Consider the following 55815-nt stretch of genomic DNA (forward strand, 5'->3'; position numbering starts at 1 on the left):
TGGTCGATGCCACCATCATTGAGGCACCCAGCTCGACCAAGAACAAAGAGCAGCAACGCGATCCGCAGATGCATCAGACCAAGAAAGGCAATCAGAGGAAATCTGGGACACCCACCTTTTTGTGTGGGGCGTAACGCCACCAAATCCCACGCTACCGCCCATGGATTACAGCTTCCAATATGTTCCATTGACCAGCGAGGGCAGTGATCCATCGCAGTTCAACAGGTTCCAGATAGCCACTGTAATGAGGGAGTTCTGGGACACCCACCTTTCTGTATGGGGCGTAACGCAACCAACTCCCACGCTACCGCCCGTGGATTACAGCTTCCAATATGCTCCACAGAAATCTGGGACACCCACCTTTTTGACACCCACCTTTTTGACAGCGACGTAGCCCTGTACTTGGCTTGAGGTGTCACTGCCCAGGGGGTGAGCCATGACCATTGCCCGTTCACGTCAAATCAGTTTGCAGGATACGCCTTACTATCATGTGGTCAGTCGCTGTGTGCGGCGGGCGTTTCTGTGCGGGGAAGATACCCACTCCGGCCAGAGTTACGAGCATCGGCGCCAGTGGGTAGTGGACAAGTTGGGCCAATTGTCGCGACTGTTTGCCATCGGTGTTTGTGCCTATGCGGTGATGAGCAATCACTATCATCTGGTGCTCAAGGTCGAGCCGGATACCGCTGCCAATTGGAGCGAGCGAGAGGTGGCCGAGCGTTGGGCTGCGCTGTTCCAGTGGCCGCTGCTGGTACGACGCTGGTATCACGGGGAATCCCTGATTGAGCCCGAACTGGCCGTGGTGCAACAACTGATAGGGCAGTGGCGGGAGCGGTTACATTCCATCAGCTGGTTTGTGCGGCTGCTCAATGAAACCCTGGCTCGGCAGGCCAATCGGGAAGACGGTTGCAAGGGCCATTTCTGGGAAGGGCGCTTCAAGAGCCAGGCCTTGCTCACCGAGCCAGCCGTGCTGGCCTGCATGACTTACGTTGACCTCAACCCGATACGAGCGGGATTGTCCGATCGGCCTGAACAGAGCGATTACACCAGCCTCAAGCAGCGTCTCGATGGCGAGCAGTCCGCCGCCCCATTGCCGCCGTTGTTGTTGCCATTCGCGCACGAAGCACGACCCGATAGCCTGCCATATGCCTTTGCGGATTACCTGATGCTGGTGGACTGGACAGGTCGCGCCATCCGAGTGGACAAACGGGGCCATATCCCGGCTTCTCTTGCCCCCATCCTGGCGCGGCTGGGGGTGGACGAGGTGCGCTGGCTCAAGCAAGTTACGCTGTTTCGGCGCCAGGGCATCAGAGTGGTGGGTGACAAAGAGCATTGTCAGCAGTTTGCCTGGCACTGTGGCCAGCGACGGTGTCATCAACCATCCCTTTGAGTGATGAATACTTGTGTCATAGCAACGTCCGGTATCGCGCCAGCACCCCGCCTGTGTGATCGCATCTGAATTGGCGTCATCGATGCCAAGACATTCTCTTTAATCCCCCGAGTTTCACAAATGCCATCGCAAATGCTGGATGACGAGTTGTGCTGGGCGCTGGGTGAGGGCTTTCTCCAAAAGATGGCTGTCCTGATAAGGCGCCATGAATTGGCGTCATCGATGCCAAGACATTCTTTTTAATCCCCCGAGTTTCACAAATGCCATCGCACATGCTGGATGACGAGTTGTGCTGGGCGCTGGATGAGGGCTTTCTCCAAAAGATGGCTGTCCTGATAAGGCGGGTTGGGGAAGAGGGGCTATCGGTCCTTTGTCAACAGGCCCTTTCTCACAATGCGGCGACACCGTGGGTGTTGCTTGAGCAGGTGATTTTTGCATCAGTGAAACAGAGTGGGTGATATGGTTCCTCTAATGGAACAATCCGTACACAAAGATGGCTGTCCCAAATAAAAAAGAGACCTTATCGGCTGTCCCAAATAAAACCAAATAAAAAGGGAGCTTATCTTGCTCGGTCCATGGAGAAGGGGGGAGATGACGACGTCCCTTGGGGATCTTTTACAAGAGTCGGCAAATATGGGGACCCACCTTTGGCTCGCATGACCAAACCTGATGCCAAGGGGCGGGTTGGCCGATATCTCGAAGGGGGGCAGTGTTGGCAATAAATAACAAGGGCGACCAGTTGGTCGCCCTTGTGTGATGGGCAGAAGCGCGTGCTCTGCCTGTGACGTGACGGTTATTGCAAGTCCGTGCTCAGGCTGGGGGCGCCGAAGTTCACCAGGGTGGCATGGGAGTGCTCGAAGTACTGTGACCAGAAGTCACCGAGTGCATCCATGGTCTTGCCGGAACGATAGGCGTATTTCACCGCGTCGGTCACCAGCCCGGCGCCCGTGACGTAGACGCGAGCGCCTTGCAGATCGGCAAACAGCCCCTTGCTCTTGGCCTGCTTGAGCTCGTCACCGACATTGAGCTGCTTGATCTTGTTGGTGGCATAGAAGCTGGTGTAATCGGAGTGCTCCAGCATGTCCGAAATGAGGAACACGACGCGGTCATTGACGCCTTGCTCGGCCTTCATATCGTCACCCACCTTGCGCAGCGAGTTCATGATCTCGCTCTTGGGGATGTCCTGGCGGGCATCACGCAGTGCTTTCACGAACTGTTTGCCAAAGCCGTTACGAAAGACCTTGGTCTGCGTCGTCAGGCAGGTGTCCAGGCCGCGCAATTTGCGCATGCTGACATCGTCCCGGATCTCCCCTTCCAGCGGCATATCCAGTTGCCCCGCGTAGGCCAGGCGAAGGTATTCGCCAGGCAAGAAGGCGGAGTACACAAAGATGGCTGTCCCAAATGAAGAAAGGCTTTGTTATCTTGCTGGATACGTTGGCAAGGGCGAGTCACGTGGAACGTTCAAGTCAGGAGCAATCAGATGGCGATAACAACGCGATCCCGAAGAGAGAAGGTAGGCAGTGGGCTCGGGCTGGTGATGGGGCTCATCGCCTTTAACCTGATCGTGCCCCTGCTTCCGGTTGCAACAGAGATGTCGGATATGACCCGGATGATAGGTGCCATGGTCAGCGCCATGCTTTGCGCCGAGCTGGGCGCCAGGATTGGCAAGTGGCGGGATGCCAAAGAGCAGGCCAGGTCGGCAGAGTAACTAGACGTGAGAAGAGCGCCAATCGCCCGAGTGCGGCGGTGTGTGCGGGTGTAACAGGCAGGGCGACAGTTGTCGCCCTGCCTGTTTTGCTATCGCGGTTTGCCGCTCAAGCGCCGCGCCGCCGGGGGTCGCTTCGATGGGAGGAAGGTGGCCAGGGTGTCGCGGGGCGATGCCGCATTGCATCAGAAGGCGCCTGGAGCGAGATGGCGCCAAGGCTGGATCTGCGAGGGAAATCCTGAGATCGTGCAGGCAGTTATCTGGTTATCCCCTTGAGAGGAGTACCCATGCGCATTGCCTTGATTGGCCTTGGCGATATCGCCCGGAAGGCCTATCTGCCGCTGCTTGCAAACGACGAGCGAGTCACCCCGCTGCTCTGTACCCGGAGTCCCTCGGTGCTCGGCAAACTGGCGCGCCAGTACCGGATTGGCGAGTGTTTTACCGAGGTCGATGCGCTGCTGGCGAGCCGACCTGATGCGGTGATGATCCACGCTGCCACCGCCGTGCACGGCAAACTGGCGGAGCTGTGCCTGCGTGCCGGCATTCCCACCTTTGTGGACAAGCCGCTGTGTGACAACGCAGGAGAAGTGGAGGCGCTCGCCAATCTCGCCATCGCCAGAGACTGCCCGCTGTTTGTGGGCTTCAACCGTCGCTATCTGCCCGCCATGGCCGCCGCACGCGGCCAGCCGCTGACCGAGCTCCATTGGCAAAAGCACAGGCACGCCCTGCCGGGGGCGCCTCGCCAGTTCCTGTTTGACGACTGTATCCATGTGCTCGACAGCCTCTGCTGTTATGGCGGCGAGCCGGACGGGGAGCTGCATGCGGTGCTGCGACGCAGCAGTGAGCAGCCCGAGCTGCTGGCCGGGGTGAGCGTCGCCTGGCAGAGCGGGCAGATGGCGGTGAGCGGCAGCATGAATCGCAGCGCCGGCATGACCGAGGAGCGCATCGATGCCTATGGCGACAACCTCTCATTGCATATCGAGAACTGCACCCGTGGCCTGCTTGCGCGAGACAACACAGTGCAGACTCTGGCTCCGGGCGACTGGCAGCCCGTGCTGGCGAGCCGAGGCTTTGTCGCCATGCTCGAGCACTGGTATGGGCAGATTGACGCCGGGCGGACAGACGGGGCGCTGGTCGAGAGCTACCTGCAAAGCCATCGACTGGCAGAGCGCCTCGTCGCCCTGGCAAAGGGATGACCCGAATGCAAGGGGCTGGGTGACACCGGCAGGCATCACTGGCCAGAGAATCGGCAGAGCACTGTATGAGATGGTGGCTCCTTGCGCAGTCAGCCGGGAAAGGTGCCAGCGAGCGAGCCAAGCGAAGGCGGGTTTGTTATCTTGGCGGCCATCAAGAGCTGCAGGGCAAGAGATCGCAATGAAGAAGGTGTCGAAGATGAGATGGCTGACCGCAGTGGGCGGGGTATTCCGTTCATGAGCATCATTCTGGGGATCGATCCCGGTTCGCGCATCACCGGTTACGGGGTCATTCGCATCGTCGCGGGCAAGGCGGAATACCTGGGATCGGGCTGCATCCGCACCGATCTGGGGGAGCTGCCGTCTCGCCTGAAGCAGGTCTATGACGGGGTGAGCGAGATCATCACCCAGTTCAAGCCGGACGAGTTCGCCATCGAGCGGGTCTTCATGGCGCGCAACGCGGACTCGGCCCTGAAGCTCGGCCAGGCCAGGGGAAGTGCCATCGTCGCGGCGGTCAATGCCCTGCTGCCGGTGAGCGAGTATTCGGCCACCCAGATCAAGCAGGCGGTGGTGGGCACCGGTGGCGCCGCCAAGGAGCAGGTGCAGCACATGGTGACCCATCTGCTCAAGCTCTCTGCCACCCCCCAGGCGGATGCGGCGGATGCCCTCGGGGTGGCGCTCTGCCACTTCCACACCCGTCAGAGCCTCATTCGCATGGCCGGGCGGGCCAGCGGATCGGTGCGCGGCCGTTATCGCTGATCCCTGGAGGAGGGCTACCCGGTGTTGGCAGGGGAGCGCCGGGTGCCGGAGCTGCTGGCAAAATCGCTGGTAGGGTCACAATCTGTCGCGTCCCTCCATAGGACTCCCGTGGAGAAGCGCACCGGGCGGGGGGATATCTTTCTACTTTATCAATAACTTGTGACCTTCATCACATATCCGCGATGAGCCGGGTCGGTTTCGTCTTGCTCCGCCACACTCCCATAATATGGCGCCTGTTCAATAACAGTGTCCGTATGAGCCTTTCTGGCTCTCGTGTTAATCATCATGGGAGAGACAAGAGTGAAACCTTTTGCTGCTGAATTTATGGGAACCTTCTAGCTGGTACTGGGAGGCTGCGGGAGCGCCGTGCTGGCTGCCGCCTTCCCCAATGTGGGGATCGGCTTGCTGGGCGTCGCCCTGGCGTTCGGTCTGACCGTGCTGACCATGGCCTATGCCATCGGTCATATCTCGGGTTGCCACCTTAACCCGGCCGTGACCGTCGGGCTCTGGGCCGGTGGCCGCTTCCCGGCCTCCAACGTGCTGCCCTACATCGTGGCCCAGGTGCTTGGCGGGATCGTGGCAGGTGGCGTGCTCTATGTCATTGCCAGCGGACAGGCGGGTTTTGATGTGAGCGCAGGCTTTGCTTCCAACGGCTATGGCGAGCATTCCCCCGGTGGTTACAGCCTGCTGGCCGCACTGGTGTGTGAAGTGGTGATGACCGGTTTCTTCCTGTTTGTCATCATGGGGGCCACCGACAGCCGTGCGCCGGCCGGGTTTGCTCCCATCGCCATCGGTCTGTGCCTGACCCTCATCCACCTCATCAGCATTCCGGTGACCAACACCTCGGTCAACCCGGCGCGCAGCACTGGCGTGGCGCTTTTTGTCGGTGACTGGGCCGTGGGCCAGCTCTGGCTGTTCTGGGTTGCCCCCATTGTCGGTGCCATTCTGGGTGCATTGGCCTATCGTGTGATCGCCACGAAAGAGTGATGTGTTGCTAGTTAACGTGTGGTATCGACACGCCCCCGGGCGTGTTTTTTTATGCCTGAAGGAATACCGGGCAGGGCGCCATGCTGACGATAGGGTGCGGCATGATCACAGTCCCTTGGCGCTCAGCATCTCTTTGTAGCGCTGATGCAGCAGCTTGACCCGTTCCACATAGGCCCGGGTTTCGGCCAATGAGGGATGCCGCCGTGCTTGTACCGTACCGGTCCTACAACCCCTTGGCGCTCAGCATCTCCTTGTAGCGCTGATACAGCAGCTTGACCCGTTCCACATAAGCCCGGGTTTCGGCCAATGAGGGATGCCGCCGTGCTTGTACCGTACCGGTCCTACAACCCCTTGGCGCTCAGCATCTCTTTGTAGCGCTGATGCAGCAGCTTGACTCGTTCCACATAAGCCCGGGTTTCGGCATAGGGCGGTATGCCGCCGTGTTTTTGCACCGCACCGGCGCCTGCATTGTAGGCGGCGGTGGCCAGGGCCACATTGCCGTCATACTGCTTGAGCAGACCCGCCAGGTATTTCACCCCGCCAAAGATGTTCTGCTCCGCCAGCAGGGCGTTGCCGACCCCGAGCTCGCGCGCCGTGGCGGGCATCAGCTGGGTCAGTCCCATGGCGCCCTTGCGGGAGACGGCCAGAGGATTGAAAGCGGACTCGGCATGGATAAGTGCCCGGATGAGGGCAGGCTCGACCTGATAAGCCTTGGCTGCCGCCTGTATGGTGCTGGCGTAGTCATAGAGGAAGAGGCCTGTCGTGCGCCAGTTGACCTTGGACGCCGGATCGCAGGCATAGCAGTCGTTGAACAACAGCAGTTCGTAGTGACCCTGCTCCGGCATCATGTCGGAATAGCGTATGACCCCGTTCTTTTGTACCGACTTGTAGACCTGGATCTGACGGCTTGCAGGCTTAGCGGGTTCAGGGGAGGGGAGCGGCGCCGTGGTGAGTGCCACGGTACGCGGCGTGGGAACCGGGGAGGAGACAGCCGTCTCCGGGGTCAGGATCACCACCTCTGCCGGTGGCGGTATCTGAGCCGGGGCTGCGTGGGAAAACAGCGGCATCATGCCCAGCAACATCCATGCTTTCAACGGCTTGCTCCTTAAGCCTCGTTAGCCACGTTGAGTAAAGCATTCGGGATGGCGCAGAACAAGTTCCCGTGAACAGGGGAGGCTGGAAATGTGATGGCAGAGGGACGTCCCGCCTGTGTGCTCACTCAGGACAAGGGGCGCGGCTCATGGCGTCAAGGGACGCATGATCGCAACCTCGTCTTTTCCATCGAGTTATTGGCTTTTTTGTAAGTTAAAGGCGTGTTATCTTGCTGTTGCTCCACTCTGGTCAGATCTCTTCGTGGAGCCAGAGAGCGAGCAGGAGAGGGCCGGTATGGCCAGAGCGAAATGGGCATGACAAGCAGGCGAGCGATGGAGCTCAGATTCGAAGAGTACTGTGATGCGGATCTTTCCCTCATCAGAGACTATTACGAGACGACGTTTTCCCACTATGTCCCGGATTTGGCAGAACGGATTTTTGTGGTTCGTGATGCGCACTGGCTGGTGGGGGCGGTGCGCCTGCGCGATGAACAGGATTACTACCACTTGTGCGGCTTTCGTCTGCTCCCTCACTACCAGTCCCTGGGGCTGGGGTCCCGCTTGCTACAGCATGCCTGCCGCGATCTTTCCGACAAGCCCGTGATCTGTCACGCCCTGCCGTTCGAGAAACCCTTCTACCTCAAGGCGGGATTTGACCACCTTCCCCTGCATGAACTCGACGGGCCCCTTCACTCCCTCTATCACCAGCAGCACGAACAGGGTTACCAGATCGAGCTGCTGGTGCGTCAGGCGAAGGCGCCTGTTTTCAACTGAGATCTTATTGGGGTTTGGTCAGCAGGTGGATCTTGCCTGGTGACAGCTCCAGCCCCAGCAGATTTTCCTTGAGCCAGGCCTGATTGGGATCCTTGTCATCCAGCTTGTAGACAGGCTGGGTTTCCAGCCGTTTCTCCATGCTCTGCAGCAGCATCTTCAGCATGAAACCAAACTTCTGTTCCGCCGCAGCAGGCTCCAGCTTGTAATCGATGAGCTTCATGTTGTCGAGGAAGAGCGCACTCTTGGCCTTGTCGTAGCGGGGCCTCGCCTCATAGGTCATGTTGAGGCGCGCGTCGTACTCGGTCTGATCCGGGAGCGCGATTTTCAACTTGCCTTTGCCAAACACCCTGGCGGTATCCGGGCTCTGGCGACCAATCTGCACATCGCTCTGCTCGAGTTGCACATGGGCCTTGATGATGCCGGGCAATTCCAGCTGTTTGTCCACTTGCACCTGGGATTGCAGGTACTGATTTATCTGCTGCTCATTGATGTCATATGAGCCTTGACCTAGCATGGCCAGACTCAGCAGCATAGATTGCAGGATCATGCTAACGACCTGATAGAATGGGTGTGCCCCATAGCATACCATCCCGACCCTGTGGGGTCTGCCCGTGCCATCTGTCCAATACACCAAGGAGTCGCCTTGCTCGACGGTCTGGAATACGACATTCAGTTGCTGTTTTCCCGCTTTCTCGGCTGGTTGTTGCTGTTGTTTCACACCGTGATCGTGGCAGGGATCTCCCTGCGGGTGGTGATGAAGCGACGTCCCATCGGGGTATCCCTCGCCTGGTTGGCCCTCATCTATGCCATCCCCTTCGCCGGGGTCGGTTTCTACGTGCTGTTTGGCGAGATACGCCTCGGTCGCACGCGGGCGGAGCGGGCCCAGGCCATGTACCGTCCTTACGCCATCTGGATCCGCCAGCTCGCGCGCCTCTTCCCCCAGCACTGCTGCGAGGTGGGCAGCAAGGCACGCCCGCTCCACGATCTGATCCAGGGACGCTTGGCCATGCCCATGCTCTCGGGCAACCGGATGACCCTGCTGCACAAGCCCAAGAGTATCGTAGAGGAGATAGTGCGCGACATCCGGGGCTCCTCCCAATCCTGTTATCTGGAGTTCTACATCTGGCACCCCGGCGGGGATGTGGACGAGGTGTGCGAGGCGTTGATGGAGGTGGCGGCACGCGGCGTGGATTGTCGTGTCTTGCTCGACTCCATCGGCAGCAAGACCTTCTTCCGCTCCTCCTGGCCCAAAACTTTGCGCGCCGCCGGTGTCAAAGTCGTGGAAGTGTTGCCGGTCGGCGCCTGGCGAATCCCCTTCCAGCGCCAGGACTTGCGCATGCACCGCAAGCTGGTGGTGATCGATGACAAGGTTGGTTATACCGGCTCCATGAACATGGTGGATCCCCGTTTCTTCAAGCAGGATGCCGGGGTCGGCCAGTGGGTCGACATCATGATCCGGGTGCAGGGCCCCGTGGTGCCGTTGATGTGGTCCACCTTCGTCTGGGACTGGGAGATGGAGACCGGCGAGCGGCTGCTCGACAGTCTGCAACATGAGCCGGAAGCCTGGCCACAGACCAACTATCGAGCCCAGCTCATTCCCTCAGGCCCCTTCGTCGGCGGTGACTGCATCCAGCAGAGCCTGCTGCTCGCCATCTACCAGGCTCGTCACCATCTGGTGCTGACCACCCCCTATTTCGTGCCGGACGATCCGCTGGCTGCGGCCCTCTCTTCGGCGGCGGCCCGCGGCGTGCTGGTGCAGTTAGTTCTGCCTGCGCGCAACGACTCCCTGATGGCCAACCACGCCAGCAACTCCTTCATGGAGGATCTGCTGGCGGCAGGAGTGGAGATATACCGCTATGATGCCGGATTGCTGCACACCAAGAGCGTGCTGGTGGACGATGATTTAGCCCTGGTGGGCACGGTCAACCTCGACCGGCGCAGTCTCTGGCTCAATTTCGAGATCACCCTGCTCATCGACAACCCGGTGTTTGTCGCCGAGATGAACCAGCTGGTGCAGGGCTACATGCTGGAGGCGACCCCCATGTCACTGACCAGGTGGCGTGCCCGCCCCTGGTACAAAAAATTGCTTGAGAACATCTTCTACCTGTTCAGCCCCCTGCTGTGACAGCCAGAGCGTGGACCCCAAGCCGTTGTCTGGCTTGTGTTGATGCCCATCCTCCCCGTAGAGTGCGCCCATGCACCCGCCATTGAACCATTGTGGAGAAACAGAACTGATGAAGAAAAAAGTGGCCTTGGCCGTCGGAGCCGTGTTGGTGGTGGGAGGGCTTGGCGCCTGCTGGTACACGGGCAATACGTTCGACCGGATCCTGGCCGAGCAGATCGCCAGGGCGCAGCAGGAGAGCGGAATCGAAGTCACCTGGAGCCCGGAGACGGAGAATCTGTTCACCCGCGACGGCGTGCTCAAGGTGGTGGTGCCGCCCCAGACGCTGGCGAGTTTTGATCCCCAGCTGGCGGGAAGCGAACCCATCGAGATGCAGTTCGCGTTCAACAGCCGCCTGTTGCCGCTCTATATCAAGAGCCACCTCCAGCTTGATACCGCACAGGGCACGCTGGCGCCCATCCTGACCTCTCTGGGGATGCAGCAGTGGCAACTGGGGGCAGAATCGGCGAGCAGCCTCTGGACCATGAGCAACAGTTCCCGCTTCTGGGTGAGTGACTTCAAGGTCAAGGAGGGGCTCAACGAGTTCACCTTCCTGCCCTTGAACGGCGACTATCGCGGGGATCTCGACGGCAATGGCCATCTCACCGCCCACTGGTTGGGGATGACGGTCCACGATGCCCAGAGCAAGACAGATCTGGCCTTGGCGGATCTCAAGGGCAGTGCCGACATGGCCGAGATCAGCGGGCTCTGGCTCTCTCCCCGCAGCGATGCGACCCTCACGGCCTTCACCCTGACCCAGCCGGGGAACGTCAAGATCACGCTGGAGGGGCTGATCACGGCCACCGAGCTGGCGGGGGACGATCTTCAGACGCTCTCCACTCGCTATCAGATGAAGTTGGCGACCCTCAACATGGAAAGCGAGGAAGACCGGCTCGCGCTGACCCAGGGAAATCTGGATCTCTCCCTCAAGGGGCTGGATCTCGAGGGGTATCAGACGCTGCAAGAGGCCAGCAGCAAGCGGGTGGACGAAGCGGCCATCCAGGAAGCGCTGGACAAGATGCTCCAGAGAGGGGCCACACTGGAACTGGCGGATCTGAGTGCGCGATTGAACGGTGAGCCTGTCAGCCTGCAAGGGGAGGCCAAGCTGGCGCCCACCACCCTGGCACAGTTGATGGGCAGCGAGGAGGGGATGCAGGCACTCTCCGCTCTGCTTCATGCCCACCTTGGGGAGAAGCTGGGCCAGGCCGTTCCCCAGTTGGCCCCCATGCTGGAGCAATTCACCGCCATGGGATATCTGAAGGCGCAGGAGTCACAGCTTCAGGCCGAGCTCAAGCTCGACAAAGGGGCCGTGACCGTCAATGGTCTGCCGCTGCACCCGTGAGTGCCGCGCAATGAAAAGGCTCCCTCGGGAGCCTTTTTGCTGGGGTGCGCGCAGCCGCTTACTTGAACACGACGGTCTTGTTGCCGTAGACGAAGACCCGCTCGTTCAGCACCAGTTCCAGCGCCCGGCTCAGCACGGATTTCTCCACGTCGCGTCCGGCCTTGGCCATGTCATCGGCACTGAAGGTGTGATCGACGTGGATCACGTCCTGCTCGACGATGGGGCCTTCATCCAGATCGTCGGTGACGAAGTGGGCGGTGGCACCAATCAGCTTGACCCCGCGGTCGAAGGCTTGACGATAGGGGCGGGCGCCGATGAAGGCAGGCAGGAAGGAGTGGTGGATATTGATGATCTTGCGCGGATAGGCTTCCACGAAGCTTGGGGTCAGCACACGCATGTATTTGGCCAGGATGACGTAATCCGGCTGGTAGCCATCGATGAGCGTGCGCACTTGCTCCTCATGCTCGGTGCGGCTGAGATCCTCGTGGCTCACGCAGTGGAAGGGGATGTCGAACTTGCCGGTCAGCTCGGCGAGGGTGTCGTAGTTGCCGATGACCGCGACGATGTCCATGTCCAGGGCGCCGGCATAGTTTTTCATCAGGATGTCGCCGAGGCAGTGAGTCTCCTTGGTCACCAGGATGACGATGCGCTTCTTGCCCGCCTTGACGAGACGACGCTGGGCGCCGGCAGGCAGGGCATCATCGAGGTCGGCCAGCAGGGTCTCGTCGTTGAAGCGCCCTTCCAGCTCGGTGCGCATGAAGAAGCGGCCGTTTTCGTGATCCACGAACTCGTCGTTCTTGTTGATGTTGAGCTGGTGCTTGTAGCAGATGTTGGTGATCTTGGCGATGAGACCCTTGGCGTCGGGGCAATCGGTCAGCAGTATTTTCTTTTCCATCTCTGTCATGATTCCGTTTGTGATGTTGGCACCCGGTCTGCGCGGGCGCGCGCGTTTTTGCTGGCACTATGCCACAAACGAAATCAGAAAGGACAGCGCGCCGTGTATCGGGTGGTGCTCGCGCGAAAATTGCCGTGCAGCCAGCACCCGGTTTGTCTTTGATGGGTTTTTGGCTGGCATCCTGCGTCTTTTTTCTTTAGGCTGTCTGCGCTTATTCTCAGGGCGGGGCGAAATTCCCCACCGGCGGTATCCCGATGTGACTCGGGGAGCCCGCGAGCGCCCGACCCGGCATTCATCCGGGACGGGGTCAGCAGATCCGGTGAGATGCCGGAGCCGACGGTCATAGTCCGGATGAAAGAGGATAAGACAGATATTGCTGGCCAGACCCTGCCGGGTTGGCTGCCGCATGGCTACTTCTGTCTGCCTTTCCATGCCCTGATTCTGGTCCTTGTCTTTTTTAGGAGTCTTACCATGAATCAGTCTCTACTCAGTGAATTCGGTGATCCCATTGCTCGCGTCGAAGCCGCGCTGGCCGCCCTGCGTGCCGGTCAGGGTGTGCTGGTGGCCGATGATGAAGATCGCGAGAACGAAGGCGATCTCATCTTTGCCGCAGAAACCATGACCAACGAGCAGATGGCCATGATGATCCGCGAGTGCTCCGGCATCGTCTGCCTCTGTCTGACCGACGAGCGGGTTCGCCAGCTCGAGCTGCCGATGATGGTGGAGGCCAACTCCAGCCACTATCAGACTGCCTTCACTGTGACCATCGAAGCGGCGCAGGGGGTGACCACCGGGGTGTCCGCCGCCGATCGCATCACCACCATCCGTGCGGCCATCGCCGACGGTGCCCGGCCCTCCGATCTGCATCGACCCGGCCATGTCTTCCCGCTGCGCGCCCGCACGGGTGGGGTGCTGACCCGCCGTGGTCACACCGAAGCGACCGTCGATCTGATGCAGCTCGCCGGGCTCAAACCTTACGGAGTATTGTGCGAGTTGACCAAGGAAGATGGCTCCATGGCCAGGTTGCCGGACCTGGTGGCCTTCGGTCGCCAGCACCGGATGCCGGTCCTGACCATCGAAGATCTGGTGCAATATCGTCAATTGCTGTCAGAACGTTCAGCCTGAGCCTCATACGAAATTGTAATAAGCCCAAATTTTGGTTACGCTTTGTGCGAACCTCATCCAGGGACACTCATTTTTGCTTAAAGTTTGTACGGAAAGTGTGCAGCTAAAAAAAAATGAGGGTTTTAACGCATTTATCTGTGATGGGGCCTATCCAAAGTATGATTTTTTTGTGCCATAATCACGCCGCTTGCTAAACGTCTGGCGAGTTAAAGGGAGCTTTTAAAAATGAAAAAAATGTTGTTGGTAGGTGTTGTTGGTCTGTCCGCTCTGCTGGGCGGTTGTGCAAACACCAGCGAACTGGAAACTTCCGTTCAGAATCTGTCTAACAAAGTTGACCAACTGGCTCAAGATGTTAGCGCTGTTCGTGCTGATCAGTCCAAGATCGCTGCTGATGTTGCAGAAGCCAAGCAAGAAGCTATGCGTGCTAACCAGCGCATCGACAACATGGCTACTTCCTACAAGAAGTAATCCATGCGAAAAAATGGCGCATTTCAATGCGCCATTTTTTTTGCCTGAAATTCATCAAATTACTGCGTTTCCCCGCTGAAACCCGCCTGACAAGGCAATGCCGACGAATCGGCATCCCCTCATCTGATTTTCCTGTCGCTCAATAGAGCAGGCTGTAGAGCTTGCGACGATAACTCTGCGCTGCAGGGTGCGCACCCATGGTTGCCAGCACATCGAGATAGATCTTCTTGGCATCGCCAAAGGCGAGATCACGTTTGAGGATGGTGAACAACAGGGCCAACGCCTCCTCTTGTCTACCAACCTGGCTGTAGAGCACCGCCAGCTCCTGGGCGAGGGCATGGTCATCAGGCTGTTCAGCGTGGCGCAGCTCCAGGGCGCGCAGCTCAGGACTGTCGCTGGCCTGCAGCGCCAGCGAGAGGCGGGAGCTCAGGGTCTGGTAATGATCATCCTGTGCCACCATGGGGATGGTCGAAAGCAGGTTCTGCGCCTCATCAAGGAGATTGAGATCCAGCGCGGCCTGTATCAGCCAGAGCGTGATGTCGTGACGCTCGGGGGCGAGGCGATGGGCCTGGCCAAGATGGGTGTGCGCCACATCGGCTTGCCCGTTCTCCAGCGCCTGCTTTGCCTGATCGAGCAGCAACTCCTCCTCTTTGGGGGCAAAGGCGGCGAAATACTGGCGCAATGTGGCTTCATCCTGCGGCCCTTCCAGAATGGCCTGTTCATCCGGGCGCCCCTGATGGAACAGCACCAGCGCGGGCAGTGCGCGCAGGGCAAGCTGGCTGGCCAGAGGCTGCAACTGGGGGTCGTTCATGTCGACTTTGGCAAGGGTCACCGCTGCATTGGCCGGGCCGACCAGCGCTTCCACTTGCGGGGTCATGGCCTGGCACTCCGGCATCTGGGGGGCGTGGAAATAGATGACGACCGGCTTTTTCATGGACGCATCGAGCAATTCTGCGTGGAAGTTCTGGGGAGTGATGTCGACGATCATGAGGCTGACTCTCGAAAAATGGTGTGGATCAACATGGGGTCCAGCGGGATGGAATTCAAGCGCGCATCCAGCAGATGGGCATCGACCCGGCGAGTCGGGGCAGCCAGGCTGAGCCATCCGCTGCCCGCGGGCCAGTCGCGGATTTCATAGTGGCGATTGTCGAGATGATTTTTGAGCTGCCATGCCTGCTCCGGAAGGAAGCAGATTTTGTCGAGTCCGGCGGAAATACCATCGCCATGCGCCTTGAGCACAGCTTCCTTGCGAGACCATAGCCGATAGAAGGCCGAATGTTGCTCCTCTCGGGGCAGGGCGTTCAACCATTGGTATTCGCTTGGCGCATAGAAGCGTTTGGCCAGCGGCAGTATGGGGCGGTGACGCAATCCCATCTCGATGTCCACCCCAAGGGGACCCTCCTCACAGAGGGCGATCACCAGCCACTCTCCGCTGTGGCTGAGGTTGAACTGCCAGCGATGACTGAGCAGTGTCGGTTTGCCATGCGTACCGATGCCAAAAGTCAGGGCATCGGCCCGGCAATGGAGTCGCTCGGCCAGCAGGCGGCGCAGCAGCACCCGGCCGAGCAGGTACTCATGCTGGCGACCCGCCTGGTGGATCTCGTGCCAGTGACGGCGTTCATCCGGGGCGAGTTCGGATGCCAGCCTGATCACCAGGTCTGCATCAACGCTTGCCGTATTTAACAAATAGAGATCCGCAGATAGCATAATATTTCACTTAAAAATGGGGGTGAAATAGCGATAACAGTCCGTTTGATGCGCTCAAAACCGATGCTTTCAAGATTGTATATTGTTTGTGCATGATCACATAAATTGCGCTAAACAGAGTATTTCCTTGCAAAAATGTGAGGTCGATTGGGATTTTCGCTTGCCTCGATAGAATTCTTGGATATAGTCGGGTGCTGTTGCCTTATAAATTGCCCTTTCGGGCTGCATTTTAACAAGTTTCACTCTTTTTGCGGGGATAAAGGATTGCGCCACCTGATGCTACTGCTGGTCGCGCTCGGAATGGTGGGTTGTGCATCGGCACCCCAACCCGAGGTCGCGAGCAAGATCGAGGTTTCCATGATGGAACCCGTGATTGAACCCGAAGTTTCACCAACCCCTGACGTCAACGAAATCCTGACCGTATACAAAGAGTGGCGCGGCGTTCCTTACCGGATGGGAGGCAGCAGCCAGCGAGGCATCGATTGCTCCGCCTTCGCCCGTGAAGTGTTCCGCAATGCTGTCGGCATTGAATTACCCCGCGATACCCGCTCCCAGGTCCATGAAGGCACCCGGGTTTCCAAACAGGATCTGGTCGAAGGAGACCTGGTCTTCTTCAAGATCAACCGCCGCCTCAATCACGTGGGCATCTATGTCGGCAATGGCGAATTCATCCATGCCTCCACCCGCGCCGGGGTGACACGCTCCAAGCTCGACAGCACTTACTGGCGCAGCAAATTCTGGCAGGCACGCCGGATAGACATCTGAGTCAGGCTGGACAAACGGCTCGCAGTACGGACTGTTTTTCCAACCTCACTTGAACCGGGCCCTCAGGGCCCGGTTTTTTTATGACCCTCGTTTAGACTTTCCCTGGTCGACTCTCTATAGTGTGGCCCCCTTGATCCTCGGCAGGTCCAGCATGACACCCCAGCAGAAAACCGGATTGCACCCGCGCAATCGCCATCAGGCACCCTACGACTTCGACGCGCTCTGCCAGCGTACCCCGGCGTTGACGCCTTTCGTGTTCACCAACGAGCACGGCACCCGAACCCTGGACTTTGCCGATCCGGCCGCCGTCAAGACGCTCAACCGGGCATTGCTGGCACTGCACTATGGCATTGCGCATTGGGATCTGCCCCCCGGCTATCTCTGCCCGCCCATTCCGGGCCGGGTAGACTACCTGCATCGAGCCGCGGATCTGCTGGCCGAGAGCGCGGGATGCGTACCGACGGGCAAGCAGGTTCGAGTGCTGGATGTCGGTGTCGGGGCCAACTGCATCTATCCCTTGCTGGGCGCCCGGGAGTATGGCTGGCGCTTCGTGGGCTCAGACATCGATCCTGTGTCGGTGAAGGCGGCAACCCTGCTGGCCACCAGCAATGGATTGGGCAACCAGATCACATGCCGTCATCAGGGTAACTCCAAGCATGTCTTTCGCGGGATCCTGGGGCCGAAGGAGCACTTTGCCCTGACTCTGTGCAACCCGCCGTTTCATGCTTCTCTGGCGGAAGCGAGCAAGGGGACGGAACGCAAGCTGCGCAACCTGGGCAAGGGCCAGGCAGTGGCCGGTGCGCCCGTGCTCAATTTCGGCGGTCAGAAGGCCGAGCTCTGGTGCGAGGGGGGCGAGGCGGCGTTTCTGGCGGCCATGATAGAGCAGAGCAAGGAGTTTGCCAGCCAATGCCTCTGGTTCAGCTCGCTGGTGTCGAAAAAGGAAAATCTGCCTGCCGCACGAAAGGCGCTGGCTCGGGTGGGGGCGCGGGAGGTTCGCGTGCTCGACATGGCGCAAGGCAACAAGGTGAGCCGGATCCTCGCCTGGAGTTTCCTGGACGATGGGCAGCGCAAGAGCTGGTGGACCGCCCAGGGGAAATGATCGAGGACGGGGCTCAGTGGCGACACGGGCCCCGTCTCTTTTTCAGATCAGATGTTGATTCGTTTGCAGCCTTCCATTCAATCGTTTTCCTGCCCGTGTTTGCTCGCATGTTAGTGACCACTCTCGCGCCTGGTACAGGTGTACGCCGAGATTTTTTTGTACTTGCTGATGAAACTTTCATAAAATAGGACTGGTTAGACCTCTTTACAGGCTTTGAATCGAATAGGGATCGGTAAATGAAAGTTGTCGATTTTCTGAAGCACAAGCGCGAAATTCTGGCGCAACACCCCTTTGAGCTCAAGGATTGGCTCTCTCCGGCGATCCGCGACTACTGGCGTGAGTTTCAGCAAAAGGCACACCTTCACCCCTTGCTGGGAAGAGTGCTGGATCTGCAGGGGGAGTCCCAGGATGCCCGCCAGCAAGAGGCTGCCAGAGTCACCCAGGTCGCGAATGGCCAGCCTGCCCTGGCGCAGGATCCCGTGGTGGAGCTCGAAGGTGAAGCGGCGGCACTCTATGCCGAGTTGCAGACCCGCATCGGTGAAGAGACCCATGTAGGTGAGTGGTTGCAGGTCACCCAGGCGTTGATCAACCAGTTCGCGACCGTGACCGGCGATCATCAGTGGATCCACACCGATCCCGAGCGTGCGGCGGCCGAGTCTCCCTTCAAGACCACCATTGCCCACGGCTTCCTGACTCTGGCCCTGCTGCCCCAGTTGACCGGTTCGGTGGACGAGAGCACGCCGGAGTTCCCGACCGCTCGCATGGTGGTGAATTTCGGCCTGGAGCAGGTCCGCTTCCCTTACCCCATCAAGGTGGACAGCAATATCCGCGCCCGTACCAAGCTGTCGCGTGTCACGCCCATCAAGGGGGGCATCGAGCTCCTCAAGGAAATCAAGATAGAGATCGAGGGGATCCGTCGCCCTGGCTGCGTCATCGAGTCGGTCACCCGGATCTATTTCTGACGCGCTCGCCTTGCGTCCATGAACACAGGCCCACTTCGGTGGGCCTGTGTCGTTTCTGGCGGGTCAGAAACTCGCTCCCAGGGTGATGAGGTGACGCCACTCCTTCTCGCTCACATCCCTGTGCAGGCCATGGTAGTCGAGCCAGGCATCGTCCCAATCCAGTTCGCTTGACCAGGAGAGGCGCAGGTGATCGTTGAAATAGTACCTGAGGCCCAGGCTGCCGCTGACGGACTGCTTTCTGGTCAGGTAGGGGGAGGGTTGATCGACGAATTTTTCATAACTGCCCTTGCCAAACAGCTCGAATTTTTCTTCCCAGAGGGTCCAGGGCTGCCGGTAGTCCCACCCCAGGCTGACGAAGGGGTAATTGATGATCCTGTCGTCAAACAGGTCTGAGTTGCTCCACACCTCCGGCCTGAAATAGGCCCGCTCCAGGCCGAGCTGGCTGATGATCTCCAGCCGGCGTTGCCTGTCATTCCAGAAGCGGTAGCCGGGGCCGGAAGCATAGTCAATCTCCAGATAACCGGCATCGATCATGTTGTAATCGATGTCGACGGAAGATCGCAGGAACCAGTGATCGTCGAAGAAGAAGTCGAGCTTGGGTTTGAGCTTGTATTCGTGGCTGTCGGTGATGTTGTTCGCCGTTTCGTAGATGTACTCGCCATCCAGGCTGTAACGCCAGTCCAGATTGGCAAACTCGGTGGAGACCTTGAGATTGACGTTGTTGGTCTTCTTGGTGTTCTCCTTGAGCTTGATGTTGAGATCCCCGTTCCCTGTCAGCAGCCAGGCATTGGCCTCGTCAGGAGAGTCCAGCAGGGGGATCCCCGTCTTGGTGAGCGGCTTGGGTTTTTCCTGCTTGTCCAGACGCCATCGTTTGATGGCGCGGCGCGGGACCGTCATGGCCTGACTGTAGGCGGGCTTGATGCGGATCTGCTCGTCCGTGATCTCCTCTATGGTCCCGCTCACTCGATCGCCGTTGTGCATCCAGAGGATGTCCGCCATCGCCGCGGAGCCAGGCAGCAGAAGCAACAGGCAAACCACATGACTGATTCTGTTCATGGTGGTCAGGCCTTCAGCCGCTCACGGGTTTGGGCAGCCCGCTCTTGCGCTCGAGCAGGGCGGTCACCCGGGCACTGTCGATGTCGGGGGCAGCGATGAACTGCTCGGCTTCGGGGGAGAGCACCAGCGGCGCCCCTTGTGCCATCTCCGCTTCGGTGCGGGAGAGGGGGGAGTGTACCTCCAGCCAGCGACGACCGTCGGGTTCCACCGCCATCTTGACCGGCTGGTTGATGACCCGGACCGGGGTGCCGACGGGAACAAGACCAAACAGGGTTTCGATGTCATCCGGGCGCAGCCGGATACAACCCGCGCTGACTCGCAGACCGACCCCGAAATCCTTGTTGGTGCCGTGGATGAGGTAGTCCTTGTTGCCATAGCCAAGACGCATGGCGAACTTGCCGAGGGGATTGTCGGGGCCGGGGGGGACCACGGCGGGCAGATCGATCCCCTTCTGCTCCAGCCAGGACTTGCGGACCATGGGGCCGGGCACCCAGGTCGGGTTGGGATTTTTCGCAATGACGGTGGTGGTCATCTCCGGCGTCTCGCGGCCGATGTCACCGATCCCGATGGGCAGCACCATCACCTCCTGCTTGCCCTTGGGGAAGTAGTAGAGGCGAAGTTCAGGCAGGTTGATGACGATGCCTTCTCGCGGCACGTCGGGCAGCAGCATCTGGGTCGGCAGAGTGAGCCGGGTGCCCGGGGTGGGCAGATAGGGGTCTACGCCGGGATTGGCTTCGAGCAGTGCCAGAAAGCCTGTCCGGGTATGCTTGCCGATCAGTTCCAGATGATCGCCAGGCTGTACGATGTAATCTTCCAGGGCGCCGATGAGACGGCTGTCCGCTGGCGGCAGGGGATAGGTGTTGGACCAGACAGGTGCGGCCCAGAGGCTGGCGGCGGCCAGCAGCAGTGAGACGATACGAGTGTTGAACATGGTTGTTCCTATCGGCTGGGGCGAGGGACGGGTTCCCTTCCAAAAAATGAGCAGAGATTGTCAACGAATCCCGCGGGGATTACCAGTCCGGCACCATGACTGCCGGGAGGGCGGTGGCGAGCGCGTCACAGGGTGTCACTGGCCCATCAGGCTCGCCGTATTCACCCGCCCGGAACCGGGTACAGGGTGGAGACAGTGAGCGAGGAGGCGCTGCCGGGTGAAAGTCACTGGCGTTGGGAGGGGCGGGATCGCCGGATGGCGGTTTTATCGCCAGTCGTCTGATCTGCAACGAGATTTACATTGATTTCCCGGCTAGGGTTGGGTCAATATGAGTGCCCGTGGAGAGATGCCGGAGTGGCCGAACGGGATTGACTCGAAATCAATTGTGGCAGCAATGCCACCCAGGGTTCGAATCCCTGTCTCTCCGCCATTTATTCCCCTCAAGCCCGCGTCCGTCGCGGGTTTGTCATTTCTATCTCATCTCTGTCCATCCCCCGGCTCAGCCATCTCCCAATGTCTTTTCCGATTTGAGGCCTGTGGTCACGGGGTCGCGAAGTCTTACCCCATTCTCTCGAATGTCCATTCACCTGATTAGCCACTTGCCGGCCCAGACAGGTCTCCCGGGTTCGTCACCAACATGGTGATGGGGAATAGGCCCGCACCTGCAGGGTCATCTGGCCGACCCCGCGAGCTCAGCCATCGCGATCCCCCTGATAGGCGCAGAAAGCCTGCGAGTCGATGTGTCCAGAGTTGGCTATTGGTGCTTGGTTTTCTATCCCGCAGCCATCATCAGAGCAACGTGGCTGCGGGTTGGAGGCTCATGCCTTGCGGCTGGCGAGCTGGCGAAGGCGCTGGGTGCTCTGGTGCAGACTCTGGTGCTGCACCTCGTTCAGGGCGCAGTGCTTGAGCACGTACTCGGCGCTGGCCACCACCGTCTTCCAGCGCGGTGCCTTGGGCAGGGTGTCGAGGTTCAAGTACTTGTCGAGGGTGCGGGTCTGGGGACTGGAGCGGTCCATGTAGACCCGCCACAGCTTGCTCTTCTCCGCCAGCACTATCTTGCCCTTGCCGGTGCTCTGCTGCCAGGTCTCCAGGGTGAGACGCATGGTGTCCACCAGGGCGCGGCGCAGAGGTTCGTCATCCTGCTGGCGAATGAGATCGTCCGCCAGCGACCTGAACTCCCCGCCCAGCCGGCTCAGTTCCCCCAGCAACTGGCCATCCTCGATGATGGCCTGGCGAGAGAGGCTCTTGAGGGCGTTCTCCAGTGCAGCCATGCGATTGTCGTCCTGGCGCGGTTCGGTGCCAAGGGTCAGCGCATAGGCGTGCTGCCCCCCCAGGTTGATGGGCAGGGCGCGGGCGCTGAGGGTGTCTCGCTGGCCCGCCACCAGGAAGTCCAGCTCCCGCACCGGCTGCGCGGTCATGTCGGGCCACTGGCTTGCCAGCGGGGCGGCCAGCCACTCGTCCAGCATCTGCCCCTCCATGGCTTCCGGCTCCTGACCCAGCAGGCGCGCCAGGGCCCGGGAGGCAAACAGCACCCCTCCTTGCTCATCGAGGAAGACCATGGGGTCGGCCCCCTCGCCAAGCAGGGCGAGGAGCCGCTCCTGATCCTGGTGCAGTTGCTCCTGGAGCAGCAGACGGTGCTCTATCTCCTGTTTGAGCAGGCGGTTCTCCACCAGGGAGGCGCGCCCGGCGCTGGCCTCCAGCAGGGCTCTCACCCGGGCGAACAGCTCCTCCTTGCAGAAGGGTTTCACCAGATAGTCGTTGGCCCCGGCGTTGAAACCCTCTTCAATCTCCTTGGGCTGGTTGAGGGCGGTGAGCAGCAGCACCGGCAGCTTCTCCTTGGGGTGCTGCTGGCGCAGACGGCGGCAGACGTCGAAGCCCGAGAGGGTGGGCATCATCACATCAAGCAGGATGAGATCCACCGGCTCCTGAGCCAGCTTGGTCAGGGCGTCGTGGCCGTCGCTGCTGGGCAGGATACGATAACCGCAGGGCTGCAGCAGGTGGCGCAGTATGTGCAAATTGATGGGCTCGTCATCCACCACCAAGATGACGGGGGCATCTTGCGGCGGGGGCGGCAGATCCTCGCTCTCCCAGTCCGGCAGGATGACGGGCTGCTGGCGCACCAGCTGGTGCTCTATCTGGCGGCTGTCGAGGGTCAGACTGCCCGCCTTGCCGCTGGCCAGCGGCAGGGTGAAGGCGAAGGTGGAGCCGACGCTCGGCTCGCTCTCCACGAACAGCTCCCCCCCCATCAGGTGCACCAGCTGGCGGGTGATGGAGAGACCGAGGCCCGCTCCCTGCTTGCTCACTTCCGGGCTCATCTGCACCAGGGGCTCGAAGATGTGCTCCAGATGGTCCCTGGCGATGCCGATGCCGGTGTCGGTCACCTTGATGCGCAGGAAGTTGCCTTCCACCAGGGCGCTCAGCACCACCTTGCCCTGGGGGGTGTACTTGATGGCGTTGCCCACCAGGTTGTAGAGCACTTGCTCGAGGCGCTGTTCGTCCGCCAGCACAGGGGGCAGTTCGGCGGGGCTCTTGTCCACCAGGGTGAGGGGCTTGGCCTGCACCAGGTGCTGGCAGAGATCCAGCACCAGCCGGATGACCCCCTTGGAGGAGACCGGCTGGGGGTGGATCTCCAGCTGGCCGTAGCGCATCTGGTGGTAGTCGAGCAAGTCGTCCACGAGGCGAGCCAGACCGTCGGCGCTCTTGATGATGAGGCCGAGCTGCTTCTGCTGCCCTTCGGTCAGGTCCTGCTGGCTGGCGAGCATGGACTCGGCCATCCCCTTGATGCCGTGGATGGGGGTGCGCAGCTCGTGGGAGGTGTTGGCCAGGAGCTCGTCTTTGAGCTTGTCCGCCTGTTGCAGGCTGAGGTTCTGCTTGTGGGTCAGCTTGACCTGCTGTTGCAGCTCCTGGGTCTGGCGTTCGATGAGCTCGATCTTGTCCTTCACCGAGCGCTGCATGTGGCGAAACGCCTGGGCCAGCCGGTCGATGTCGTCGTCGGTGCGGGGGATGGTGATGGGGTGATCCAGGGCGCCGTCAGCCACCTGTTCGGCGGCGGCGGTGAGGGATCGCAGGGGCGCCATGATGGAGTGGGAGAGCCAGCGGGAGAAGAGGATCAGCAGCAGCAGTGAGCCTGCCCCCAGCAGGATCACCAGGGTCTCGAGCTGGTGGATGGGGGCATAGGCCTCGCTGGTGGAGATCTCGGCGATGAAGGCCCACTCGGTATCGAACACCTTCACCTGGGTATAGGCGGCCAGCACCTCGTCGTCGTGGTAGGAGAGGAAGGGGCCGACCCCCTGCTCCCCGGAGAGGGCCTTGATGATGAGGGGGGTCTGCAGTGGCCGGAAGTCGGGGCTGAAGCTGTTCTCCACGCTGAATTCGGGGGCGAGCCAGGCGTTGGCGCGCATCCGCTTGTCCGGGCCGATGAGAATGGTCTCGCCGGTTGCGCCGAGCCCCTCCCGCTCCGCCATGATCTGGTTGAGCTTGTCCGGCAGCAGCTCGAAGATGACCACGCCGCGCACATAGTCGTACTGCATCACGGGAGCGGCGAGGTAGGCGACCACCTGACCGGTCAGCTCGTTGCGGCCAAAATCGGTGAATTCGAAGATCTGCTGGGGCTTCTGGCCGCCATCGAGGCGGCGCTTGATCTTGGCGAAGGTGTTGCCAAGACCGCTGGACTGGTAGGGGCCAGAGAGCAGGTTGGTGGCGAAGTTGGCCTGCTTGGTGACCGAGTAGACCACGTCACCGTTGAGGTCGACCAGGAAGATGTCGCTGTAGTTGGATTTGCGCACCATGTCGGCGTAGCCGCGATGGAAGCGCTGGTGGACGCGGCCATACATCTCGTCTGCCAGGATGAGGGCGCTGATGGAGGGCTCTATCTCCACCTGACTGTCAGGTTGTTGCAGCTTGTCCCAGGAGCCCGGCACATAGCGGGCCTGGGCGCGGGCACGGGCCTCCTGCGGCGTGGTGCCGAGCTTCTCGAAGGCACCGGTGAAACCGTAGAAGCGACCGATACTGTTGCCGGCAAAGTCCTGCTGGGAGAAGTTGATGATCTGCTCCTTGAGGTTGCCGAAGTAGTCTTGCAGCTGGTTTTTCTTGATGTTGCGCACCGAGACCAGATGGTTGGAGGTCTGGGTGGTGAGATCCTTGCCGTGGCTATAGAGGAAAAACAGGGTGACGACCAGGAAGGGCACCAGGCCCAACATGAAAAAAGCCAGCATCAGCTGCGGTCTGAGCCCCCGAGGCCTGAAGTTCCATTTCATCGCATGATTTTCAATTGAGAATCCAGTTACTAAGCGCGATGAGTTTCTGACTAAAGGCTAACTATTTCAATGGCTTTATCTTAAATTCGCTCGTCGGGTCACAGGGAGCGGGGGGATTTTCGACCAAGGCGTCTAAAGGGTGAGCAAACAGCACGGGAAAGGGCTCAAAGTGAGAAAAAAGGGTTGTGCCCGGGCTCGGGGTACGTATAATGCGCCTCGTTGTCAGGCAACTGGCATCAGGCAATAAAGCGGGAATAGCTCAGTTGGTAGAGCACGACCTTGCCAAGGTCGGGGTCGCGAGTTCGAGTCTCGTTTCCCGCTCCAATACTCCATGGCACCAACCATGGACATCACTCTCAAGGCAATGCCTTGTCAGCATGGCGCGTTAGCAAAGCGGTTATGCAGCGGATTGCAAATCCGTTTAGTCCGGTTCGACTCCGGAACGTGCCTCCATCTTCTCCCTGTTTTCCACGTCATTGACGTTGTCCATCCGCCATGGCGGCCCAAGATGATGCTTCATTGCATGTCAGTCAGCCGTGAACAACCCTCCCGTTGCCACGTCTTGTGCAGATGCTGATCCATCTCGGCCAATGCCTCGCCCCTGGACCCGGACCTCTCTTCACCCCCTTGTTCTGCCAGCGCGGCCATCTCCTTTATCAGCAGACCGCATTGCCACAGGCTGGCGGTGGGGACCCCGTGATAGGGGATGTCGATGGCATCGTCACGATTGAGCCGCCACTCCTGCCACTGACTCCAGGCGAGCACGCCCAATGCCCCCAGCAGCGCCGCATCTGCAAGTTTCATCCTGTGTTCCCCCGTTCTGGTCCAGTCCTCGTTAACTCTGGAACAGGGGCCGCGTTTTGCCACCTTTGTTGTTTTTTAGTTAAAGAATGTAACCCGGTTTCATTTTTAGGCTTTTAGCCCCATTTTTTATCAAAAAATGGCGCAATCGGTGTAGTAATCCTACAATGATTGGCGTAATCTTTGTTCAGTGGTCTTACCAGTGAGGCGTTACATCATGTTTCATCCCTTCTCCCTGACTCAGATAATCCTTCGCCGCATCTTCGTCCTGATGGCGGGTCTGCTTGCCTTCCCGGTGATGCTGTTTCGCCGGGATCGCGCCCGTTTCTACAGCTACCTGCACCGCATCTGGAGCAAGACCAGCACCAAGCCGGTCTGGCTCAAGATGAGCGAGCGAGGGGAGCGGATCTTCTACTGATCCTCCCCGTGACGCCCGTTTCACCCGGCGCCAGACTGGCGTGACAGGAAGGCTGGGCGCACCTCCCGATATAAAAAAACCGACACCCTGGTGTCGGTTTTTTTATGGGGCTCGAACCGCCACCGGCCTTGTATCCATGGCTGGTCCACGTTGTCTCTTGTCTCTTGTTTCTGTGGGCGACCCTTTATGCCGCACTCTCAGTCGCACTCTCAGTCGCACTCTCAGTCGCACTCTCAGCCGCGCCCGTGCGACATGACGGGAGGAAGGGCTGGCGGTATTCAGGGCGCTGGCCCCAGAGTGGCCAGCGCCGCGCGCAGACGGGCGAGGCCGATGGGCTTGAACAGACAGTCGTTCATGCCGGCGGCGAGGCAAAGCTCCCGCTCGCGAGGCTGGGCATGGGCGGTGAAGCCCCAGACGGGCAGGTCATGGCCAAGGGCACGCAGGTTGCGGGTCAGCTCGAAGCCGTCCATCACCGGCATCTGGCAGTCGGTGATGACCAGATCGAAGGGGTGGCTGGCGAGGGCGCGCAGGGCCTCCAGGCCATTGCTGCGTACACTGACGTCGTGTCCCAGATGCTTGATCTGCTGGCGCAGCAGGATCTGGTTGGCGTGATTGTCATCGACCACCAGGATATGCAGCCGATGGGGGAGGGGTTGAGCCTGGTGGGGCTGGGGCGCCGGCATTGCCGTGATCGGGGCGGGGGGTTGCTGGGCGAGCGTGAGGGGCAGCCTTATCTCGAGGCGGGTGCCTTCGCCGACCTGACTGTGAACGGCTATCTCCCCCCCCATCATCTGACACAGGATGCGGGCGATATTGAGGCCCAGCCCGCTGCCGGGGAACTGGCCCTGGCCGTGGGCGCGATAGAAGGGGGTGAAGAGCCTGGGCAGCTTGTCCGCGGGAATGCCGGCTCCGGTGTCGGTGATGATGAGGTGCAGCACAGGAGGCTGCTCGCCCCCGGTCAGGGTGGCGGTGATGGCGACCCGGCCCTGCTCGGTGAACTTGATGGCGTTGCCGATGAGATTGAAGAGGATCTGGCGCAGGCGAAGGGGATCGATCAGCACCCTCGGCATGGGGGTGTCAGGCAGCCTGACCTCATAGATCAGTCCCTTCTGCTCGGCCATGCCCGCAAAGACCCGGGTGACGGACGAGAGCAGGGGGGCGAGATCGCAGGGGGTGGGCGTCAGGGTCATCTGGCCCGCCTCTATGGAGGCGATATCCAGGCTGTCCCCCAGCAGATCCAGCAGGCCGTTGGCGGAGTCGGCGGCGATGCGCAGCAGCTCGCCGCTGTGACGGCTGAGAGCGGGATCCTCGGTGGCCAGCTCCAGCATGCCGAGGATGGCGTTCATGGGGGTGCGGATCTCGTGGCTCATGGTGACGAGGAAGTCGCTCTTGGCTCGGCTGGCGCTGTCGGCCTGCTGTTTGGCCTCGCGCAGCGCCTCTTCCAGCCGTTTGCGGTCCGTGATGTCTATCCAGCCGTCGATCACCCCGCTGATGGCCCCCTCCCCGTCGAAATAGGGCACCATCCAGTGATAGATGTCGCTCTGGGTGCCTCTGTGATGGAAGAGGCGATCCGCAAAGATGGGCTGCCCCTCCTGCAATACCCTGGCAAAGTCCTGCTCCAGCACGGCGATGCTGCCTGCATCGAGCACCCCTGACAGCCCCGGGCGAAGGGCTGACCCAGGATGGCCTTTGGCTCGGCGCCGAGCTGGGTCAGGTATTTGCTGTTGCACAGCAATACCTTGCCGCTCTTGTCCCGCACGACGATGGGGTGGGGCAGGCTCTCCCCCAGCGCCCGGATGAACCTGACATGGGCCTCCAGTTGCTGGCGGGACGCCTGCTCGGCGCTGGCCATCCGCTTGAACATGCGGTTGCGATAGAGCAGCACCAGCGCCAGGGTGAGGAGCCCCACGAACACCAGGTAGACGATGTGGGCGTGGCGATCCATGAAGCCGGGCACCGGCAGTTTGCGGTTGCGCCACTCGTAACTCATCATGGCGAGCTCGTTGGGGGGGATGGCGAGGATGGTCTTGTCGAGGATCCCCATCAGCATCCCCTGTCCGGGCAGGCTGGCAAACCCCATCCGGATCGGCTCGTCATCGGCGGGGCCGGCGATGCGCAGGGGGCTCTGGGGATCATTGTCCAGCGCATGGCGGGCAAAATAGAGGGGCACGATGGCGGCATCCACCCGTCCCTGGGCGAGCACCTCCATCGCTTCTGCTGCACTCTCCACCTGGGTGATGCGGCTGCCCTCCAGTCTCTGTGCGAGGGGCACATGGCGCGTCATCGCCACCGTCTTGCCCGCCAGACGCCGGATGGTGTCGATCCCTTGTTCCTCCTGGCGGGTGAGGATCACATAGATGTTGTCGGTGGCGTAGGGCACCGAGCTGCGCAGCCCGTAGTGTTCGGCCACCTGCTGGGAGATGGCGCCGATGAGGTCGATGGCGCCTGACTGCATGGCTTTTGCCAGCTGGCGCTCGGAGTCTGCCCGCACGAACTCGAAGGTGAGGCCTGTGCGTGTGCGGATCTTGTCCAGCATGTCCACCGTCATGCCGACCAGCTGGCCGTCATGATCCAGGGCGCCATAGGGGTAGAGGTTGTCCATCAGCCACACCCTGATGGGGGGCGCTTGCCGCATCCAGGCCCGCTCGGCGGCATCATAGAGATCGGCGCTTCGCTCGTTCATGTCGCGGATGGGCCCGTTCCACTGGGTGAAGAGGGTGTTGCGCGCCCGGTCGTCGATGGCCGCCAGCCCCCGGTTGACCAGGCTGAGCAGGGCGGGCTCGGTGGCCGGGACGGCAAAGCGGAACTCGGCAGGCGCCAGCTCGGGCGGGGCCTCGCCCCGCTGGCGAAGGTGGTCGAAGCGCTCGCTGTTGAGATAGTGGGTGGCGTGGGCATCCCCCAGCAGGATGTCGTCGCGGCCGAAGAAGACCGCATCGAACGCCTCCATGTTGGAGGGATAGGTCACCAGGGTGAGAGTGGGGTAGTAGCGGCCAAAGCGCGCCCTGTCTATCTGATCCCGGACGGCGGCTACCCGCTGTCCCGGTGTGAGCAGGGCCCCCCGATAACGTCTGGGCACGGAGAAGACGAGGGGGCTGCTGAAATAGGGGTTGCTCAGGCGGATCGCCCGGGTGTCACTGTCCGCCAGGGTGAGATTGCCGAGGCTGGCGAGGTGTATCTCCCCCCGTGCCAGGGCCCGGAGCAGGTGCGCCTTGTCGGGGAAGGCGCTCAGGGCAACGGGTTTGTCCAGCATCCGGGCCAGCAGGTCGATGTAGTCGGCACTGAGCCCCTCGACGCGCTGGCGAGCGATCATGGTGAAGGGGCGGTAGTCCTCTTGCAGGATGCCGACCCGCAGTTGGGACTGCTGGCGCAGCCATCCGAGCTCCGCCTCCGACCAGCGGGGAGGCAGCGGGGCGGGATCGTAGCGGCTGTGCAGGGTCAGGGCCTGCACAGGTTGAAGGCAGAGCAGACAGAGCAGGATCAGTGTTCGATATAGGTTCATCTAGCCACCCGACGCGACAGCCATCCCTGCCAAGCCTCATCCAATGGCGGCCATTCTACCGGAAAATGGCTATAACGAGTCCGCTATTTCGCCACGCGCGTCGGCGGCAGCACGGCAAGCAGGGCGGCCTGGCCGCCCCGCCCTCAACCGAACTGGTAGGCCCCCATGTAGAGGCTGCCGTAATCCCAGCTGTCGTGCAGCTTTCGGGGTCTGTCGGCCCCTGCCGCGCCGAGCGCCACAAACAGGGGGCGCAGGTGATCGTCATGGGGATGAGATTCCACCGCGCCCGGCGCCCGGGCCCGGTACTCTTCCAGCGCCCCCCTGTCTCCCTCTGCCATGGTCTGCTCCAGCCAGCGGGCAAACTGGCTCGCCCACTGGGGAACCGGCGAGCCGTCCGGCCCGAGGGCACGGAGGTTGTGGGTGATGGCGCCGGAGGCGAGGATGCCGATCCCTTGCTCGCGCAGCCCCTGCAATGCCTCCCCCAGTTGCCACAGCTGGGCCGGGGTGAAGCTGGCCGGGATGGCGATCTGCACCAGGGGGAGTTCACTGTCCGGATCCATCAGGGAGAGGGGGGACCAGACTCCGTGATCCAGCTCGCGGCGCACCGGGGTGGCAGGCAGACCGGCCAGCAGCAGCTGATCGCTCACCGCTTCCTGCAACCATTGCGGGCTCGTCGCGGGCCAGCGGATCTGGTAGAGGGGCTCGGGGAAGCCGTAGAAGTCGTACATCAGGGCCGGGTTGGGCTCGACGTTGATCTGCAGCTCGCTTCGGCTGAACCAGTGGGCCGAGATCACCACCAGCCCTCTGGCACCCTCGAGGCGCAGTTGCTTCAGGAACCGGGTCGCGGGCTGATCGCGCAGGACCAGATCCGGGGCGCCGTGGGAGATGAACCAGACAGGGGCGATAGACATGACAGACTCCATATGCGTTGTGCCGATGCGCGCGGCGCACCGACAACCCGAGGCCAGGGCGACATGCCGCTGACGATGTGGTCATTATCTGCCCCTAATGATGGGTTAACAATCAGGCTTTATGGATAAGCACTCTTCACTTTTGGTTGATAGTCTGGCATCAGGGCGAGGGAGACCGGGGCAGAAACGACAACGCCGGCGCAGTGCGCCGGCGTTGTGATCAGGGGCCGTCGGACGTGGCTCCTGACGGGATGCCCCGCAGCGCCACCGCCAAGATCAACGCGGGCCCAGTGCGGGTTTATTGAATGCCCAGCAGCTCCACGTCGAAGATGAGGACTGAGCCCGGCGGGATCTTGCCGGCGGCTCTGTCGCCATAGGCCAGGTTGGCGGGGATGTAGAAGCGGGTCTTCTCCCCTTCCACCATCAGTTGCACCCCTTCGGTCCACCCCTTGATCACCTGGTTGAGGCCGAATTCGATGGGCTCGCCACGGGCAACGGAGCTGTCGAACACGGTGCCGTCCAGCAGCTTGCCCTCGTAGTGCACCTTCACCTTGCTGGTGGCGGTGGGGTGAACGGTGCCGGTGCCCGGGGTCAGCACTTCGTACTGCAGGCCGGAGGCGGTGGTGGTCACCAGGGGTTTTTCCTGGTTGCTGGCGAGGAACTCGGCCCCTTTGCGCACGTTCTCTTCCGCCAGCTTCCGGTTGTTGCTGCTGGAGTAGAAGTAGTAGGCGGCGCCGGCGATAAGAAGGGCTATCAGAATGAATTTCATCGGGTTTTCCTGTTCCTTGAAATCAGAGTGCAATGAAGGGGCATCTTATCCCAGCCGGGGAGGGAGGGCGAGGGGGGATGCCGGAGGATGTGACCGGACGGGCAAGGCACCTGGGGCATGATGCCCCCGGTTCGGATTTACTTGACGGCCACCATCATCAGGGCGGGCAGGGCGAAGAAGAGCCCGGCCACGTAACCCAGCGCCAGCAGCTTGTTCTCGCTGCCGACCCGGGCCAGGGTTTCGGCGGCCTTGATGGGCAATTCCCGCAGGAAGGGCACGCCATAGATGAGCGCCACGGCGAAGACGTTGAACAGCACATGCACGAAGGCGATGGTCAAGGCCAGCTGGGCGCCGGCGCCGCTGATGGCGGTGGCCGCCAGCAGGGCCGTGATGGTGGTGCCGATGTTGGCCCCCAGGGTGAAGGGGTAGAGCTGACGGGTGTTGAACACGCCGCCGCCCGCCAGCGGGATCATCAGGCTGGTGGTGGTGGAGGAGGACTGTACCATGACGGTCACCAGGGTGCCGGAGGCGATGCCGGTCAGGGGACCACGGCCCAGGGCCTTGTGCAGCAGCTCCTTGGCACGACCCACCATGACCCGTTGCAGCACCTTGCCGAGGGCGGTGACGCAGCCGAGGATCAGCAGAATGCCGATGACGATGGTGGCGATGGCGGGGCCCTTGCCCGGCAGGAAGGCGACGGCGCTGTCGATGAGATCCAGGGAGGGGGAGATGATGGGCTTCATGAAGTCCATGCCCTTCATGGACATGTCGGCGGAGCCCATCAGCAGACCGGACAGCCACTCGGCACTCTTTTGCAGCAGACCGAACATCAATTCCAGCGGCAGGAAGATGAAGACGGCCAGCAGGTTGAAGAAGTCGTGCACGGTGGCGGCGGCGAAGGCGCGGCGAAACTCGCCCCTGTCACGGATATGGCCGAGGGAGACGATGGTGTTGGTGATGGTGGTACCGAGGTTGGCCCCCATCACCATGGGGATGGCCATGCTCATGGGCAGGCCGCCCGCCACCAGGCCGACGATCACCGAGGTGACGGTACTGGAGGATTGCACCAGGGCGGTGGCCAGGATGCCGAGCAGCAGCGCGACGAAGGGGTTGTTAGCGAAGGCGAAGATCTGGGCCGCGCCCTCGGCGCCGCCGGAGAACCCTTTAAAGCCGTGTGAGACGGCCCCGACGGCGACCAGGATCAGGTAAACAAAGGTGATCACCGCTAGCCAGTTGAACAGGGGGCCGGTAGCGCGGGTCTGCGGGGATGACGGTTTGCTTTGCATGGTGCCTCTTGGGACGTCTGCGTTGAATTGGACGGGCGCATTACAGCAGTGCTCTATGACAGAAATATGACAAAGTGACACTTTTATGATGCTTTGGTGACAGGGGGCTCGGGATTGGCGGGCCAGATGGGGATGCAGTGATTAATTCTGATTGCTTTGTTGTTTTAAGTGAATTGGTCTGTCGAATGTAGGGATTTGTTAGAAACTGACGGACGGGGTGCCATCCACTGGTGGATCCTGTGCCGCCACTCAGTCAATGGGAGTAGACTGCCTCGTCATTTAATCAGTAATTGCGAGTCTGTCATGAAACATTGGTCCCTTCTTCTCCTGCCCCTGGCGATGGCCTCTCTCTCCTCTCATGCCGCCGTGCTGCCCTCCGATTGCAGCTCCAAAGACGTGGCGATCGGCTCGGCCGTCAACAGCGCGACCGGGGTCAACAGCCATTGCTCCGCGCAGAGCGCCAAACAGCGTGTGGACAACGCGGTCAACGATCCCGCTGGCTATGCCAAGCGCAAGGCGGCCCAGGCCACCGGCGTGGATGACGCCTACTACAAGGCCAAGAACACCCAGCAGCGGGTCGAGAATGCGGTGGACAATCCCGGTGACTACGCCAAGCGCAAGGCCGCCGAGGCTGCCGGTGTGGGCGAGACCTACAACAAGGCGAAGAACACCCAGCAGCGAGTCGAGAACGTGGTGGACGATCCCGCCAAGGCGGCGGGCCGCGCCGTGCTGCGCAAGACGGGCACCTACTGAGGGGAAACCCGGCAGAAGGCGATGCGTCGTGCAAACAAGAGAGGGGAGCCCGTGGGCTCCCCTCTTTGCATCTTGCGATCGAGATGGCTTACTGGCCGTCGGCCGCTTCCTCGTACTGACGGAAGGGGATGCGGAACACGGCGAGGCGCAGGAAGAGGTAGGTGACCCCGATCCCAGCCCAGATGAGGCCAAGCTCCAGGGAGCTCTGCTCCAGGTTGATCCAGAGGGCGCCGATGGTGGCGGCCCCCAGCAGCGGCAGCACCAGGAACAGCAGGTGCTCCTTGAGGCTCTTGTTGCGCTTCTCGCGCACCCAGAACTGGCCGATCACCGAGAGGTTGACGAAGGTGAAAGCCACCAGGGCGCCGAAGTTCACCAGGGCCAGGGCCATGTCCAGATCGAAGGAGACCGCGGAGAGGGCCAGGGCCCCCACCAGCAGCACGTTGATGGCCGGGGTGCGCCAGGTGGGGTGGATATAGCCGAACACCCGCTCCGGGATCATGCGATCGCGCCCCATCACGTAGAGGATACGCGACACGCCGGCGTGGGCCGCCATGCCGGAGGCGAGCACGGCCGCGGTGGTGCACACCAGCACCACGCTCTGGAACAGGGTGCCACCCACGTAGAGGGCGATCTCCGGCAGCACGGCGTCCGGCTCCTTGAAGCGGGCCAGATCCGGGAAGAAGAGCTGCAGGCTGTAGGAGACGGTGACGAAGATGATGCCGCCGATGAGGGCCGTCAGCACGATGGCGCGGGGGATCACCTTGCCGGCATTCGGGGTCTCTTCAGAGAGGGAGCTCAGGCCGTCGAAGCCCAGGAACGAGAAGCAGAGGATGGTGGCGCCGGTGAACAGCGGCAGCATGCTGGCAGACTCCACATGGAACGGACGGCTGCTCATCAGGGTGCCGGCCCCTTCACCGTGACTCAGGCCCCAGGCGATGAGGCCGAGGAAGGTGACGATGATGGCGATCTGGATGAAGACGATGAAGCCGTTGAGGTTCGCCACCAGCTTGATACCGCGCAGGTTCAGGAAGGTCATCACGGTCACCAGACCGAAGATGAAGATCCAGGGCTCCACGGTGGGGAACATGGCGGTCAGGTAGATCTTGGCCAGCAGGATGTTGATCATCGGCATGAACATGTAGTCCAGCAGGGAAGACCAGCCCACCATGAAGCCCACATAGGGGTGGAACACCTTCTGGGCATAGGTGTAGGCGGAGCCTGCGGACGGGAAGCGGCGCACCAGGTGGCCGTAGCTGAACGCGGTCAGCAGGATGCCGCCGAGCGCCAGCAGGTAGGCGGTGGCCACGCGACCATCCGTGATGTCACCGACGATGGCGAAGGTATCGAATACCGCCATGGGCGTGAGGTAAGCCAGACCCATCACCACGACCTGGAACAGGGTGAGGGTCTTGAGCAGCTTGGCACCGGCCATCACGCTTTCTCCTCTGCACAGGCCCCGTGGGCGAGATGGGACGGGATCAGGGACGCGGACACGCGTCGCTGGACACAGGGGGCGCCCATCTGTGGCACAGATGCGTGGCGCACGCCGGCGGGGACCGGCAGGAAAGCAGTGAAATGCCCCATGTTTTTCCTCACAACGTCGGGAGATTGCTTGGCAATCTGGGTATCAATTCCGGCACATGGCCGGCCTCTTGGTGAATGGTGGTGTGCCCCAGAAAAGCAAAGAACCGATGTTGTTGAAACATCGGCTCTCAAGGGGCGCCGTATTGTGCCCTCAGGGGGGGGAGGAGACAAGCGAAAAAGGCCGCCAGCGGGGAATTTGTTCCCCCCGTGAGCGATCACTTCGCCACCGCTGCCGGAAAGTCGATGACAACCTTGTCATCAGCTGGCGCCCTGCTTTGCCGCCATGTGAAACCGGCGCCCTGGGGGCGCCGGTTTCGCTCAGGAGGCGTCCTGCTCGGGGCGGCCGAGGCGGACCCGGAACACGGTGAGGCGCAGCAGCAGGTAGATGGCACCGAGGGCGGCCCAGATCAGCCCCAGCTCGAAGGAGGCGGGCTCCAGGTTGAGCCAGAGCACCCCGATGCAGGCGGCGCCGCACAGGGGCAGGGCGAGGAACAGCAGGTGATCCTTCAGGGTCTTGTTGTGACCCAGCCTGAGATAGAAGTGGGCAATCACCGCCAGGTTGACGAAGGTGAAGGCCACCAGGGCGCCGAAGTTGATCAGCGCCAGCGCCATCTCCAGATCGAAGGCCACCGCCGAGAGGGCCAGCATGCCCACCAGCAGCACGTTGAGAGCCGGGGTCTGCCAGGTGGGGTGGATGTAGCCGAAGACGCGGCTCGGCAGGGCGCGATCCCGGCCCATCACGTAGAGCAGGCGCGATACCCCGGCGTGGGAGGCGAGCGCCGAGGCGAGCACCGCCACCGTGGTGCAGACCAGCACCACCGCCTGGAACAGCTTGCCGCCCACATAGAGGGCGATCTCCGGCAGCACCGCATCCGGCTGCTGGAAGCGGGAGATGTCCGGGAAGAAGAGCTGCAGGAAGTAGGAGACCGAGATGAAGAGCACGCCGCCGATGAGGGCGGTGAGAACGATGGCCCGGGGGATCACCCGATCCGCGTTCGGGGTCTCCTCCGACAGGGTGGTGATGGCGTCAAACCCGAGGAACGACAGGCAGAGGATGGAGGCACCGGTCAGCAGGGGATTGATGTGCATCTGCTCGGAGAAGAAGGGGCGGCTGCTCGCCACCGTGCCCAGCCCCTCGCCGTGGCTCACGCCCCAGGCGATGAGGCCGATGAAGACGGCGATGATGCTGAACTGCATGATGACGATCAGGCTGTTGAAGTTCGCCACCAGCTTGATGCCCCGCAGGTTCAGGAAGGTCATGACGGCGGCCAGGGCCAGGATGTAGGTCCAGGGGGCCACGCCGGGGAAGAGGGCCTCCATGTAGATCTTGGCCAGCAGCATGTTGATCATGGGCATGAACATGTAGTCGAGCAGGGAGACCCAGCCCACCATGAAACCCACATAGGGGTGGAACACCTTCTGGGCATAGGTGTAGGCGGAGCCTGCCGAGGGGAACTTGCGCACCAGGTGGCCGTAGCTCATGGCGGTGAACAGCATGCCGATGAGGGCGAGCAGGTAGGCGGTCGGCACATGGCCTTCGGTGATCTCGGTGACGATGCCGAAGGTGTCGAACACCGCCATGGGGGTGAGATAGGCCAGCCCCATGATGACCACGTGCCAGAGTTTCAGGCTTTTTTTCAGACCGGCGGGGTGCGGGTGCATCAGGCGATCCCCCGCAGGCTGGCTGACGGGATCAGGCTGACGGTGAGGTCATCCTGCACGGTGGGGGCGCCAGTCCGGGATGCGGACGGATGGCGCAGACCGGCGCGGGCCGGCAGGAAAGCGATGATATGCCCCATGGAGTTCCTCACTAAGAAGCGGGTGTCGTGAGATGGCGTGCCACCTCGTTATCATTTCCGGTCTGTTCCGGCCTCGTTATGGATTTGTTTGGCGCAAAAAAAGAACCGGGCTCCGATGAGCGGACGGTCCTTGAATACGGCGGCGCATTGTGCATTCGTGATGCCCCCTTGACAAGCATATCAAGGGAGCAAAAACGCATTTTTTTGCACGTGGGCGAACGCGGTCTTCCGGATCAGGCCAGGGAGGCGGACAGGGCCTGCTCCAGCAGGTCGAGCCCCTCGTCGACGATGGCCGCCGGGGCGGTCAGGGGGGCGAGGAAACGGATCACGTTGCCACGCACGCCGCAGGCCAGCAGCACCAGCCCCCGCTTGCCCGCCTCGGCCACCAGCCGCTTGGTGAGATCCGGGTCCGGTCTGGCGGCATCTCCCTCCTTCACCAGCTCCATGGCCACCATGGCGCCGGGGCCGCGGATGTTGCCGATGCAGTCAAACCGTGTCGCCAGCTGGTGCAGGCGTGCCTTGATCTGCTCCCCCTGGGCCAGGGCCTTCTGGTTCAGGTGCTCCTCCTCGATCACCTCCAGCACCGCCAGGGCGGCGGCGCAGGCGATGGGGGAGCCCGCATAGGTGCCCCCCAGGCCACCGGGCTTGGCGGCGTTCATCACCTCGCTCTTGCCCACCACGGCAGAGAGCGGGAAGCCGCCGGCCAGGCTCTTGGCCAGCGTCATGATGTCGGGTTCGACACCGCTGTATTCGGTGGCGAAGGTCTTGCCGGTGCGACAGAAACCGGTCTGGATCTCGTCGCAGATGAGCAGGATGCCGTGCTGGTCGCACACCTGGCGCAGGCGCTGCATGAAGCTGGCGGAGGCGGGGTAGAAGCCCCCTTCCCCCTGCACCGGCTCGATGATGATGGCGGCCACCCGGGTGGGTTCGATGTCGGCGCTGAAGCAGAGATCCAGCGCGGCCAGGGCATCGTCTTCACTCACTCCCAGGTAGTCGGCGGGGAAGGGGAGGTGATAGACCTCCCCCGGGAAGGGGCCGAAGCCGGTCTTGTAGGGCACCACCTTGCCGGTGAGGGCCATGCCCATCATGGTGCGGCCGTGGAAGCCCCCCTTGAAGGCGATGGTGCCGCTGCGACCGGTGTGGGCGCGGGCGATCTTGATGGCGTTCTCCACCGCTTCGGCGCCGGTGGAGAGGAAGAGGGTGCGCTTGGGGGTGGGGCCGGGCACCAGGGCATTCAACTTCTCCGCCAGCTCGATATAGCCGGAGTAGGGGGTGACCTGGAAGCAGGTGTGGCTGAACTTCTCGAGCTGCTCGCGCACCGCCGCCACCACCTTGGGGTGGTTGTGGCCGGTGTTGAGCACGGCGATGCCGGAGGCAAAGTCGATGTAGCGGTTGCCCTCCACGTCCCACAGCTCGGCGTTGTGCGCCCGGTCGATGAAGACCGGCAGCAGGGTGCCGACCCCCTGGACCACGGCCGCTTCGCGGCGGGCCTGCCACTGCTGGTTGTTGCTTGAATGACTCATCTTTCCTCCCTGAGGGGCATGGGCCCCGCTATTCCTGTGCCATCTGGCCATATGTGTGCCGCCAACTGCCCTCGGGCAGGGCGACCTGTTCGCAAAAGGGGGCCCCGGGTGTGCCCTCTGGGCCCACAAGGCGCTCGGTCGTGACCGGCGACCCCCTCTTTCTATCTGTAAAAACGATGGGCTGCGTCATAACGCATCTGTTTTAACGATGCGATTGCCCCTTCACTCCCCTCAGCGAATGCCGCCAAAGCAGAGGTATTTGGTCTCCAGGTACTCCTCCAGCCCTTCGGCCGCCCCTTCCCGGCCCAGCCCCGACTCCTTGATCCCGCCAAAGGGGGCCAGTTCGGTGGAGATGATCCCCTCGTTGATCCCCACCATGCCGTATTCGAGCCCCTCGGCCACCCGCCACACCCGGGCGATGTCGCGGCCATAGAAGTAGGCGGCCAGGCCATAGGGGGTGTCGTTGGCAAGCGCAATGGCCTCGGCTTCCGTCTCGAAGCGCACCAGGGGGGCGACGGGCCCGAAGATCTCCTCGTCCAGAATGGGGTTGCCCCGGGTGACCCCGGTCAGGATGGTGGGGTGATAGAAGAGGGGACCGGCGGGGTGGGCGTCGCCCCCCACCAGCACCCGGGCACCGGCGGCGACCGATTGCTGCACCAGCTCGGCCACCTTGCTGGCGGCGGCCGGGTTGATGAGGGGCCCGATCTGGACGCCCTCGCCCATGCCGTCTCCCACCTTGAAGGCCTTGACCGCGGCGGCGAGCTTCTCGGCGAAGGCGTCATAGACGCTGGCCTGCACCAGGATGCGGTTGGCGCAGACGCAGGTCTGGCCGGCGTTGCGGTATTTGGACGCCAGGGCCCCGGCCACGGCGGCGTCGAGGTCGGCGTCGTCAAAGACGATGAAGGGGGCGTTGCCGCCAAGCTCCAGGGAGAGGCGCTTCATGGTGTCGGCGCACTGGCGCATCAGCAGTTTGCCGATGCGGGTGGAGCCGGTGAAGGAGAGCTTGCGCACCACGGGGTTGCTGCACAGCTCGTTGCCCACCGCGCTCGCCTGATGGGAGGTGACGATGTTGATGACCCCGGCGGGAATGCCCGCCTGCTCCGCCAGTACCGCCAGCGCCAGGGCGCAGAGGGGCGTTTCGGCGGCGGGCTTGATGACGATGGTGCAACCGGCGGCCAGCGCCGGACCCGCCTTGCGGGTGATCATGGCGATGGGGAAGTTCCAGGGGGTGATGGCGGCCACGACCCCCACCGGCTGCTTGATGGTGGCCAGGCGCCGATCGGCGGAGAAGCTGGGGATGGTGCGGCCATAGGCACGCTTGCCCTCTTCCGCGAACCACTGGATGAAGCTGGCGCCGTAGGCCACCTCTCCTTTGGCTTCCGCCAGCGGCTTGCCCTGCTCGCAGGTCATGATGCGGGCGAGTTCCTCCTGGTTGGCCATGATGCGCTCGAACCAGGCGTAGAGTTTGCTGCTGCGCTCCTTGGCGGTGAGGGCCGCCCAGGCGGGTTGCGCCGCGTGGGCCGCCGCGATGGCGAGGCGGGTGTCCTCCCCGTCCATGTCGGGCACCTGGGTGATGACCTGGCCGGTGGCCGGGTTCAGGACCTCGAACCGGCGCCCGCCCAGGGACTCGCACCAGCGGCCGTCGACATAGGCCAGGGATTTGATCAGGGAGAGAGCAGGTTGTGATGCTGACATAAGTAAGGGGCCTCGATAGTGGGTCTGGGTGGCGCGTTTATGTGGGCACCGCCGTATAGAATAATAAGCACGTAACGACCATAAAATGAGCCGAAATGTTTTTCAAGTGTTAAATATATTTGAGTGAACTGGGCGTCACATGCTAGAAATGGGGCTGTTAGCGCGATTGTAGCGGTTTTCATTGCGCAGGGTGTGCAAAATAATGAACGCTCTGGGTTGTGCAGGATAGTGAACGGGGCTGACGTGCCTGACTCACTATATTGACCAGTCGGCCCCAGGTATTCGAATGACCATGGAAGGAGGTGGGCGATGGAGCAATCCCGTGGCGAGGTCCGGTGGCGGACCATGACGGACAATCCCCTGGCGGAGCACGAGAGAAACATGGGGGAGCGGCTTGCCCGGATCCGCAGGGAGCTCGGGCTCTCCCAGCGCCGGGTGGCGGAGCTGAGCGGCCTGACCCACGGCGCCATCTGCATGATAGAGCAGAACAAGGTGAGCCCCTCGGTGGCCTCCCTGCAAAAGCTGCTGAGCGTCTACGAGCTGCCGTTGTCGCGCTTCTTCGCCGAAGAGGAGGTGGTGAGCACGCCCAGCGTGGTGATCAAGGCGGAGCAGCTCATCGAGCTTGGCAGCCAGGGAGTCTCCATGAAGCTGGTGCACAACGGCAACAATCGGCGCCAGCTCGGCTTCATGCTGGAGACCTATGCCCCCGGCACCGACACCGGCGGCGTGGTGAAGCATCAGGGGGAGGAGGTGGGCACCGTGCTGGAAGGGTCGGTGCTGCTGACCCTGGCCGGCCAGACCTATGAACTGTGCGCCGGGGACAGCTATGTCATCGACACCGGCGAGCCCCACAGTTTCAGCAATCCCTCGGGGCAGGTCTGCCGCATCGTCAGCGCCCACACCCCGGCCAGCTTTTAATGTGAACAACCCGTTGTGTTGGAAACGAACCGGTAAGGAAACAGGGATCATGACCGAACATGTAAAGAGTTACTACGCAGCCAGTGCCAACAAACACGCGCCCTATCCCACGCTCACCGAGCAGCTGGAGTGCGACGTCTGCGTCATAGGCGCAGGCTACACCGGCCTCTCCAGTGCGCTGCATCTGGTGGAGAAGGGGTACAAGGTGGTGGTGCTGGAGGCCGCGCGAGTCGGCTTTGGCGCCAGCGGCCGCAACGGCGGCCAGATCGTCAACTCCTACAGCCGCGACATTGACACCATCGAAGCGAACTGCCCGCCGGATCAGGCCAGGCTGCTCGGCTCCATGTTGTTTGAGGGGGGCCAGATCATCCGCGAGCGGATCAAACGCTACAACATCCAGTGCGATCTGCAGGAGGGCGGGGTGTTCGCCGCCGAGACCGAGAAGCAGCTTCACGAACTCAAGGCGCAGAAGGCGCGCTGGGAGAAGTGGGGCAACGACCAGCTGGAGCTGCTCGATGCCGACGGGGTGCGCGAGGTGGTCGCGAGCGATCGTTACGTCGGCGCCCTGCTGGACAAGAGCGGCGGCCATATCCATCCCCTCAACCTGGCGCTGGGGGAGGCGGAAGCCATCCGCATGCAGGGGGGGCTTATCTTCGAGCAGTCCGCCGTCACCAGCATCACGCCGGGTCAACCCGCCCTGGTCAAGACCGCCAAAGGGGCGGTGAAGGCACGCTTTATCGTGGTGGCCGGCAACGCCTACCTCGGCAATCTGGTGCCGGAACTGGCCAGCAAGAGCATGCCTTGCGGCACCCAGGTGATCGCCACCGAAGTGCTGGGAGAGGAGCGGGCCCGTTCACTCTTGCCACAGAACTACTGTCTGGAGGATTGCAACTACCTGCTCGACTACTACCGTACCTCCGGCGATCACCGGCTCATCTATGGCGGCGGCGTGGTCTACGGGGCGCGGGATCCGGCGGACATCGAGCGGCTGATCATCCCCAAGATGCTCAAGACTTTCCCGCAGCTGGCCGACGTCAAGGTGGAGTACACCTGGACCGGCAACTTCCTGCTCACCCTGTCGCGCCTGCCGCAGTTTGGCCGCATCGGTCACAACATCTACTACATGCAGGGCTACAGCGGCCACGGCGTCACCTGTACCCATCTGGCGGGCAAGCTGCTCTCCGAGGTGCTGAGCGGTCAGGCGGAGCGCTTCGATGCGTTCGCCAGGCTGCCGCACTACCCCTTCCCGGGTGGCCGCCTGCTGCGCATCCCCTTCACCGCCGCCGGCGCCGCCTGGTACACCCTGCGCGATCGCCTGGGGGTGTGATGACAAGGTGGCCCGCCAGGCAGGCTGGCGGCAACAAGAAGAGGGAGGCGTTATGCCTCCCTCGTTTTTTTGTCGTCAACCTGCCGGGGCCCTGGCGGGGCTAGAAGCGGTAGGGGAAGCGGATCCCGATGGTGTAGTCCGGTGCATCCGTGGTGAGCCCGGCAGACCAGTTGACCGCCATGGAGAGGTTGTCGGTGATGGCCCAGGTCGACCCCATGCCAAAGCTGGCGGCGTTGGCATCGGAGCCGGTGACCTTCTCCATGGCAAAGCCTTCGGACCCCTGCTTGGACTCCATGGTGACGCGCTGGTTGATGTTGAAGGAGAGGCTGAAGCGTTCGTTGAGGGCGAATGCGACCCCCAGGCCATATTCATACCAGTCTCCCAGCTGGATGCTGCCGGGCTGGTTGCCGGGCTGGTAGGAGATATCGTCAAAGTCCTGCTTGAAGCTGTGACCATAGTTGAGGCTGGCAAACAGGATGGCGGGATCCATGGTCTTGACCAGGGAGAAGCCGGTGGAGAGCTGCCAGAGCCCGTTGCCGGTGGCGAGCTCCTTGGGGGTCACCAGGTTGCCCGATTCCGAGGTGTTGACCTCAATGCCGTAAGGATCCTTGCCGGTCGGCGCCTTGGCCCGGAAGTTCCACACCAGATCCGGCCAATCCTCGCTCTCTGCCATGACCCTATAGTAGATGGCGAGGCTGAGATCCCCCAGACCGCCATCGCTGACGCTCTGCTCCTCGAAGTCGCGGCTGGAGTTCTCCTTGCCGGTGCTCTGGTAGTTGGTGTTGCGGAACATGTAGGGGAGGGCCAGCTCCAGTTGCCAGCGATCGTTGAGGGTGTAGCGGGTGATGACATCCGCCGTCCACTGATCGGAGCGCACCCGATCCAGGTTGATTTCGCCAAGGAAGATGGCGTCCAGGGCGAGGAAGCCGCGCAGGGCGAGATCCTTGCGGTTGTAGTGCTGGTAGGAGAGGCCCACATCGACGGTCAGGGCGCGGTCGAACACATTGTGCTGTTCGATCATCAGGTCTTCGGTGCTGCGGCCGACTTCCGACGTGCGCCGTGAGGCGTCCTGCTGGGTGGAGGCGACGGCGGCTCCGGCTCCGACCCCGGCGGTTGCCGTCGTGGCACCGGCGGCCTTGACGGCCTCCAGGCGGGCCTGGAGCTGATGAAGGGCCTGATTTTGCTGGATCAGTTGCTGGCGCAGGAGATCCAGCTGTTGTTGCAGGGCCTCCTCCTCGGCCGTGGCCCCCCAGCAGGCGAAGGGGGCGAGGGCAATCAACAGCATGCGAGACTGTTTCATCGGGATACGTCCTTGTTGTTTATCATCCTTTCTGATGGTTCAGCCCCCGTGCTCACCGGTGCTCAGCGCGAAAACCAGATGCGGGTCTGATTGAGCGTCTGTAAACTGTCCCCTCTGACCTTGTTGAACTGCAGCAGCCCCCGGCTGAAGTCGGTACCGCGCAGGCTCTGCTCCAGCAGGACCCGGCCGTCGGAAGAGTGTAGTTGCAAGCCGGCATAATTCCCCGAGACCCGATAAGTGGCGGTGCCAAGATCGCCCTGGTGCTCGTAGCTGCCCGCCTGAACCAGGTGTCCCGTCATGGTGGGGGTGGTCAGTTCAATACCGGTCTGGTTGACCGAGCTGTTGCCGCTCCCCTCCAGTTGAACGACCTGCACCAGCCCGGCCCCCTGCACCTGGGCCTCCTTGGCGGGCGTGGCCGCGGGCTTGACCTCATCCTTGACGCGCACATCCAGCTTGGGTTTGTTTTGCACAATGCTCAGCGCCAGGTTCATGGCCGCCGTCTGCTGGGCCTGGGCCGTGGTCAGTGACGAGATGAACTCGATGCCGAAGTAGCTGATGCCATGGCTGCTGACATAGCGGCCGCGCAGGTGGGCCAGCTCTCCGTCCGCCAGTTCGGGCGCAAAGTGGTCTGACAGATGGGCCAGCGGGTCCGGTGCTGCCAGCAGCGGAGAGGCGATGCCACCCAGGCTGCAGAGGAGGCATAGGGCGGGTCGGGTATTCATGATGACCTCACATTAGCTCTTTGTGCTGAAAACCGAATTCCAGCAGGGATGTTTCATTGACCGGGGCGAAGAGCCCATCCTTGCCTCTGACAGAGAGCGGGGGAGAGGGGTTGGCAAGGGGGGCATCGGGACGATAGCCCGCGCCGATGACGGCGAGGAGGATGCCGTTCCAGCTCTCCTTGAACTCCTTGAAGGTGATCACCCGGTTGCCGAGGGCCGGGTCTGCCAGATAGACGCGATCATGGCGATCGATGGCCCGCAGCACGGCAAAGTGCTGATAGCCGCGAATGTTGAGCAGGACGATGGTGGGCACCCTCACCTGGCGCAGTTTTTCATCGCCCAGTCGATACCCTCTGACCCGCATGCCGAGCATTTGCAGGTACTGCTTCATGTCGAGCATGGAGAAGCCGTAATGCTTGACCTGCTCCGGGTCTGCCATGGCAAGCATGCCATCCATGACCCAGCGTTCATTGGTTGCATGGCCGTAGGCGTAGCGCAAGATGGTGGCGACGGCGGCGGCCCCGCAGCTGAAATCCGTATGTTGGCGCTCGATGTTGGCGTACCGACGCTCCAGAATGCTCTGCACCGGTTTGTTGAGATCCCCCAGCGCCGGGAGATGCTCCCCCAGTGGCACCGAGCCTGCCCAGACGGCAGGACAGCACAGCAACAGCAACAGCCAGCGCATTCAGACCTCCAGTGTCAGGGAAAAAGGGGGCACTGGGCCCCCTCGCATCGACTTACTTGGCAAACCCTGCGGCCAGCGAGAGATTGTTCGCTTGCAGGTTGTTGGTCCCCGAGGAGACGTTCACCCCGATGTTGCCCACGGCACCGTTGAAGGCGCCGCCATCGATGGTTGCCCGGTTGAAGGTTTCGCGGCTGGTGTAGGTATTGACCACGGGAATATACCCGACGGCGTACCCACTGAGCTTGATGTCACCCTCTTCCTTGAACTCGAACTTGCCATCATCTTTCGGGTTGTTGTTGCCGTACCTGTCGTTGTCGTTGTCATTGTCGTGGCCATGTCCTTTCTTGACATCATGACCGGTACCGCCCCCCTCGTAATCGCCCCAAGCCTTGAGACCGAGGAACACACCTGCCTTGTCAACCGTCTTGGTTGCACTCAGGCTTTGGTTTTCGGTCATGTTCTTGGAGACGCTCTGGCTGTTGGCCACGGTGGCCACGGCCATGTTGCCGGTGGACACGGAGGCTGCCATGTTGTTGGCCTGGACGTTACCCGAGCCCGAGGTCACGTTGACCCCGATGTTGCCTGCGGCATCCTTGAAGGCCCCATCGCCCACACCGGCCTTGTTCTGATGGCCGTGATTGGTCGTCCAGTTGTTGCTGGCGCTCTGGGTGGAGAAGACCTCGGCATCCGACGATCCGCCAGGGGCGCCATGTTGTTGACCACGACCCATGATGAACTCGGCATCGACCTCGTCATAGGCGGCCAGGGAAGCGCTGTTGCCCTGTGCGTTGGAGTCACCGGCTGCGACGTTGGCGCCGATGTTACCGGATGCACCCTTGAACGAGCCGTCGATCTTGCTCGTGTTCTCCGTTCTTGTATTGGCGGTGCCTATCATGGAACTGGACTGCTGGTTGTCCACGACGGCCATGCCGAGTTTGTTGACGTTGATGTAGCCGCCGACATTGACCCTGCCTTCGTATTCCACATCGACCTCTGCCTTGACCTTCTTGGTCAAGGTTGCCCCTGTCTCATCTCTGTCACCGCGGTAATCGGCAGATGCAGTGCCCGACATGGCCATGATGACCGCGGCGGCTAATGAGCTATAAATAAGTCCACGCATAATGAGTCTCTCCATTGAACTTTCAGCGGAAGATATGCCCATCGGCTGATACCCCCGGGCCTGGCTTCCTATCCCTGCGGCATCATGGGGATGCCGTTACTGCGCCAGCCAGGGGCAGGGAAACCATGTTGACTGACTGGTTTCCCTGTCCCGTGACCTGGTTCACCTGAATGACCCCCTTGCTGCCCGTGAGGGCGGTGTCATCCAGATAGATGCTGGTAGTGGTGTTGGCGGGGGGCTTTCCCCCTGGGGTCTTCGCGACGCTGGAGCTGAGATTGATGTCGGTCACGACACCCAGGCCGCTGTCATCGAGGGACAGGGCGAAGGCGTTCAGTTGCTGGTTGCCCTCACCCGCCCCCTGATTGATGCCGACCAGTCCCCGGTTCTGGCTCAGGGCCGAGCCCAGGATGGCGACGCTCTGGCTGCCGTTCAGATTGGTGGTGGATTGATTCAGCTGACCAAATTGAATGACGGCCGGACCCGAAATGGCGATGGCGGCAAGATTGCCTTGTTGGTTGTTATTGCCGGCAACCATATTGACGCCCATGGAACCACGAATATTGCTCAATGCCTGAGCACCGAGATCGACCCGGTTTTGTGCCATTGAGGGGGTGGCAAATGCCAGAAAAGGAAATGCTGCCAATGCAATATATATTTTCATGTTCTGTCTCCATATGCCAGGAGGGCTTATTGGAGAGAGCAACGACCATGCCAATTTACAACCATATGATTTTTAGTTATTTTTTATTTGATATGATTGTTTTTACGTCTCAATATTGAGAGCGACATATTATGTCGTGAAGTAAGCGCTTATTTATCAATGGATTTATTTTTTCTCACGGATAATTTGGCTGTCTCAATATTGTGGTGCCATCAATCTAAAGGCGGGATGGTTTATAGTTATCATCGTCTGGCCATATTAAATGGCGCCATTTGATGATAAAGGGAGTTATCTGGACAAGTCGTCAGACTCCTTCGTGCAGTGGCGATAACAAGGAGTTGTCCCTATGACAGAAACGGCATTGTTGCTCATCAATTCATGTGCCGTACTGGAAAGCCTGCTGGAACAAGGCGAGTGGCAGGTGGAGCAGGCAAGCTCCCTGGTGGTGGCAGAGAAAAAACTGCAGGAAAAGGACTATCCCCTGGTGCTGGTGGTGATCGAGCATCAGCAGCACGAAGCCCTCTACAACCTGATTGCGCAGCACTCCGGCGCCTTGTGGATCGGCCTCATCCAGCGGGACTGTCTCGCCAGCGAAGCCCTTCGCAATTTGCTGGCAGCCTGTTTTCATGATTTTCACACCTTTCCCCTGGACAGAGACAGGCTCTCCCACAGCCTGGGACATGCCCTGGGGATGGCGCGCCTCATCCGGCGACACCGCCCCCGACTGCAACCCCAGCTGCGTTTCATCCAGGGGGAGAGCGCCCCCATCCGCCAGTTGCGCGACCAGATCGTGCGGTTGCAGCATTGCCGCCTGCCCGTACTGGTGACGGGACCGAGCGGCACGGGCAAGGAGCTGGTGGCCCGGGAGCTGCACTACAGCACGTTCGGGGAGGAGAGCCCCTTCGTGGCGGTCAATTGCGGGGCCATGCCCCATCAGCTCATCCAGTCCGAGCTGTTCGGCCACGTCAAAGGGGCCTTCACCGGGGCACAGCACCACAAGATAGGCAAGATAGAGGCCGCCGATGGCGGCACCCTGTTTCTCGACGAGATAGGGGAGCTGCCGCTGGAGGATCAGGCAACCCTGCTGCGCTTCTTGCAGGAGCAGTGCATAGAGGCGGTGGGCAGCCACCTGTCGCGTCGTGTGGATGTGCGGATCATCGCGGCCACCAATATCGATGTGGAGCAGGCGGTGGCCAGCGGCGGCTTTCGCATGGATCTCTACTACCGGCTCAACGTGGTGCGCCTGCGCACCCCGGCCTTGTGCGAGCGGGCGGAAGACATCCAGCTCCTTGCCGATGACATTCTGGCGGAAGTGCGGGGCGGGCGGGTGCTCAGTTTCACCCGCAAGGCGCGCCAGGCCATGCAGTCCTATGGCTGGCCGGGGAATGTGAGGGAGCTGCGCAACCGGGTGCAGCGGGCGGCGGTCATGTGCAGCGGCCCCTTCATCGAAGCCGATGACATGGAGCTGACCAACATGGACAGCCTGCTGCTCGACGGCTCGCTCAAGGCGGTGCGCGAAGCGGCGGAGCGTCAGGCCTTGCAACGGACGCTGGCCCGCTTCCCCGATCAGCTCGAGGAGGTGGCCCGCACGCTCGACATTTCCCGGGCCACCCTCTATCGCCTGCTGGACAAGCACGATCTGCTGTGAGGGGACGGCAGTATCGCCCCGTCATGCAAAAAGCCCGGGCAGCAGGCCCGGGCTTCTTTTCTGGCCCCGTCGTGGGGACTCGTGACTTCCGATGAGCTTCAGGCCATCTCCATGGCGAGGTGACAGAGTCGCCGCGCAGCCTCCTCCTCGCTCTTGACTACATGATGCACGCCGCGCACGCGCAGATGATGCACCTCCTCGTGCTGGTGGGCACAGGCGGCGATGCGCATCAGGGCGCCGTATTCCTGCGCCCTGATGGCTATCTCACCGGCCAGCAGGCTGTCATCCAGGGTGATCAGCAGCCAGCTGGCGTTGGGCAGCGCCGCCGTCAGCAGATCCTGCTGGATGGGATGGCCCGCCAGACAGGTGATCCCCATGGCGCGCCAAGGGGCCAGCAGTCGCTCATCGGTGTCGATCACCACCATCTCCCTGCCTTGTTCATGCAACTGCCAGATGAGGTGCTGACCTATCTCGTCGGCGCCCACTACCACCACATGGCCCTGCAAGGGGCAGAGGTGAGGTGACTCATCGGTGCGTGGCTCGGGATGGCGCCTCAGCCAACGCTCTACCTGGTTGAAGACCAGCGGATTGAGCACGATGGAGAAACAGGCGCCGACCAGCACCAGATCCCGGGCGACCCCGGGGACCAGTTCGAGCATGACCCCGAGACCCATCAGGATGAAGGAGAACTCACCCACCTGGGCCAGGCTGGCGGAGATGGTCAGCGCCGTGCGCTGGCTGTGGCCAAAGAGCCGCACGATGGCGAAGGCGGCCACCGATTTGCCGATCACGATGACGAACAGGGTGGCCAGCACGGCCAGGGGCTCGCGCAGCAGGATGACGGGGTCGAACAGCATGCCCACGGAGACGAAGAAGAGCACGGCGAAGGCGTCCTGCAGGGGCAGGGTGTCGTTGGCCGCCTTGTGGCTCAGATGGGAGCTGTTCATCACGACGCCGGCGAAGAAGGCGCCGAGGGCAAAGGAGACGCCAAACAGCTTGACGGCGCCAAAAGCGATGCCCAGAGAACAGGAGAGGACGGCCAGGGTGAACAGCTCGCGGGAGCCGGTGGCGGCGGTGCGGGCCAGCAGCCAGGGGATGAGGCGGCGTCCGCCGATGACCATCAGGGCGATGAAGGCAGCCACCTTGGCCAGGGTCAGGCCGATATCCGCCATCACCTGGGCCGGGGTCAGTGCCTCGCCCCCCTGCTGCAGGTTGGCGAGGATGGGGAGCAGTACCAGGGCCAGCACCATCACCAGATCCTCCACGATGAGCCAGCCGATGGCGATGCGTCCCTCGTTGGTGTCGAGCTGGCCGCGGCTCTCCAGGGCGCGCAGCAGCACCACGGTACTGGCGGTGGAGAGGGCCAGGCCAAACACCAGGCCGGCGGTCACGGTCCAGTCGAGCAGTTGGGAGAGGCCAAGGCCGAGCAGGGTCGCAAGGGTTATCTGGACGATGGCTCCCGGGATGGCGATGTGTTTCACCGACAGCAGGTCTTTTACGGAAAAGTGCAGGCCGACACCAAACATCAGCAGGATGACGCCGATTTCGGCCAGCTCGGGGGCGAGCCGCAGATCGGCGACATAGCCCGGCGTAAAGGGGCCGCATACCACGCCGGCCGCGAGGTAGCCCACCATGGGGGAGATGCGCAGGCGGCTTGCCAGCATGCCGAAGAGGTAGGCCAGCACGAGGCCGCCTACCAGGGTGGTGATAAGGGGGAGTGAGTGGTCCATGTCGTCACCTCGCTAATGGCAGTCAGGGGCTACCAGATCACCCGAAGGTGAAGAGGGCAGCTGTCAATGAGCAGGGGGCGAAAGAGACAGAAGTTGGCCGTATCAAGGGGAAATCTTGAGGGCAACAGATGCCGTTTCTATTGAAAAGTAATGCATTTATATGCCATGAGCAACACTGTTCCAGTTTTTACGTTGGTTTTGATGAAAAGCATCTTTAATACATTGCGATTGGGTGAAAAGAGTGTGCGGTTAAAGAAAAATTGGCAGGAATAATCAATCGATGATGATATTGGGAGGCAAGGGAGAACACCTATGAGCACACGGCATGGAGGAGGCTGGCCTCCTCCATGGTGAACGAGGGTGCTGAAGGGGCATCACTCCCCCCTGGCGACCCCCTCACGTCTGGGGTCTGCGGCCCCCAGCCAGCCGCCGGCATGGCGCTGGACGCCCTGCAGCCCGGAGGTCTGCTCGTTAAGCAGGACCTCGTGCCCTCTGGCCTTGAGCCCCTGAACCACGGCGTCGGGCGTGCGCCCCTGCTCCAGCTCGGTGGGGCCGTTGCGACTGCCGAAATTGGGCAGGTTGATGGCCTGCTGCAGGTCGAGCCCCCAATCCTGGGTGCCGAGCAGCGCCTTGCCCACGTAGTTGATGATGGCCGAGCCTCCCGGGGAGCCCAGGCTCATCTCGAGCTCGCCGCTTGCCTTGTCAAACACCAGCAGGGGCGACATGGAGGAGCGGGGGCGCTTGCCGGGCTCCACCCGGTTTGCCACCGGCAGGCCGGCGGCGTCCACCGAGGTGAAGGAGAAGTCGGTGAGCTGGTTGTTCAGCAGGTAGCCGTTGACCATCAGCCGCGAGCCGAAGCCATCCTCGATGGAGCTGGTCATGGCCACCGCCATACCGCTCTTGTCCACGATGGAGATGTGGCTGGTGGAGGGCAGCTCCGGGGTGGCGTCCCGGCCCCTGGCCAGCGCCCGGGGCGGGTTGCCGGGCTGGGCGACGCCCATGGAGCGGTTGCCGATAAGGTGCCCCCGCTGCGCCAGATAGCCCTTGTCCAGCAGACCTGTCACCGGCACGTCGACGACGTCGCCGTCGGCCACATACTGGTTGCGATCGGCGAAGGCGAGGCGTGCCGCCTCGCTGTAGAGGTGAATGGCCTCGCTGGAGGCGGCCAGTTGACCCTGCTCCCCCTGTACCGGTTTGAGGGCGGCCATGTCCCGGCTCTCCAGCATGCCGAAGATCTGGCCGAGGGCCAGAGTGCCGGAGGAGGGGGTCGGGAAGCCGCAGATCTCGCTCTGGCGATAGTCAAAGCAGAGCCCGTCCCGCAGCTTGGCCTGGTAGCTGGCGAGATCGGCGGCGCTCAGTACCCCGGGGTTGGTCGGGTGGGCGTGCACCTTGGCCACCATGGCCTCGGCCAGCGGGCCGCGATAGAAGGCATCGGGGCCGTCGCTGGCCAGGGTTCGCAGCACCCTGGCCAGGGCAGGGTTGGTGAGCCGGGTACCTGCCGTCTTGGGAGTGCCGTCCGCCTGATAGAAGTAGGCGCGGGCGTCCGGATCCCCGGCCAGATAGGGATCTTTTGCCAGCAGGGTGGCGAGGCGGGGGCTTATCACGAACCCTTGCTCCGCGAGGGTGATGGCGGGTTCGAACAGCGTGGCCCAGGGCAGCTTGCCATAGCGCTCGTGGGCCAGGGCCAGGGCACGCACCGTGCCGGGGGCGCCGACGGAGCGCCCGCCCACCACCCCCTCATAGAAGGCCATGGGTTTGCCCTCCTTCATGAAGAGCTGATCGGTGGCAGCGGCGGGGGCTGTTTCCCGGCCATCCACCGCCGCCACCTGCTTGCCGTCCCACACCAGCATGAGGGAGCCGCCGCCGATGCCCGAGGATTGAGGCTCCACCAGGGTCAATACCAGCTGGACGGCGATGGCTGCATCGACGGCGCTGCCCCCCGCCTTGATGATCTGGTAGCCCGCATCCACCGCCAGCGGGTTGGCCGCCGCCACCATGAAGTCACGGCCTTGCCAGCCGGGCTTGTCAATCCAGCCGCTGGCCGCCTCCGGGGCGATCAGGGTCTGGGGAGGAGGGACATAGTGAAAGCCGTCCTGGGAGGCGCAGCCGCCAAGCAGGCCGAGGGCGACCAGCAGGCCGAGGGGTTTGAGGGACATGACAGGCTCCTTGTCGGTTTCTTGTTCACCTGCCGAAATGTGTCACACTTGGAGCTTGATTAAAAGTTTGTCTTAATACTCATATGGTTACAAAACTATCAAGGAGGCGCTCATGACACACCGGGGGACGCTGGCGAAACCTTGCATGGCGGGGCTGCTCTGCCTGTTGCTGACGGCCTGCGGGGAGCCGACCTTCAGACCGCTGGCCCAGGGGGAGACCCTGCTCGCCTTCGGGGACAGTCTGACCGAGGGGCGCGGGGTAAGCCCGTCCCAAAGCTACCCCAGCGTGCTGGCGACCCTGAGCGGCCATCCCGTGGTCAATGGCGGGGTGTCCGGAGAGCTGAGCCAGGCCGGCAGGGCACGCCTGCCCGGGTTGCTGGCCCGGCACAGACCCGCTCTGGTCATCCTGCTGGAAGGGGGCAACGACATCCTGCGTGGCAGCGGGGAGGCGGCCCTCAAGGCCAATCTCGCTGCCATGATAGAGACGGTGCAGGGGAGCGGGGCCCAGATCCTGCTGGTCGGGGTGCCCCGAAAATCCCTGTTTGCCGATGGCGCTCCCCTCTACGAGGAGCTGGCAGATCAGTACGGGCTGGTGCTGGACAACGACAGCATAGGCGAGTTGCTGCGAGACCCGGCCCTGAAGTCCGATGCGGTGCATTTAAATGCCGAGGGTTACCGCACCCTGGCGCAGCGACTTCATCGACTGTTGCAGGAAAGGGGGGCACTCTAGCGAGATGTCATGCTGCCGGGGCAGTGCGCCATGCTGCCGCAATCAATGGGGTCAGGGTATTGCGCGGCGCGCTACCCCGGAGGGGACCAGCCAGTGGCGACGGTGCCGATGAAGATGAAAAAACCGCCGTGAAGGCGGTTTTTGGCAATCAGGCTGAGCCAATTTGCTTAGATGGACTGCTCTTCACCGCCCAGGGCGGCAAACAGGGCCGGGATGAACTGGGCCAGCTCGGCGGTGACCAGGGCGAAGTCGGCGTCCAGGCGGGCGGCGGGATCTTCACTGGTGACGTCGTCGTTCTGCTCGCGCAGCTCTTCGCTGAACTTGAGGCGCTTGATGGAGAGATCATCCCCCAGCACGAAGCTCAGGGTTTCGCCCCAGTTGAGGGCCAGCTTGGTCACCAGCTTGTCGTTGGCCAGGTGATTCTTGATCTCCTCGCTCATCAGATCCTGCTGCTTGCAGCGGATGATGCCGCCGTGCTCCATGGCGCTGCGCAGCTCGGCTTCGTCCTCCAGGGTGAAGGCGGCGGGCAGGTTGCCCTCGTTGAGCCACTCGGTCATGGTGATCTCGGGCGGGTTCTTGAGGGCCACCGGCACCACCGGCAGGGAGCCGATGGATTTGCGCAGGAGCGCCAGCAGATCGTCCGCCTTCTTGGCGGAGCCTGCATCCACCACCATCAGGTTGTCGGCAGGGTTTATCCAGGCGAAGGTCTGGCTGGTGCGGCTGAAGGCGCGGGGCAGCAGGGTGTGCATGATCTCCTCTTTCAGCGCCTCCTTCTCTTTCTTCTTGAGGGCGCGACCCTGCTCGAATTCAATGGCCTCTACCTTCTCCGCCAGCATCTCCTTGACCACGGTGCCGGGCAGCATCTTCTCTTCCTTGCGAGCGCACAGCAGGATGTGGCCAGAGGCGGTGTGGGTCAGGGTGGAGCCGAATTTGCCAAGGGGCTTGACCCACCCGAACCGGGAGATGTCCTGGCTGCCGCACGGGGTGAAGGCGCAGGCTTCCAGCTGGGTTTCCAGCTGCTCAACGGTCAGGTCGAAGGGGCGGGTAAAGCGGTAAATCTGCAGGTTTTTAAACCACATGGCGTCCTCGGTCTCTAGATTGTCCGGCGGGCATTGTACTAGAGAGGCGCTTTGTGATCAGCCAATCATTCTCGCTAAATAAAGGGCGATCGACCTCACAGGGCCCCACCTTGATCCCCCGGGAGCGGGCCCAACTCCCCTAGACTGCGAGTGTTCACATTGCTGACAAGGAGGCGACCATGTTGAGACAGAGTCGGCCGGAAGACATGGAAGAGATCGTCGAAATCTGGCTCCTGGCCTCCCTGCAGGCCCACGATTTCGTCGATGCCTCCTGCTGGTGGCAGGCTCAGGAGGAGCTGCGTACCCGCTACCTCGATCACGCCCGCATCTGGGTGTTCGAGGAGCGAGGGGACCTGCTCGGCTTCATGGCGCTGGTGGATGATTACCTGGCTGCACTCTTCGTGCGCCCCGATAGGCAGGGGCGGGGGGTGGGGCACGCCCTGTTGCAGGAAGCCAGATCCAGATGTGCCGAGCTGCATACCCGGGTCTTCGTGGAGAACGAGCCGGCGGTGCGTTTCTACCGCCGCCACGGCTTTGAAATCGGGGGGGAGGTGCCCGATCCCCTCACCGGCCATCTTCAGTACCAGATGCATTACCAAGCCGTCTGAATCTGACGTCTGGGGCTGCCCCGGTTGAAAACGGGGGGCACCATCCTCATCTTGTCTCCATACCGGGGCGCCTTCGCCCCCGCTCTCTTCTCCTTATCGAGCCGTTTTCCATGAAGATCCTGCACACCGCCGACTGGCACCTCGGTCATCAGCTTCACGGCCACGACCGCCGCTTCGAACACGACGCCTTCCTCGACTGGCTGGCCGACACCATCAAGACCCGCGACATCGACGCCCTGCTGGTGGCGGGCGATCTGTTCGACACCGCCAACCCTCCCGCCAGCGCCTGGCAGCAGCTCTACCGCTTCCTGGCACGGCTGCGCGCCGAACACCCGGCACTGGAGATGGTGCTCATCGGCGGCAACCACGACTCTCCCTCCAAGCTGGATGCCCCCCACGAGCTGCTGCGCGCCTTCGACCTCCATCTGGTGGGCAGCATCAGCCGGGACGACGAGGGGCGCCTCGAGACCGAGCGCCTGCTGGTGCCGCTGCGAGGCAAGAACGGCGAGGTGGCCGCCTGGTGCGCCGCCGTGCCGTTTCTGCGCAGCAGCGATCTGCGCCCCGACGGGATCAGTGAAGGGCAGGACAGACTCATCGAAGGGGTACGCCAGGTCTATGAGGCGGTGCTGAGCGAGGGGCGTGCGCGCTGCCATCCGGACCAGGCCCTCATCGCCATGGGCCACGCCTATCTGGCGGCGGGCCAGCTCTCCGAGCTCTCCGAGCGGCGGGTGCTTGGCGGCAACCAGCATGCCCTGCCTGCCGAACTGTTTGCCGCTGCCGACTACACGGCGCTGGGTCATCTGCACCTGGCCCAGAGCCCGGCCGAGGGGGTGCACTACAGCGGCTCGCCGCTGCCGCTCTCACTGGCCGAGGCGAATTACAACCATCAGGTGCTGGAGGTGACGTTTGAGAGGGGCAAACTGGCCCGCCTTGAGCGGATCCCGGTGCCCCGCGCGGTGGAGATGATCCGCCTGCCCCAGAGCGGCCTTGACGAGGCGCTCCAGGCCATCGAGGCGCTGGCGCTGCCCGCTTGCCCGCAGCAGGCGCAGCCCTTCCTCGAGGTGCGGCTGCTGCTGCCCAAACCCGAGGCCCGCATCCGCGAGCGCGTACTGGCCGCCATCGGCGACAAGCCGGTGCGTCTTGCCCGCATCACGACCAGTTATCAGGGCTCGGGCCAGGGGCTGGCGGACGGTGCCGGCCAGCGCCGGCTCGATGAACTCTCCCCCACCGAGGTGTTTCGCCTCTGCTATCAGCGTCAGTTCGACGGGGAGCCGGAGGCCGAGCTGGTGGCGTCGTTTGAAGAGATCCTGGAGCAGGTGAAGGAGTCCAGCCAATGAAAATCTTGTCGCTGTCAGGGGAGAATCTGGCCAGCCTGACCGGTCAATTCACCATCGATTTTGCCGGTGGCGCCCTGGGGGCCGCCGGCCTGT

At 62.1% G+C, this 55815-nt stretch carries 50 protein-coding genes, 3 tRNA genes, 2 pseudogenes and 1 riboswitch (1 of these 56 only partly in view); of the genes and pseudogenes, 25 read left to right on the top strand and 30 right to left on the bottom strand.

Annotated features, from left to right (window positions below):
* Positions 1–436: 436 nt before the first annotated feature.
* Positions 437–1387: a transposase gene (locus AB5Y54_RS01650; protein ID WP_368153143.1), complete on the top strand. Its 951-nt coding sequence runs from the start codon at positions 437–439 to the stop codon at positions 1385–1387.
* 793 nt (positions 1388–2180) lie between these two features.
* On the opposite strand, the gene AB5Y54_RS01655 is transcribed toward AB5Y54_RS01650, so the two are convergent.
* Complete coding sequence (locus tag AB5Y54_RS01655; protein WP_368153144.1) at positions 2181–2771, bottom strand: hypothetical protein; 591 nt, start codon at positions 2769–2771, stop codon at positions 2181–2183.
* 96 nt (positions 2772–2867) lie between these two features.
* On the opposite strand from AB5Y54_RS01655, the gene AB5Y54_RS01660 reads away from it, so the two are divergent.
* The 4 genes from AB5Y54_RS01660 (at position 2868) to aqpZ (ending at position 6031) form a co-directional block, all read left to right on the top strand.
* Entirely contained in the window at positions 2868–3095 is a 228-nt protein-coding gene (locus AB5Y54_RS01660) for a hypothetical protein (RefSeq protein WP_053288171.1), read from the top strand.
* A gap of 284 nt (positions 3096–3379) precedes the next feature.
* Positions 3380–4288 carry a Gfo/Idh/MocA family protein gene (locus AB5Y54_RS01665; RefSeq protein ID WP_113977827.1) on the top strand — a complete coding sequence of 303 codons (909 nt, stop codon included), beginning with the start codon at positions 3380–3382 and terminating at the stop codon, positions 4286–4288.
* A 234-nt stretch (positions 4289–4522) separates the two neighbouring features.
* Complete coding sequence (gene ruvC / locus AB5Y54_RS01670) at positions 4523–5044, top strand: crossover junction endodeoxyribonuclease RuvC (RefSeq protein WP_010673515.1); 522 nt, start codon at positions 4523–4525, stop codon at positions 5042–5044.
* 339 nt (positions 5045–5383) lie between these two features.
* Complete coding sequence (gene aqpZ, locus AB5Y54_RS01675) at positions 5384–6031, top strand: aquaporin Z (protein ID WP_232098092.1); 648 nt, start codon at positions 5384–5386, stop codon at positions 6029–6031.
* Between the two features lie 105 nt (positions 6032–6136).
* Here the strand turns inward: aqpZ and AB5Y54_RS01680 are convergent.
* The 3 genes and pseudogenes from AB5Y54_RS01680 to AB5Y54_RS01690 all read right to left on the bottom strand — a co-directional run.
* Positions 6137–6240: pseudogene (locus tag AB5Y54_RS01680) on the bottom strand (lytic transglycosylase domain-containing protein); the annotation flags it as partial.
* 14 nt (positions 6241–6254) lie between these two features.
* Positions 6255–6358 (bottom strand): annotated as a pseudogene (locus tag AB5Y54_RS01685) (lytic transglycosylase domain-containing protein); the annotation flags it as partial.
* A 14-nt stretch (positions 6359–6372) separates the two neighbouring features.
* Complete coding sequence (locus tag AB5Y54_RS01690) at positions 6373–7113, bottom strand: lytic transglycosylase domain-containing protein (protein ID WP_041213327.1); 741 nt, start codon at positions 7111–7113, stop codon at positions 6373–6375.
* 324 nt (positions 7114–7437) lie between these two features.
* On the opposite strand from AB5Y54_RS01690, the gene AB5Y54_RS01695 reads away from it, so the two are divergent.
* A complete protein-coding gene (locus AB5Y54_RS01695) occupies positions 7438–7896 on the top strand; it encodes a GNAT family N-acetyltransferase (protein WP_029313989.1) in 459 nt (152 codons plus the stop codon).
* A gap of 4 nt (positions 7897–7900) precedes the next feature.
* On the opposite strand, the gene AB5Y54_RS01700 is transcribed toward AB5Y54_RS01695, so the two are convergent.
* A complete protein-coding gene (locus tag AB5Y54_RS01700) occupies positions 7901–8443 on the bottom strand; it encodes a DUF1439 domain-containing protein (protein ID WP_368153145.1) in 543 nt (180 codons plus the stop codon).
* Positions 8444–8539: 96 nt separating this feature from the next.
* Here AB5Y54_RS01700 and cls point away from each other — a divergent pair, with 96 nt between their 5' ends.
* Together cls and AB5Y54_RS01710 are read left to right on the top strand one after the other, a co-directional pair.
* Positions 8540–10021 carry a cardiolipin synthase gene (gene cls / locus AB5Y54_RS01705; RefSeq protein ID WP_368153146.1) on the top strand — a complete coding sequence of 494 codons (1482 nt, stop codon included), beginning with the start codon at positions 8540–8542 and terminating at the stop codon, positions 10019–10021.
* A 109-nt stretch (positions 10022–10130) separates the two neighbouring features.
* On the top strand, positions 10131–11399 hold the full coding sequence (locus AB5Y54_RS01710; RefSeq protein WP_368153147.1) for a DUF945 family protein: 1269 nt from the start codon (positions 10131–10133) through the stop codon (positions 11397–11399).
* Positions 11400–11457: 58 nt separating this feature from the next.
* On the opposite strand, the gene purU is transcribed toward AB5Y54_RS01710, so the two are convergent.
* A complete protein-coding gene (gene purU, locus AB5Y54_RS01715) occupies positions 11458–12294 on the bottom strand; it encodes a formyltetrahydrofolate deformylase (RefSeq protein WP_029313992.1) in 837 nt (278 codons plus the stop codon).
* Positions 12295–12503: 209 nt separating this feature from the next.
* A riboswitch (FMN riboswitch) is annotated at positions 12504–12661 on the top strand.
* 104 nt (positions 12662–12765) lie between these two features.
* On the opposite strand from purU, the gene ribB reads away from it, so the two are divergent.
* Positions 12766–13419 (top strand): 3,4-dihydroxy-2-butanone-4-phosphate synthase, encoded by a 654-nt coding sequence (gene ribB, locus AB5Y54_RS01720; protein ID WP_010673523.1) that lies wholly within the window; start codon positions 12766–12768, stop codon positions 13417–13419.
* 225 nt (positions 13420–13644) lie between these two features.
* Positions 13645–13887 carry an Lpp/OprI family alanine-zipper lipoprotein gene (locus AB5Y54_RS01725; protein ID WP_010634682.1) on the top strand — a complete coding sequence of 81 codons (243 nt, stop codon included), beginning with the start codon at positions 13645–13647 and terminating at the stop codon, positions 13885–13887.
* 139 nt (positions 13888–14026) lie between these two features.
* Here AB5Y54_RS01725 and AB5Y54_RS01730 read toward each other — a convergent pair whose 3' ends face one another.
* Entirely contained in the window at positions 14027–14875 is an 849-nt protein-coding gene (locus tag AB5Y54_RS01730) for a tetratricopeptide repeat protein (RefSeq protein ID WP_368153148.1), read from the bottom strand.
* Complete coding sequence (locus AB5Y54_RS01735) at positions 14872–15594, bottom strand: 4'-phosphopantetheinyl transferase superfamily protein (RefSeq protein WP_104454531.1); 723 nt, start codon at positions 15592–15594, stop codon at positions 14872–14874. The genes AB5Y54_RS01730 and AB5Y54_RS01735 overlap by 4 nt, the downstream gene beginning before the upstream one ends.
* A 276-nt stretch (positions 15595–15870) precedes the next feature.
* Between AB5Y54_RS01735 and AB5Y54_RS01740 the strand changes: the two genes are divergently transcribed.
* The 3 genes from AB5Y54_RS01740 (at position 15871) to AB5Y54_RS01750 (ending at position 18420) form a co-directional block, all read left to right on the top strand.
* Positions 15871–16359 (top strand): C40 family peptidase, encoded by a 489-nt coding sequence (locus AB5Y54_RS01740; RefSeq protein WP_200164161.1) that lies wholly within the window; start codon positions 15871–15873, stop codon positions 16357–16359.
* Between the two features lie 151 nt (positions 16360–16510).
* Positions 16511–17458 carry a 23S rRNA (adenine(1618)-N(6))-methyltransferase RlmF gene (gene rlmF / locus AB5Y54_RS01745; RefSeq protein WP_368153149.1) on the top strand — a complete coding sequence of 316 codons (948 nt, stop codon included), beginning with the start codon at positions 16511–16513 and terminating at the stop codon, positions 17456–17458.
* A gap of 236 nt (positions 17459–17694) precedes the next feature.
* Positions 17695–18420 (top strand): MaoC family dehydratase, encoded by a 726-nt coding sequence (locus AB5Y54_RS01750; protein WP_010673529.1) that lies wholly within the window; start codon positions 17695–17697, stop codon positions 18418–18420.
* A gap of 63 nt (positions 18421–18483) precedes the next feature.
* On the opposite strand, the gene AB5Y54_RS01755 is transcribed toward AB5Y54_RS01750, so the two are convergent.
* Positions 18484–19467 (bottom strand): DUF481 domain-containing protein, encoded by a 984-nt coding sequence (locus AB5Y54_RS01755; protein ID WP_181023132.1) that lies wholly within the window; start codon positions 19465–19467, stop codon positions 18484–18486.
* Positions 19468–19489: 22 nt separating this feature from the next.
* Positions 19490–20407, bottom strand: coding sequence for a L,D-transpeptidase family protein (locus AB5Y54_RS01760; RefSeq protein WP_039039321.1), 918 nt, complete (start codon positions 20405–20407; stop codon positions 19490–19492).
* Between the two features lie 340 nt (positions 20408–20747).
* Between AB5Y54_RS01760 and AB5Y54_RS01765 the strand changes: the two genes are divergently transcribed.
* Positions 20748–20837 (top strand) — tRNA-Ser (locus tag AB5Y54_RS01765).
* Between the two features lie 388 nt (positions 20838–21225).
* Here the strand turns inward: AB5Y54_RS01765 and AB5Y54_RS01770 are convergent.
* Positions 21226–24663 carry an ATP-binding protein gene (locus AB5Y54_RS01770; protein WP_368153150.1) on the bottom strand — a complete coding sequence of 1146 codons (3438 nt, stop codon included), beginning with the start codon at positions 24661–24663 and terminating at the stop codon, positions 21226–21228.
* A gap of 248 nt (positions 24664–24911) precedes the next feature.
* Between AB5Y54_RS01770 and AB5Y54_RS01775 the strand changes: the two genes are divergently transcribed.
* Positions 24912–24987 (top strand) — tRNA-Gly (locus AB5Y54_RS01775).
* A gap of 55 nt (positions 24988–25042) precedes the next feature.
* Positions 25043–25116: transfer RNA gene (locus AB5Y54_RS01780), tRNA-Cys, on the top strand.
* A gap of 63 nt (positions 25117–25179) precedes the next feature.
* Here AB5Y54_RS01780 and AB5Y54_RS01785 read toward each other — a convergent pair.
* The gene (locus tag AB5Y54_RS01785; RefSeq protein ID WP_010673542.1) at positions 25180–25467 is read right to left on the bottom strand and encodes a hypothetical protein; all 288 of its coding nucleotides are present in this window, start codon (positions 25465–25467) and stop codon (positions 25180–25182) included.
* Positions 25468–25681: 214 nt separating this feature from the next.
* Between AB5Y54_RS01785 and AB5Y54_RS01790 the strand changes: the two genes are divergently transcribed.
* Entirely contained in the window at positions 25682–25882 is a 201-nt protein-coding gene (locus AB5Y54_RS01790; RefSeq protein ID WP_010673543.1) for a YbfA family protein, read from the top strand.
* A gap of 278 nt (positions 25883–26160) precedes the next feature.
* Here the strand turns inward: AB5Y54_RS01790 and AB5Y54_RS01795 are convergent, their stop codons facing one another.
* From AB5Y54_RS01795 to AB5Y54_RS01815, 5 genes are all read right to left on the bottom strand, one after another.
* Positions 26161–27405, bottom strand: a complete 1245-nt coding sequence (locus AB5Y54_RS01795; protein WP_368153164.1) for an ATP-binding protein — start codon at positions 27403–27405, stop codon at positions 26161–26163.
* Positions 27363–29381 carry a transporter substrate-binding domain-containing protein gene (locus AB5Y54_RS01800; RefSeq protein WP_368153151.1) on the bottom strand — a complete coding sequence of 673 codons (2019 nt, stop codon included), beginning with the start codon at positions 29379–29381 and terminating at the stop codon, positions 27363–27365. Before AB5Y54_RS01800 ends, AB5Y54_RS01795 begins: the two co-directional genes overlap by 43 nt.
* Before the next feature lie 143 nt (positions 29382–29524).
* Positions 29525–30292 carry a class III extradiol ring-cleavage dioxygenase gene (locus AB5Y54_RS01805; RefSeq protein ID WP_102948757.1) on the bottom strand — a complete coding sequence of 256 codons (768 nt, stop codon included), beginning with the start codon at positions 30290–30292 and terminating at the stop codon, positions 29525–29527.
* A gap of 298 nt (positions 30293–30590) precedes the next feature.
* Positions 30591–31061, bottom strand: a complete 471-nt coding sequence (locus AB5Y54_RS01810) for an FKBP-type peptidyl-prolyl cis-trans isomerase (RefSeq protein WP_010673545.1) — start codon at positions 31059–31061, stop codon at positions 30591–30593.
* A 137-nt stretch (positions 31062–31198) separates the two neighbouring features.
* Complete coding sequence (locus AB5Y54_RS01815; RefSeq protein WP_103859023.1) at positions 31199–32347, bottom strand: Na/Pi symporter; 1149 nt, start codon at positions 32345–32347, stop codon at positions 31199–31201.
* A gap of 303 nt (positions 32348–32650) precedes the next feature.
* On the opposite strand from AB5Y54_RS01815, the gene AB5Y54_RS01820 reads away from it, so the two are divergent.
* Positions 32651–33100, top strand: a complete 450-nt coding sequence (locus tag AB5Y54_RS01820) for a hypothetical protein (RefSeq protein WP_127464653.1) — start codon at positions 32651–32653, stop codon at positions 33098–33100.
* Positions 33101–33188: 88 nt separating this feature from the next.
* Here the strand turns inward: AB5Y54_RS01820 and AB5Y54_RS01825 are convergent, their stop codons facing one another.
* The 5 genes from AB5Y54_RS01825 to AB5Y54_RS01845 all read right to left on the bottom strand — a co-directional run bounded on the left by AB5Y54_RS01825 (position 33189) and on the right by AB5Y54_RS01845 (position 39701).
* The gene (locus tag AB5Y54_RS01825) at positions 33189–34532 is read right to left on the bottom strand and encodes an APC family permease (protein ID WP_039039328.1); all 1344 of its coding nucleotides are present in this window, start codon (positions 34530–34532) and stop codon (positions 33189–33191) included.
* A 470-nt stretch (positions 34533–35002) separates the two neighbouring features.
* Positions 35003–36346 carry an APC family permease gene (locus AB5Y54_RS01830; RefSeq protein ID WP_113977853.1) on the bottom strand — a complete coding sequence of 448 codons (1344 nt, stop codon included), beginning with the start codon at positions 36344–36346 and terminating at the stop codon, positions 35003–35005.
* Positions 36346–36483, bottom strand: coding sequence for a hypothetical protein (locus AB5Y54_RS01835; protein WP_164882979.1), 138 nt, complete (start codon positions 36481–36483; stop codon positions 36346–36348). Before AB5Y54_RS01835 ends, AB5Y54_RS01830 begins: the two co-directional genes overlap by 1 nt.
* A 233-nt stretch (positions 36484–36716) precedes the next feature.
* Positions 36717–38006: a 4-aminobutyrate--2-oxoglutarate transaminase gene (gabT, locus tag AB5Y54_RS01840; protein WP_368153152.1), complete on the bottom strand. Its 1290-nt coding sequence runs from the start codon at positions 38004–38006 to the stop codon at positions 36717–36719.
* Positions 38007–38237: 231 nt separating this feature from the next.
* On the bottom strand, positions 38238–39701 hold the full coding sequence (locus AB5Y54_RS01845) for an NAD-dependent succinate-semialdehyde dehydrogenase (protein ID WP_113977857.1): 1464 nt from the start codon (positions 39699–39701) through the stop codon (positions 38238–38240).
* A 309-nt stretch (positions 39702–40010) separates the two neighbouring features.
* On the opposite strand from AB5Y54_RS01845, the gene puuR reads away from it, so the two are divergent.
* Both puuR and AB5Y54_RS01855 read left to right on the top strand, forming a co-directional pair.
* On the top strand, positions 40011–40619 hold the full coding sequence (gene puuR, locus AB5Y54_RS01850; protein ID WP_102948752.1) for an HTH-type transcriptional regulator PuuR: 609 nt from the start codon (positions 40011–40013) through the stop codon (positions 40617–40619).
* Between the two features lie 49 nt (positions 40620–40668).
* Positions 40669–41946, top strand: coding sequence for an FAD-binding oxidoreductase (locus tag AB5Y54_RS01855; protein ID WP_042014744.1), 1278 nt, complete (start codon positions 40669–40671; stop codon positions 41944–41946).
* A gap of 100 nt (positions 41947–42046) precedes the next feature.
* Here AB5Y54_RS01855 and AB5Y54_RS01860 read toward each other — a convergent pair whose 3' ends face one another.
* From AB5Y54_RS01860 to AB5Y54_RS01880, 5 genes are all read right to left on the bottom strand, one after another.
* Positions 42047–43246 carry a transporter gene (locus AB5Y54_RS01860; RefSeq protein ID WP_143237863.1) on the bottom strand — a complete coding sequence of 400 codons (1200 nt, stop codon included), beginning with the start codon at positions 43244–43246 and terminating at the stop codon, positions 42047–42049.
* A gap of 62 nt (positions 43247–43308) precedes the next feature.
* Positions 43309–43968, bottom strand: a complete 660-nt coding sequence (locus AB5Y54_RS01865) for a hypothetical protein (protein WP_368153153.1) — start codon at positions 43966–43968, stop codon at positions 43309–43311.
* Between the two features lie 7 nt (positions 43969–43975).
* Positions 43976–44653, bottom strand: coding sequence for a C39 family peptidase (locus AB5Y54_RS01870; RefSeq protein ID WP_039039335.1), 678 nt, complete (start codon positions 44651–44653; stop codon positions 43976–43978).
* A gap of 52 nt (positions 44654–44705) precedes the next feature.
* On the bottom strand, positions 44706–45668 hold the full coding sequence (locus AB5Y54_RS01875) for a hypothetical protein (RefSeq protein WP_143237862.1): 963 nt from the start codon (positions 45666–45668) through the stop codon (positions 44706–44708).
* A gap of 187 nt (positions 45669–45855) precedes the next feature.
* Positions 45856–46434: a hypothetical protein gene (locus AB5Y54_RS01880; RefSeq protein ID WP_223924172.1), complete on the bottom strand. Its 579-nt coding sequence runs from the start codon at positions 46432–46434 to the stop codon at positions 45856–45858.
* A gap of 346 nt (positions 46435–46780) precedes the next feature.
* On the opposite strand from AB5Y54_RS01880, the gene AB5Y54_RS01885 reads away from it, so the two are divergent.
* Positions 46781–48082: a sigma-54 dependent transcriptional regulator gene (locus AB5Y54_RS01885; RefSeq protein ID WP_042864209.1), complete on the top strand. Its 1302-nt coding sequence runs from the start codon at positions 46781–46783 to the stop codon at positions 48080–48082.
* Between the two features lie 98 nt (positions 48083–48180).
* Here AB5Y54_RS01885 and ybaL read toward each other — a convergent pair whose 3' ends face one another.
* On the bottom strand, positions 48181–49812 hold the full coding sequence (gene ybaL, locus AB5Y54_RS01890; protein ID WP_143237861.1) for a YbaL family putative K(+) efflux transporter: 1632 nt from the start codon (positions 49810–49812) through the stop codon (positions 48181–48183).
* Between the two features lie 374 nt (positions 49813–50186).
* A complete protein-coding gene (ggt, locus tag AB5Y54_RS01895; protein ID WP_143237860.1) occupies positions 50187–51968 on the bottom strand; it encodes a gamma-glutamyltransferase in 1782 nt (593 codons plus the stop codon).
* 112 nt (positions 51969–52080) lie between these two features.
* On the opposite strand from ggt, the gene AB5Y54_RS01900 reads away from it, so the two are divergent.
* The gene (locus AB5Y54_RS01900; protein ID WP_368153154.1) at positions 52081–52698 is read left to right on the top strand and encodes an arylesterase; all 618 of its coding nucleotides are present in this window, start codon (positions 52081–52083) and stop codon (positions 52696–52698) included.
* Positions 52699–52865: 167 nt separating this feature from the next.
* Here AB5Y54_RS01900 and rdgC read toward each other — a convergent pair whose 3' ends face one another.
* Positions 52866–53777, bottom strand: a complete 912-nt coding sequence (gene rdgC, locus AB5Y54_RS01905; protein ID WP_368153155.1) for a recombination-associated protein RdgC — start codon at positions 53775–53777, stop codon at positions 52866–52868.
* Positions 53778–53956: 179 nt separating this feature from the next.
* Between rdgC and AB5Y54_RS01910 the strand changes: the two genes are divergently transcribed.
* From AB5Y54_RS01910 to AB5Y54_RS01920, 3 genes are all read left to right on the top strand, one after another.
* Positions 53957–54385, top strand: a complete 429-nt coding sequence (locus AB5Y54_RS01910) for a GNAT family N-acetyltransferase (RefSeq protein ID WP_010673565.1) — start codon at positions 53957–53959, stop codon at positions 54383–54385.
* A gap of 110 nt (positions 54386–54495) precedes the next feature.
* Positions 54496–55722, top strand: coding sequence for an exonuclease SbcCD subunit D C-terminal domain-containing protein (locus AB5Y54_RS01915; RefSeq protein ID WP_368153156.1), 1227 nt, complete (start codon positions 54496–54498; stop codon positions 55720–55722).
* Positions 55719–55815, top strand: the 5' end (the start) of a protein-coding gene (locus AB5Y54_RS01920) for an AAA family ATPase (RefSeq protein ID WP_368153157.1). The gene runs 3659 nt beyond the window's last position; 97 of the gene's 3756 nt are visible here — the first part of the coding sequence; its start codon is at positions 55719–55721; the stop codon falls past the right edge of the window. Before AB5Y54_RS01915 ends, AB5Y54_RS01920 begins: the two co-directional genes overlap by 4 nt.

Source organism: Aeromonas sp. s9 (genome assembly GCF_040907765.1).
Classification (GTDB): domain Bacteria; phylum Pseudomonadota; class Gammaproteobacteria; order Enterobacterales; family Aeromonadaceae; genus Aeromonas; species Aeromonas caviae.

Bases quoted from the DNA above. Each gene is read 5' to 3' on its own strand.
- AB5Y54_RS01650 (WP_368153143.1), top strand. From the start codon at position 437: ATGACCATTGCCCGTTCACGTCAAATCAGTTTGCAGGATACGCCTTAC.
- AB5Y54_RS01660 (WP_053288171.1), top strand. From the start codon at position 2,868: ATGGCGATAACAACGCGATCCCGAAGAGAGAAGGTAGGCAGTGGGCTC.
- AB5Y54_RS01665 (WP_113977827.1), top strand. From the start codon at position 3,380: ATGCGCATTGCCTTGATTGGCCTTGGCGATATCGCCCGGAAGGCCTAT.
- ruvC (WP_010673515.1), top strand. From the start codon at position 4,523: ATGAGCATCATTCTGGGGATCGATCCCGGTTCGCGCATCACCGGTTAC.
- AB5Y54_RS01690 (WP_041213327.1), bottom strand. From the start codon at position 7,113: ATGTTGCTGGGCATGATGCCGCTGTTTTCCCACGCAGCCCCGGCTCAG.
- AB5Y54_RS01695 (WP_029313989.1), top strand. From the start codon at position 7,438: ATGACAAGCAGGCGAGCGATGGAGCTCAGATTCGAAGAGTACTGTGAT.
- AB5Y54_RS01700 (WP_368153145.1), bottom strand. From the start codon at position 8,443: ATGATCCTGCAATCTATGCTGCTGAGTCTGGCCATGCTAGGTCAAGGC.
- AB5Y54_RS01710 (WP_368153147.1), top strand. From the start codon at position 10,131: ATGAAGAAAAAAGTGGCCTTGGCCGTCGGAGCCGTGTTGGTGGTGGGA.
- purU (WP_029313992.1), bottom strand. From the start codon at position 12,294: ATGGAAAAGAAAATACTGCTGACCGATTGCCCCGACGCCAAGGGTCTC.
- ribB (WP_010673523.1), top strand. From the start codon at position 12,766: ATGAATCAGTCTCTACTCAGTGAATTCGGTGATCCCATTGCTCGCGTC.
- AB5Y54_RS01725 (WP_010634682.1), top strand. From the start codon at position 13,645: ATGAAAAAAATGTTGTTGGTAGGTGTTGTTGGTCTGTCCGCTCTGCTG.
- AB5Y54_RS01730 (WP_368153148.1), bottom strand. From the start codon at position 14,875: ATGATCGTCGACATCACTCCCCAGAACTTCCACGCAGAATTGCTCGAT.
- AB5Y54_RS01735 (WP_104454531.1), bottom strand. From the start codon at position 15,594: ATGCTATCTGCGGATCTCTATTTGTTAAATACGGCAAGCGTTGATGCA.
- AB5Y54_RS01740 (WP_200164161.1), top strand. From the start codon at position 15,871: ATGCTACTGCTGGTCGCGCTCGGAATGGTGGGTTGTGCATCGGCACCC.
- rlmF (WP_368153149.1), top strand. From the start codon at position 16,511: ATGACACCCCAGCAGAAAACCGGATTGCACCCGCGCAATCGCCATCAG.
- AB5Y54_RS01750 (WP_010673529.1), top strand. From the start codon at position 17,695: ATGAAAGTTGTCGATTTTCTGAAGCACAAGCGCGAAATTCTGGCGCAA.
- AB5Y54_RS01760 (WP_039039321.1), bottom strand. From the start codon at position 20,407: ATGTTCAACACTCGTATCGTCTCACTGCTGCTGGCCGCCGCCAGCCTC.
- AB5Y54_RS01770 (WP_368153150.1), bottom strand. From the start codon at position 24,663: ATGAAATGGAACTTCAGGCCTCGGGGGCTCAGACCGCAGCTGATGCTG.
- AB5Y54_RS01785 (WP_010673542.1), bottom strand. From the start codon at position 25,467: ATGAAACTTGCAGATGCGGCGCTGCTGGGGGCATTGGGCGTGCTCGCC.
- AB5Y54_RS01790 (WP_010673543.1), top strand. From the start codon at position 25,682: ATGTTTCATCCCTTCTCCCTGACTCAGATAATCCTTCGCCGCATCTTC.
- AB5Y54_RS01795 (WP_368153164.1), bottom strand. From the start codon at position 27,405: ATGGTGCCCTATTTCGACGGGGAGGGGGCCATCAGCGGGGTGATCGAC.
- AB5Y54_RS01800 (WP_368153151.1), bottom strand. From the start codon at position 29,381: ATGAACCTATATCGAACACTGATCCTGCTCTGTCTGCTCTGCCTTCAA.
- AB5Y54_RS01805 (WP_102948757.1), bottom strand. From the start codon at position 30,292: ATGTCTATCGCCCCTGTCTGGTTCATCTCCCACGGCGCCCCGGATCTG.
- AB5Y54_RS01810 (WP_010673545.1), bottom strand. From the start codon at position 31,061: ATGAAATTCATTCTGATAGCCCTTCTTATCGCCGGCGCCGCCTACTAC.
- AB5Y54_RS01815 (WP_103859023.1), bottom strand. From the start codon at position 32,347: ATGCAAAGCAAACCGTCATCCCCGCAGACCCGCGCTACCGGCCCCCTG.
- AB5Y54_RS01820 (WP_127464653.1), top strand. From the start codon at position 32,651: ATGAAACATTGGTCCCTTCTTCTCCTGCCCCTGGCGATGGCCTCTCTC.
- AB5Y54_RS01825 (WP_039039328.1), bottom strand. From the start codon at position 34,532: ATGGCCGGTGCCAAGCTGCTCAAGACCCTCACCCTGTTCCAGGTCGTG.
- AB5Y54_RS01830 (WP_113977853.1), bottom strand. From the start codon at position 36,346: ATGCACCCGCACCCCGCCGGTCTGAAAAAAAGCCTGAAACTCTGGCAC.
- AB5Y54_RS01835 (WP_164882979.1), bottom strand. From the start codon at position 36,483: ATGGGGCATATCATCGCTTTCCTGCCGGCCCGCGCCGGTCTGCGCCAT.
- gabT (WP_368153152.1), bottom strand. From the start codon at position 38,006: ATGAGTCATTCAAGCAACAACCAGCAGTGGCAGGCCCGCCGCGAAGCG.
- AB5Y54_RS01845 (WP_113977857.1), bottom strand. From the start codon at position 39,701: ATGTCAGCATCACAACCTGCTCTCTCCCTGATCAAATCCCTGGCCTAT.
- puuR (WP_102948752.1), top strand. From the start codon at position 40,011: ATGGAGCAATCCCGTGGCGAGGTCCGGTGGCGGACCATGACGGACAAT.
- AB5Y54_RS01855 (WP_042014744.1), top strand. From the start codon at position 40,669: ATGACCGAACATGTAAAGAGTTACTACGCAGCCAGTGCCAACAAACAC.
- AB5Y54_RS01860 (WP_143237863.1), bottom strand. From the start codon at position 43,246: ATGAAACAGTCTCGCATGCTGTTGATTGCCCTCGCCCCCTTCGCCTGC.
- AB5Y54_RS01865 (WP_368153153.1), bottom strand. From the start codon at position 43,968: ATGAATACCCGACCCGCCCTATGCCTCCTCTGCAGCCTGGGTGGCATC.
- AB5Y54_RS01870 (WP_039039335.1), bottom strand. From the start codon at position 44,653: ATGCGCTGGCTGTTGCTGTTGCTGTGCTGTCCTGCCGTCTGGGCAGGC.
- AB5Y54_RS01880 (WP_223924172.1), bottom strand. From the start codon at position 46,434: ATGAAAATATATATTGCATTGGCAGCATTTCCTTTTCTGGCATTTGCC.
- AB5Y54_RS01885 (WP_042864209.1), top strand. From the start codon at position 46,781: ATGACAGAAACGGCATTGTTGCTCATCAATTCATGTGCCGTACTGGAA.
- ybaL (WP_143237861.1), bottom strand. From the start codon at position 49,812: ATGGACCACTCACTCCCCCTTATCACCACCCTGGTAGGCGGCCTCGTG.
- ggt (WP_143237860.1), bottom strand. From the start codon at position 51,968: ATGTCCCTCAAACCCCTCGGCCTGCTGGTCGCCCTCGGCCTGCTTGGC.
- AB5Y54_RS01900 (WP_368153154.1), top strand. From the start codon at position 52,081: ATGACACACCGGGGGACGCTGGCGAAACCTTGCATGGCGGGGCTGCTC.
- rdgC (WP_368153155.1), bottom strand. From the start codon at position 53,777: ATGTGGTTTAAAAACCTGCAGATTTACCGCTTTACCCGCCCCTTCGAC.
- AB5Y54_RS01910 (WP_010673565.1), top strand. From the start codon at position 53,957: ATGTTGAGACAGAGTCGGCCGGAAGACATGGAAGAGATCGTCGAAATC.
- AB5Y54_RS01915 (WP_368153156.1), top strand. From the start codon at position 54,496: ATGAAGATCCTGCACACCGCCGACTGGCACCTCGGTCATCAGCTTCAC.